Genomic DNA, 57671 nt, shown 5'->3' with positions numbered 1-57671 from the left:
GGCGGTTGTAGACCTTGGTGAGCAGGTGGTTCTTGAGGTCGAGGGAGCCCTCGACCTTCTGCCGCAGGATCGACGGGTCGAAGAGGTCCTGCACGCGCACGCCGACGCGGTTGATCTTGTCGGCGTAGGCGGGGCCGATCCCGCGTCCGGTCGTGCCGATCGAGCGCTTGCCGAGGAAGCGCTCCGAGACCTTGTCGAGCGTGCGGTGATAGTCGGCGATGATGTGCGCGTTGGCCGAGATGCGCAGCTTCGAGACGTCGACGCCGCGTGCGGAGAGCGCCTCGAGCTCGTCGAACAGCACCTCGAGGTCGATGACGACGCCGTTGCCGATCACCGGGACCACGCCGGGCGTGAGGATGCCCGACGGGAGGAGGTGGAGCGCGTACTTCTCGTCGCCCACGACGACGGTGTGGCCCGCGTTGTTGCCGCCGTTGAACTTCACGACGTAGTCGGTGCGGCTCGCGAGGAGGTCGGTGGCCTTGCCCTTGCCCTCGTCGCCCCACTGCGCGCCGAGGATCACGATGCCTGGCATGGGGTCCCCTTCTGCTCGGTCGGCAAGCGGGAGCCCGCTTGCACTCCACCCTATCGCGGGGCCCTGCGCCGACCCTGGAGCCGACGGCGCCGCCGGATCCGCGCGTCGGCGACCCGCGGAGGCGTGTGCCGACCGGAGGGTCGTGGACGAGCGGTCGCGACGGCGGCGACGCGGTCGGAGGCTCCCGCTAGCGTGGCCGCATGGACGTGACGCTGCGGCCGCTGCACGACGGGGACGCCGAGGTGCTGTTCGCGTGGGAGCGCGACCCGGTCGCCGTGCGCATGGCCGCCTTCACGCGCGCCGATCCCGACGATCGCGCAGCGTTCGACGCGCACCTCGCCCGCATCCGCGCGGATCCCGGCGTGCGGATGCGCATGGTGGAGGTCGACGCGGAGGCGGTCGGCACGGTGGCGGCGTTCGACGCCGACGGCGAGCGCGAGGTGACGTACTGGATCGCTCGCGCGCACTGGGGTCGCGGCATCGCGACGGCAGCCCTCACGGCGCTGCTCGCCGAGCAGCCCGTTCGGCCGCTCGCGGCGCGCGTCGCCGAGGCGAACGTCGCATCGCGGCGCGTGCTCGAGCGCGCGGGCTTCGTCGAGGTGGCGCGCGAGCGGGCCTTCGCGCCCGGCGTCGGGGCCGAGGTCGTCGAGCTGCTACTGCGCCTGGGATGACCCGCGCTCAGGCGCCGGCCAGCACGGCGTCGACCGCCTCGGCGATCGACGCATCCGGCTCGAAGACCGTGCGCTCGAAGGCGACCATGACCATGGCGCCGACGACGGCGGACGCGCGCAGCGTCGAGGGGCGCGCGGCGCCATCGGTCTCCACGGCGTCGGCGACGAGCGCGAAGAGCGCCGAGCGGTAGCCGGCGAGCGACTCCTGCCACGGGCGATCGGTGCGGAAGAGCTCGCCCGCGACCACCTTCGCCGCCGTCGGGCGCTCCTCGACGCCCTGCAGGAACGCCGTGACGACCGCGCGCAGCGCCCCGCCGCTCGGCGCATCCGCGAGCGCGTGCCCGAGCCTCGTCCCCGTGCGCTCGACGGCATCGGCGAGCACCGCCTCGAACACGGCGTCCTTCGACGGGAAGGAGTAGTAGACGCTGCCCTTCGCGACGCCGGCCCGCTCGGCGATGTCGTCGACGGTCGTCGCGGTCACGCCGCGCTCGGCGGCGAGCGCCGCTGCGGCATCCAGCACCTTCTCGCGGCTGCGGTTCGGCCGTGCCATCGGGACTCCCGTCGGAATACTTGTACTGACTGGTCAGTTTAGTATACCGTCGTCCGGTCGGAGGAGGATGCGATGCAGGTGCGGATCGAGCAGGTCGCGATGGGAGCGGCGCTGCCGCCGACGGACGCCGCGTTCGCGTCGGGCGAGGCGTCGCTCGTCGTCGTGGAGACCGAGCAGCGGCCGACGGTGCTCGGTCTCGTCGCGGCGGGGCGCATGGTGCCCGCCGCCGGGCGCGTGCTGCTCGACGGCGAGGAGGATCGTCGCGAGCTGCGCAGGCGCGTGGCCCTCGTCGACGCGCCGCGAGCCTCCGATCCCGACCCGGCGGCTCGCGTGCGGGGCGTCATCGCCGAGGAGCTGCTGTTCGCGGGGCTCCCCGGCCATCCGCGCGGCGTCCGCGGCTGGGCGACGCAGCTCGGCGTCGCCGACGCGATCGACGCGACGGTCGCCGACCTCGCCCCCGCGCGGCGCACGCGCCTGCTCGCCGAGCTCGCGATCCTGCGCGACGGCGTCGAGGCCGTGGTGCTCGCGTGCCCCGACCGCCATGGCGGCGACCCCCGCGACTGGTGGTCGCTCGCGGGCTCGCTCGCCGATCGTGGGTTCGCGGTGCTCGCGATCGCGAGCCCCGCATCCGAGCGCGCGCTGCGCTCCGCCGGCGAGCTGGATCGAGTGGGCGCCGATGGTTCGCCGCACGGCGTGCCGCGAACCACTCCTGCCCACTCGCCTTCCACTCGTGACCGGTCGCCGGCATCCGCATCCCAGGAGGTGGCGGCATGACCGTGCCCCAGATCGTGCTCGCCGAGCTGCGCCGCCTCGTGGCCACGCCGATGGCGCGCCTCGCCCTGCTCGCCCTGTGCACCGTGCCGCTGCTCTACGGCGGCCTGTACCTGTGGGCGAACCAGGATCCGCAGGGCAACCTCGGCGACGTGCCCGTCGCACTCGTCGTCGCCGACGCGGGTGCGGTCGACGACGACGGCGCCACGCGCGTCGTCGGCGACGAGGTCGCCGAGCGGCTCGTCGACGCAGGCGACTTCGACTGGCATCGGGTCACGGCCGCGTCGGCCGCCGCCGGCGTCGAGGATGGCACGTACGACTTCTCGGTGACGCTCCCCGCCTCCTTCTCCGCCGACCTGCTGAGCGCCGCGGGCGACGACCCTCGCCAGGCGCGCGTCGTGCTCGAGACGAACGACGCGAACGGCTATCTCGCGGGCACCATCGGCGAGCGGGCGACCGATGCGATCCTCGCCTCCGTGCGCGAGTCGGTCGGCGAGGAGGCCGCCGGCCGGCTGCTGCTCGCGCTCAGCGACATCCGCGACGGGCTCGTGGACGCGGCGAGCGGCGCCGACGACCTCGCCGCGGGCGCCGCGCAGGCGCACGACGGTGCGGGCGCGCTCGCCGCCGGCACCACCGAGCTCGCCTCGGGCGCGGATGCGCTCGCCGACGGCACGGCGCAGGTCGCATCGGGCGCGCACGCGCTCGCCGACGGCGCCGCACCCCTCGCGGCCGGGCTCTCGACGCTGCAGTCGTCGACGGCGACGTTGCCGGCCGACGCCGCCGCGCTCGCGAGCGGCGCGCAGCAGGTCGCGGACGGCAACGCGCAGGTCGCGTCGGTCGGCGCGCAGGTCGCCGGCGTCACGAGCGCCCTCGCCGCCGACGTGCCGCAGACGCGCGCCGACGTCGTCGCCTTGCTGCAGGCCGCAGGGCTCACGGATGCGCAGATCGCGGATGCGCTCGTGCCGCTCGACGCGCTCGGCGCGGCGGTCGTCGACGGCGACGCGCAGGTGCAGTCCGCGTCCGGGCAGCTGCAGACGCTCGCGAGCGGCGCGCAGCAGGTCGCCGACGGTGCTGCACGCCTCTCGGCGGCCGCACCGCAGCTCGCGGGCGGCATCGGGCAGGCGGCGGACGGCGCGACGCGGCTCTCGGGCGGCGCGGGCGAGCTGGCGGACGGCGCCGACGCCGCCGCCACGGGCGCGTCGACGCTCGCCTCGGGCGCCCACGACGCCGCCGACGGCGCCGCGGCGCTCGACGACGGGCTCGCGCAGCTCGACGACGGCGCGACGCGGCTCGGCACCGGACTGGACGACGCCGTGGCGCAGATCCCCGCGTCCAGCCCGTCGCTCCGCGCCGAGCAGGCGCAGACGATCGCCGACCCGGCGGCGCTCGACGCCGACGCGCTCACCTCTGCGGGCTCGTACGGCGAGGGGCTCGCTCCCTTCTTCCTGTCGCTCGCGGCGTGGATCGGCATCTACGCGTTGCTGCTCATCGTGCATCCCGTCTCGCGTCGCGCCGTCACGGCGCTGCGCTCGCCCGTGCAGGTCGGCCTCGCCTCGTGGCTCGCGCCCGCCGCGCTCGGCGCGCTGCAGATGGTCGCGCTCTTCGGCATCGTGACGCTCGCGCTCGGCTTCACGCTCGCGGTGCCGCTCGGCGTGCTCGGCGTCATGCTGCTCGCCTCCGCCGTGTTCGCGGCGATCGTCGTCGCGCTCAACGTGTGGCTCGGATCCGTCGGGCAGTTCCTCGGCCTCGTGCTCATGGTCGTGCAGCTCGTGACGGCGGGCGGCACCTTCCCGTGGCAGACGCTGCCCGGTCCGCTCGCGGCGCTGCACCATGCGATGCCCATGACGTACGCCGTCGAGGCGCTGCGGCAGGTCATGTACGGCGGCTCGCCCGCGATCGCGTGGCACGACGCGCTCGTGCTGGCGCTGTTCGGCGCGGGCGCCCTCGTGCTCGTGATCCTCGGCGTCGCGCGCATGATGGATCACCGCACGCTGCGCGACCTGCAGCCGAGCCTCATCGGGTAGCGCGCTGGAGCAGCAGGGGCTCCCCCGCCGGCTCTGCACGGGCTCCCTTCGAGGCTCGCTTCGCTCGCACCTCAAGGAGCGGTCATGGTGCGTCTGCGGGCTTCCTTCGAGGCTCGCTTCGCTCGCACCTCGAGGAGCGGTCATGGCGCGTCTGCGGGCTCCCTTCGAGTCTCGCTTCGCTCGCACCTCAAGGAGCGGTCACGGCGCGTCCGCGGGCTCCCTTCGAGTCTCGCTTCGCTCGCACCTCGAGGAGCGGTCACGGCGCGTCCGCGTGCTCGCTTCGAGGCTCGCTTCGCTCGCACCTCGAGGAGCGGTCATGGCGCGTCTGCGGGCTCCTCTGGAGGCTCGCTTCGCTCGCACCTCGAGGAGCGGTCACGGTGCGTACTCGGGCTCCTCTGGAGGCTCGCTTCGCTCGCACCTCGAGGAGCGGTCACGGTGCGTGCTCGGGCTGCTGCCTCCAACCCGGCACGACCTCCCCCACCGGCCCTTGAGGTGCGAGCGCAGCGAGCCTCGAAAGGGTCCCGCCGATGCGTCGCACGAACGGGCATCGCGACGCGACGCGGACGGGCCTCGCTGCGGCGTTGCGCTTTCGCTGACCCCGGCCCTACGATTTCGGCATGCCGAAACTCGACGAGCGCCGCACCTCCCCGCTCGCGCGTGCGCGGCCGATCTGGCTGCTGGGCCCCGCGCTCGTCGCCGGCGTCGCCTACCTCGATCCCGGCAACGTCGCTGCGAACATGACCGCGGGCGCCCGCTTCGGCTACCTGCTGCTCTGGGTCGTCGTCGTGGGCAACCTCATGGCCTGGCTCATCCAGTACCTCTCGGCGAAGCTCGGCATCGTCACCGGCAAGAGCTTGCCCGAGGTGCTGGGCGAGCGCTTCGGCTCGCGCGTCGGCCGCATCGCCTACTGGCTGCAGGCGGAGGCCGTGGCGATGGCGACCGACGTCGCAGAGGTGATCGGTGGCGCCGTCGCGCTCTGGCTGCTGTTCGAGATCCCGCTCGTCGCCGGCGGCGCGATCACCGGAGCGATCTCGATGGCGCTGCTGTGGCTGCAGTCCCGACGCGGACCCAAGGTCTTCGAGATCGTCATCGCCAGCATGCTCGTCGTCATCGCCGTCGGCTTCACGGCGGGCCTCGTCGCCGGCCCGCCGGGCCCCGAGGCGCTCGGCGGCCTCGTGCCGCGCTTCGAGGGGCCGGACACCGTGCTGCTCGCGGCATCCATCCTCGGCGCGACCGTCATGCCGCACGCGATCTACGCGCATTCGAGCCTCACGCGCGACCGATTCCGCTCGAGCGACGGCGAGCGGATGCCCGTGCCGCGCCTGCTGCGCGCGACGCGCTGGGACGTGACGATCGCGCTCGCGATCGCCGGCACGGTGAACGTCGCGATCATCGTGCTCGCCGCCGCGAACCTCGCGGGCGTCGAGGGCACCGACTCGCTCGAGGGCGCGCACGCCGCGATCGCCGCCGCGCTCGGCGCGGGCGTCGCGACGCTCTTCGCCATCGGCCTGCTCGCCTCGGGGCTCGCCTCGACCGCGGTCGGCGCGTACGCCGGGTCGGAGATCATGCAGGGGCTCGTCCGCGTGCGCATCTCCGTGACCACGCGCCGGCTCGTCACGCTCGTGCCGGCGCTCGCGATCCTCGCGCTCGGCGTCGACCCGACGCTCGCGCTCGTGCTGAGCCAAGTCGTGCTCTCGTTCGGCATCCCCTTCGCGCTCGTGCCGCTCGTGTGGCTCACGGCGCGGCGCTCGGTCATGGGCGAGCATGCGAACCGCTGGTGGACGACGGCGCTCGGCGCCCTCTTCGCCACCGCGCTCGTCACGCTCAACGTGCTGCTGCTCTGGCTCACCTTCACGGGCGCCTGACCCCGAACCTCAGCCGCTCGGGGCGTGCACCCGCAGCCACTCGTGCATGACGATCGCGGCCGCCGCGGCGGCGTTGAGGGAGCGGGTCGAGCCGAGCTGCCGCACGTGCACGTGCTCCGACGCCGCCGCGATCGCCGCGTCGGTGAGCCCCGGCCCCTCCTGCCCCAGCAGCAGGACGCACGCGCGCGGCAGGGGTGCTGCATCCACGGGGCGGGATGCGGGATGCGTGTCTACCGCCACGATCGGCAGCCCCGCCTCCTCGGCCCACGCGGCGAGCGCCTCCACCGACTCGTGGTGACGGATGTGCTGGTAGCGGTCGGTCACCATGGCCCCACGGCGGTTCCAGCGACGCCGACCGACGATGTGCACCTCGGCGGCGAGGAACGCGTTCGCGGTGCGCACGATCGAGCCGATGTTGAGGTCGTGCTGCCAGTTCTCGATCGCGACGTGGACGGGGTTCCTGCGTGCGTCGAGGTCGGCGACGATCGCCTCGAGCGACCAGTACCGGTAGCCGTCGACGACGTTCCGCCGGTCACCGTGCTCGAGCAGCTCGGGGTCGTAGCGCGCATCGGTCGGCCACGGCCCGACCCAGGGGCCGACGCCGTGCTGCGGGTCCTCGTCGCTCACGACACGAGCCTGGCATGCGGCTCGGGCGCCCCCTGGCGGATGCGGTCGCCCCGGCCGGCACGGTGCCGACCGAGGCGACCGGGCATCAGGCGCGCCGAGCGCGACGACGCAGCACGAGCGCGGCACCGAGCAGCAGCAGCACGAGTGCGGCGAGCGCGAGCCCGGCGCCGTGCTCGAAGCCCGTCGGCGGCAGCGCCTGGCCCGGGGGCAGCACCTCCACCTCGACCTCGTCCGTCGCCTCGACCGGCGTCGACGAGCCGGGTGCCGTGCCCGTCGCGACGGCCACGTTCGTGACGCCGCCCGCGATCGCATCGGCGCGCGTGACCTCGTAGGTCGCCGTCGCGGTGACGCGCTCGCCCGGCGCGAGCACGCCCGGCTCGCCCGGCCATGCGTAGTCGATCGCCGAGAGGCCCTCGAGCCGGTCATCGATCGTCACGTCGGTGAGCGTGACGGTGCCGACGTTCTCGACCGTGAAGGCGTACGTGACGACGTCGCCCATCACGGCACGCTCGCGATCGGCGCCCTTCACGATCTCGAGCGCCGCCACGGGAGCGAGGGGCGTCGTCACGGCGTCGTCGTCGTCGACGGTCGCGCACGCCGCGTCGTCGCAGCCGACGACCGTGCCGCTGACCTCGGCCGCGTTCACGACGCCGCCGGCGTCGACGTCGGCCTGCGTGAGCACGTAGGTCGCCGTCGCCGTGACCGTCTCGCCGGGCGAGAGCACGCCCTCGCCGGTGGCGGGATCGGTCGAGCCGTCCCAGTCGTAGGCGATCTCGGAGAGACCGGGCAGCGCGTCGGCGATCGTGACGCCGTCGAGCGTCACGGTGCCGTCGTTGACGACGGTGAAGTCGTACGTCACGGTCGCACCCGCCGCGGCGCCGTCCGCCGACGCCTCCTTCACGAGCGAGAGGCTCGGCGACTGCGGCAGCGCGTAGGCGTCGGCGTCCGACGGCGACGCGACGTCGCCGCCGTCGGCGGCGACTCCCGTCGCGATCGCCGTGTTCGTCACGCTGCCCCGATCCACGTCCGCCTGCACGATCGTGTAGCTCGCGGTCGCGAGCACGGTCTCGCCGGGCGCGAGGATGCCCTCGCCCGTCGCGGGATCGCTCGACGTCGCCCAGTCGACGACGGGCGTCGAGAGCCCGTCGAGCTCGTCGACGACCGCGACGTCCGCGATCGTCACCGTGCCGGCGTTGGTCACGAGGAACCGGTACTCGACGACGTCGCCGACCGCGGTCGGCTCGCCGACGTGCGACTTGTCGATCGCGAGCGCCGGCGTGCCGCCGAGCGGCACCTCCGCCGTGTCCTCCTGCTCGACCGTGCGGGTGCCGTCGAGCGTCGTGCCGGATGCCGTCGCCGTGTTCTCGACGACGCCGGCGTCGACGTCCGCCTGCGTGAGCACGTAGGCGGCCGTCGCCCGGACCGACTCGCCCGGCGCCAGCACGCCCTCGGGCGTCGCGGGGTCGCTCGACGTCGACCAGTCGACGACGACGTCGCTCAGGCCCTCCATGGGGTCGTCGATCGCGACGTCCTCGAGCGTCGTCGTGCCGACGTTCGTCACGAGGAAGTCGTACGCGATGGCGTCGCCCGCGACGCTCTCGGCGCCGGCCTCCGCCGTGCCCGTCTTGTCGAGCGCGATGAGCGCCGTGCCGGACGAGACGACGACGTCGGATGCCGTGGCGTCGACGCTGCCGGTCGGCCCCGTCGCGGTCACGGTCGCCTCGTTCGCCACCGACCCCGCATCGACGTCGGCCTGCGTCAGCGCGTAGGTCGCGGTCGCCGTCACCGTCTCGCCCGCCGAGAGCACGCCCTCGCCGGTCGCGGGATCGCTCGAGTCACCCCACGCGATGGCGAGCGCCTCGAGTCCTGGCAGCGGATCGGCGAGCACGACGTCCGTGAGGGTCACGTCGCCGGTGTTCTCGATCGCGAAGACGTACGAGACCGTGTCGCCGACCGCGCCCGGCCCGACGAGCGAGCCGTCCTTGGTCAGCGCGATCGACGGCGAGGGTACGAGCTCCAGCTCGTGCTCGTCGGAGCCGGTCGCCTGTCCGCCGCGCCCCGTGCCCGTCGCGGTGGCGACGTTCATGATCGAGCCCGCGTCGGCGTCCGCCGGCGTGACGACGTACGAGCCCGTCGCCGTCGCCGACTCGCCCACCTCGAGCACGCCGGGCGCGTCCGGGTCGGGCCAGACGACCTCGAGGTCCGGGATCAGCGGGTCGACGATCTCGACGCCCGTGAGCCGCACGGTGCCGCTGTTCGTGGCGACGATCGTGTACGGCACGGCGTCGCCGACCGACGGATCCTCCACCTCGGTCGACTTCTCGATCGTCAGCACCGGCGTGCCCGCGATGGGCACGACGACCGATGCATCGTCGTCGACGAGGATCGGGTCGCCGTCGCCGTCCGTCGCCGGCGTCGTGGCGACGACCGTCGCGTCGTTGGCGATCGATCCGACCTCGAGGTCGGCTTGCGTGAGCGCGTAGACCGCGGTCGCGCGCATCTGCTCGCCGGGCGACAGGACGCCCTCGTCCGTGGCGGGGTCGGTCGATGCCGCCCAGTCGACGATGATCGGGCCGAGTCGGTCGAGCTCGTCGCGCAGCGCGACGTCCGTGAGCGTGACGTTGCCGGTGTTCGTGACGGTGAGGTCGAAGCGCACGTCGCCGCCGGCGACCGCCTCGAGCACCGTGCCGGTCTTCTCGAGTGCGATGCCCGGTCGGAAGGGCAGCTCGACGCGCGCGTCCGCGATCGCGGGCTCGACGGGGGCGACGCCCTCCGGCACCTGCGCGGAGACGGTCGCGACGTTGTCGACGCCGAGCGCGTCGAGGTCGGCCTGCGTGACGGCGACGCTCGCCGTCGCGACGACGTCCTGCCCGGGCAGGAGCCTGCCGGGGAACGCGGGGTCGGGCCACGCGTACTCGAGTGCCGAGAGACCCGGCAGCGGGTCGTCGATGACGACGTCGGTGAGCGTCACGGCGCCGACGTTGCTGGCGACGAGCTCGTAGACGATCGGGTCGCCGACGACCTGCGGCTGCGTGAGCGGCGTCTTCGTGAGCGTGAGCGCTCCCGTGCCCTCGAGCGCGATCGGGTAGACGTCCTCGTCGGTGACGGGCTGGGCGTCGGGATCCGTCGCCGTGACGAGCACCTCGTTCACGACGCCGCCGGCATCCACGTCGGCCTGCGTCAGCGCGTACGTCGCGCTGGCCTCGACCGCCTCGCCGGGCGAGAGCACGCCGTCGGGCGTCGACGGATCCGTCGAGCCGGCCCAGTCGAGGACGGGCACGCTCACGCCGGGGAGGACGTCGGTGATCGCGACGTTCGCGAGGGTCGTGGCGCCCGTGTTCTCGACGCGGAACGTGTAGAGCACCTCGTCGCCCGCGACGCTCGCGGCGCCGTTCTCGGCCGTGCCGCCCTTGACGATCTCGATCGAGGTCGGCGCGACGATGTCGACGCGCTCGGTCGCATCCGTCGTCAGCGGCTGGCCGGTCGGCGGCTGCGCCGTCGCCTCGGCGAGGTTGTCGATGCCGCCGGCGTCGATCTCCGCCTGCGTCACGACGTGCTCGGCGCTCGCACGCACCGACTCGCCGGGTGCGAGCACGCCGGCGGGCGTCGAGGGGTCGGTCGACGACGCCCAGTCGATGCTCAGGGGCTCGTCGCTCAGCATGCGGTCGAACAGCTGCACGATCGAGAGCGTGACGTCGCCGTCGTTCTCGAGCAGGAAGTCGTAGACGATCGTCTCGTCGACGACCGGGTTGACGCTCGTCGTGGACTTCGTCAGCTCGAGCGACGCCGTGGTGTCGAAGGTCACGGAGGCGTCGTCGTCGAACGTCACGGTGGTGCCGTTCGGCGCCGTGCCGACGATGGTCGCCTCGTTCACGAGCGACCCGCGATCCACGTCGCCCTGCGTGACGACGTACGTCGCGGTGCCCGTCAGCACGTCGCCGGGCGAGAGCGTGCCCGCCTCCCCGGGCCAGTCGTAGACGACCGCGGAGATGCCCTCGAGCGCGTCGGCGATCGACACGTCCGTCAGCGTGACGTTGCCTGGGTTCTCGGCGCGGAAGTCGTAGGTGATCGTCTCGCCGACCGCGGGGTCGACGGCGGTCGTCGACTTCTCGAGCCTGATGCCGGCGACCTGCGGGATCACCGTGATCGCCGAGGCCGGCTCGGTGACGGGGATGCCGCCTGCCGCGATCGCGTCGGCGCGTGCGGCGTTGCGCACCTGTCCGGCGTCGACGTCGGCCTGCGACAGCGGGTACGACGCCGAACCCGTCACGGTCTCGCCGGGCGAGAGCACGCCCTCGTCCGTGTCGGGGTCGGTGGAGGTCGACCAGTCGATGGCGAGGCCCTGGAGGCCGGGCAGGTCGTCGACGAGCTCGACGGCGCTCAGCGTCGTGGTGCCGTCGTTCTCGATGACGAAGCCGTAGTCGATGCGGCCGTCCGTCGCGTCCGATCCGACGAGCGTCTGCGTCTTCACGAGCGCGATGCTCGGCCGCTGCGGCAGCAGCACGGTGTCGTCGTCCGTCGCGGTGACGATGGCGCCCGCGGGGTCCGCGCCGGTGACGACCGCGACGTTGTCGACGCGGCCGGCGTCGATGAGCGCCTGCGTCACCTCGAGCAGGGCGGTCGCCTGCACCGTCTCGCCCGGGGCGAGCGTGCCGTCGGGCGTGCCGTCGTCGGTCGAGGTGGACCAGAGGATCTCGAGGTCGCGCAGCCCCTCGAGCGGGTCGTCGAGCGCGATCTCGTCGATCGTCTCGGTGCCGGCGTTCGCGATCTCGAAGCGGTACACGACGTCGTCGCCGACGACGTACGCCGTCTGCGGCACGTCATGCGTCTTCGCCAGCGTCAGCAGCGGCGTGCCCTCGAACGGCACCTGCGCCGAGGCCTCGTCGGCGATGCGCTCGGGCTGGCCGCCCACGGCGCCCGGGGCGGGCAGCGCCGTCACGGTCGCCTGGTTCTCGGCGAGGCCTGCATCGACCTGCGCCTGCGTGATCGTCGACGTCGCCGTCGCCTGCACGCTCTCGCCCGGCGCGAGCACGTCGTCGCCGGTCGTGGCGTCCGTCGAGGTCGACCAGTCGATGACGGGGGTCGTGACGCCGTCGACGGCGTCGACGAGCTCGAACGCCGACAGGGTGAGGCTGCCCGCGTTGCGGATCGTGAACGACCACGCGATGGCGTCGCCCGCGACGCTCGCAGGGCCGTCGGCCGCGATGCCCGACTTCGTCAGCTCCACGAGCGCGACGCCGGCGAGCGGCAGATCCGCCGTCGAGGTCTGCTCGGGCAGCGGTCCGCCGGGCGCCGTGGCCGTGGCCGTCGCGGCGTTGGCCACGATCCCGGCGTCGACGTCCGCCTGCGTGATGACGTAGGAGGCGGTGCCGACGATGGGACCGGAGCCCGGCGGCAGCACGCCGGGCGCGCCCGGCCACGGGATGGTGATCGCCGTGAGCCCGGGCAGCGGATCGGTCACGACGACGTCCGTGAGCGTCGTCGTGCCGGTGTTCTCGAGCGTGAACGCGTACGTCACGACGTCGCCGGCGAGGCCCGCGCCTCCGACGTTCGTGATCGACTTGGCGAACGTGAAGCCGCTCGTCGTCGTGATGTCGACGCGCTCGGAGGCGGTCGCGGTCGCGACGCCGCCGAGCGGTGCCACGCCGCGCACGGACGCCGTGTTGTCGATGCCGCCGGCGTCGACGTCGGCCTGGGTGACGGTGTACGTCGCGGTCGCCTGCACCGTCTCGCCCGGCGCGAGCACGCCCTCACCGGTGCTCGTGTCGCTCGAGCCGGCCCAGTCGACGTCGAGCGCCGAGAGACCGGGCAGCGGGTCGACGATCGTGACGTCGGAGAGCGTCGCGTTGCCGGCGTTCTGCGCCGTGAACGTGTAGGTGATCGTCTCGCCCGCGGCAGGCTCGACGGCATCCGTCGACTTGTCGAGCGTGATCGCCGGGCTCTGGGCGAGCGTCGTCGTGACGCTCGCCTCCGCCGACACCGCCTGGCCGGCGGGCGGCTGCGCCGTCACGACGGCGTCGTTCGTCAGCGTGCCGGCGTCGAGGTCGGCGACGGTGAGCACGTAGTCGGCCGTGCCCACGACGGACTCGCCCGGGGCGAGCACGCCGACGCCGGTGGTCGGGTCGACGGCCGTCTCCCAGTCGAACGTCACGACGACGTCGTCGCCGAGCAGCGGGTCGGAGATGGTCGGGTTCGTCAGGGTCGCGTTGCCGGTGTTCGTCACCGTGAAGCGGTACGAGACCGGCTGGCCGGGTGCGGCGCCCGCCGCGACGACCTCCTTCACGAGCTCGACCTGCGCGGCCTGCACGAAGGTCGCGACGTTCGAGTCGGCGTCGACGGTCTCGTCGCCCGGCCCCGTGCCGAAGGCGGTCGCCGTGTTCGAGATGATGCCCGCGTCGAGGTTCGACTGCTGGATGACGAGCTCGGCCGTCGCGCGCGCGGTCTCCCCCGGCTGCAGCGTGCCGGGGACGGCGACGGTGCTCCAGTCGAACACGATCGGACCGAGGTTCGGCAGCGGGTCCTCGACGCGCACGTCGGTGAGCGTGACCGCGCCGTTGTTCGTCACGTCGAACGTGTAGGTGAGCACGTCGCCGACGGCGGTCGGGGTGCCGATGGCGCCCTTGAGGATCTCGATGTTCGGGGTGTCGGCGAGCGGGTTCGTGTAGTCGGTGGCGAAGGAGGCCGGCTGGCCGTTCGCGCCCGTCGCCGTCACGGTCGCGTCGTTGCGCACGAGGCCCGCGTTGACGTCGTCCTGCGTCAGCACGTACGACGCGGTCGCCGTGACGCTCTCGCCGGGCGCCAGCGCGTCCTCGCCCGTCGCAGCGTTCGTCGACGTGGACCAGTCGATGACGACCGCGTCGTCGACGAGCGGGTCGCTCACCGCGAAGCCGGTCAGCGTGACGGTTCCCGTGTTGAGGATCGTGAACGTGTAGTCGATCGTGTCGCCGGCGACGCTGTCGACGCCGTCCTCGGCCACGCCGACCTTGATCATGCGCACGAGCGCCGTGCCCGGCACGGTCACCGAGCGCGACGCCGTCGCCTCCACGTCGGCGCCCGCGGGGTCCAGTCCCGTCACGACGGCGGTGTTCGGCACGGAGCCGGCGTCGGCATCCGCCTGCGTCAGCACGTACGTCGCCGTCGCGGTGACGCCCTGCCCGGGCGCCAGGACGCCCGGCGCCTGCGCGCCCGACCAGTCGTAGTCGAGCGCGGAGAGCCCCGGCAGGGGGTCGGCGACCGTGACGTCGGTGAGCGTGACGTTGCCGGTGTTCACCGCGGCGAACGTGTACGTGAAGGTCGAGCCGACCGTGCGCGCGGGGGCGGAGACGGACTTCAGGAGCGTCATCGACGCGGTCTGCGCGAGAGGCACGGACGCGCTGGCCTCGTCGCTCGCGACGGGGCCGGCGGGACCGGTCGCCGTCGCGGTGGCGGCGTTCGTGACGACGCCCGCGTCCACGTCGGCCTGCTGCAGGACGTACTCGGCGGTCGCGCGCGCGATCGCGCCGGGTGCCAGCACGCCGGGAGCGGCAGGGTCCGGCCATGCGATCGTGACGTCGCCGAGGCCCTCGAGCTCGTCGACGAGCGTGACGTCCGTGAGCGTGGTGGCGCCGTCGTTCTCGATGGCGATCGTGAAGTCGATGACGCTGCCGACCGCGACGGGACCGCGCAGCGCGCCGATCTTCGTCACGACGAGCGCCTGGGGCTGCGCGATCGTGGCGACGGCGTCGTCGCTGTCCGTGACCTCGACGCCCTGCGTGGAGGTGCCGATCGCCGTCGCCTCGTTCACGACGCGTCCGGCGTCGACGTCGGCCTGCGTGAGCACGTAGGACGCGGTCGCCTCGACCGTCTGGCCCGGTGCCAGCACGCCTGCGCGCAGCGGGTCCGGCCACGCGCCGAAGACCACGGCGGACTGTCCGAGCAGCGGGTCGTCGATGCGCACGCCCGAGAGCGTCGCGGTGCCGACGTTCTCGACGAGGAAGTCGTAGGCGAGCACGTCCCCGGCGCGTGCGCCCTCCGGCACCGTCACGTCCTTCGTGAGCGCGATGGCCGGCTCGGGCACGAGCGGCGTGGCGATGGCGGCGACGTCGGTCGCCGTCGCGTCACCGGGACCGGAGCCGGTCGCCGTCGCCGTGTTCAGCACGCCCTGCGCGTCGAGGTCGTCCTGGGTGATGACGTAGCTCGCGGTGAAGTCGACGGACTCGCCGGGCAGCAGCACGCCCTCCTCGCCCGGCCATGCGACGAGCGTGGGTCCGTCGAGGCCGTCGAGCGCGTCGTCGAGCGAGACGTCCGTGAGGGTGGTCGTGCCGTCGTTCGTGATGCGGAGGTCGTACTCGATCGTGTCGCCGACGAGGCCGAGGTCGCCGTCTGCGAGCGTCGCCGTCTTCACGAGGTCGAGCGACGTCGTGCGCGGCAGCGCGACGGTCACGGTCGCCGACTGCGACGCCGACTGGCCACCGGGCGCCAGCCCGGTCGCGGTCGCCGTGTTCGCGACGGCGCCCGCGTCGATCTCCGCCTGCGTCAGCGGATGCGTCGCGGCGACGTCGACGGCCTGACCGGGAGCGAGCACGCCGGCGGCGCCGGGCCAAGCGTACGCGAGGTCGCCGGCCTCGAACATCGCGTCCTCGATCGCGACGCCCGAGAGCGTGACGTTGCCCGTGTTCACGATGCGGAACGCGTAGGGCAGGCCGGTGCCCGCGAGCGGGCTCTCGCCGGGCACGGTCGCCGTCTTCGTGAGCGTGAGGGACGGGATGGCGGGGATCGTCACGACCGACGAGCCCGGGTCGCTCACCTGCACGCCGCCGGGGCCGGTCGCGGTCGCCGTCGCCACGTTGTCCACGCGCCCGGCGTCGATCATCGCCTGGGTCACCGGCATGGTCGCCGTGACGCGGGCGACCTGCCCTGGCGCGAGCGTGCCTGCGGCACCGGGCCACTGGTAGCTCAGCGGGATGCCGGCGAGCGCGGGGTCGCTGAGCGCGACGTTCGTGAGCGTCGCGCGGCCCGAGTTCGTGAGGGTGAACGTGTAGAGGATCGTGTCGTCGGCGTTGCCCGGACCGCCCGGCTGGTACGTGCCGAGCTTGTCGAGGTCGATGCCGGGCGCGTTCGCGAGCGGTGCGACGGCGCTGCCGCTCGCCGTCACCGCGCTGCCCGTCGGCGGCGTGCCGGATGCCGTGGCCGTGTTCGCGTAGGAGCCCGCATCCACCTGCGGCTGCGTGATGACGTGCGAGCCCGTCCACCGCACGGTCTGCCCGGGCTGGAGGGTGCCGGAGAAGCCCGCGGGCGGGGTGAGCGTCTCGACGCCGGGGTCGGAGACCGTGACGCCCGTGAGCGTCACGTTGCCGGAGTTCGTGACGTCGATGGCGTAGGTGATCTGGTCGCCGGCGGCGCCCGATCCCGTCACGGTGCCGACCTTGCGGACGGTGAGCGACGGGGCTGCGGTGACCGTGAGGGTGGCATCGGCGGTGCGCGTCACCGCGGGTCCGCTGGGCGGCGTGCCCGTGATCGTGGCCGTGTTGGACACCGAGCCGGCGTTCACCTGCGCCTGCGTGAGCTGCATCGTGGCCGTGGCCGTGACCGTCTGCCCCGGCTGCAGCACGTTCGGCGTCCCCGTCGGCCAGCGGTACGTCAGGGCGCCGAGGCCCGGCATGGGGTCGCTGATCGCGACGTTCGTCAGGGTCACGTTGCCCTGGTTCGTCGCCTGGAACGTGTACGTCACGGTGTCGCCGGCGCGACCGGTGGCGCCGGCGGCGAGCGCGGCCGTCTTCGACAGCGTGATGACGGGGTTCGCAGGCACGGTGTACGTCGCCTGCGAGGTCGCGGCGACCTGGGCGCCGTTCGGGTTGCTGCCCGTGACGCGCGCATTCGGGTTCGTCACGCTGCCGGCGTTCACGTTGGCTTGCGTGAGCGTGTAGGAGGCACGACCGATGACCGTCTCGCCTGGCGACAGGGTGCCGGCGGGCGTCGCGGGGTCGCTCGACGTCGTCCAGTCGATCGCGAGGCCCTGGAGGCCCGGCATCGGATCGGTGAGCGCGACGCTCGTCAGCGGGCTCGTGCCGGTGTTCTGGATCGCGAACGTATACGAGAGCACGTCGCCGGCGCGACCGGTCGAGCCGGGCGAGGTCACCGACTTCAACAGCGACAGCGTCGCGACGTTCACGCGGGTCGAGTCGCTGCTCGTGAGCGTCGTCGTGCCGCTCTGCCCGGTGACGGTCGCCGTCGTCGTGAAGCCCGTCTGCCCGACGGGCGGGCCGGTGCACGTGAACTGCGTGCTCGCGCCGGGTGCGAGGGAGCCGAGCGTGCGGACGCAGCTCGCGGAGAGCTGGTCGCTCACCTGCAGGTTGGTCACGGTCGTCGAGCCGGTGTTCGTGACCGTGATCGTGTACGAGGGCACGTCGCCCGGCAGCAGATGCTGCACGTCGACGGCGGAGGATGCGGCGCCGGTGAAGCTCTTCTCGATGCGGACGGACGCGACGGGCACGGCGAGCGCCGTCGCCTGCAGCATGTACGTGTCCTGCTGCGTGCCGAGCTCGAGCTGCACCTGCGTCGTGCCCGCGGCGATCCCCTGCAGCGGCGCGGTGCGCACGTCGACGCTGCCGTTGTAGAAGGTGCCGGTGCTCGTGCCCTGGAAGCGCACGCTGCCCGCCGCCTGGCTCGTGCCGATGTTCGCCGCCTCGCCCGTGACGCCCTGCAGCGTCGTGAACGCGCCGCTCGTGCCGCCGCGGTAGCGGGCGTAGTCGCCCGTGATGTTGCGGTCGCCCTCGCCGAGGAAGAACGACGCCTGGATGTCCCCGGACTGGCTCGTGAAGCCCGAGAACGTCGACGTGACGGACTCGTTCTGCTGCACGCGCACGTGGCCGCTCGAGATGATGACCTGCCGCGACTGCGTCAGGGGGTTCGCGGCGTTGTAGCCGCCGAAGTCGTAGACGACGGCGAGCGACCAGCCTGCGTAGCAGTTGCGGCCCTCCGGTGCCCAGATGTTGCCGACGTTGATCGTCTGGGTCGAGCCCGTGGGGATGCTCGCGAGCTGCGCGGTGACGTCGGCCTGCGCCGAGTAGTACTGCGGCGACGCGATGGTCGGCGTCGGCTCGACGACGTAGGAGCCGGCGACGTTCGCGATGGCGCCGGAGCCGACCTGCAGCATCACCTGGCGCGACGTGAGCTGGCCTGCCGGCAGGGTCGCGGCCGCGACGTTGCTGGGCGTGCATCGCTGCGCGGTGCCGCCGCCTGCGACGCCCGTGGTGCCCGTCGAGCCCTGCCAGAACAGGAACGCTCGGCTGATGCTCGCGCCGAGCGGCACCTGCAGCGTCGCGCTCGTCGAGTTGTCTGCGCCCGCCGCGACGAGGGATGCGACGGCGTTGCGCCGCTGCATCGTGAAGTTGTCGTTGACCTGACCCGCGACCTCGGTGCCGTTGTGGAAGTCGGTGGCCGAGATGCCGGTGGTGGCGGCGGCCCCCGCCTGCATGACGCCGTTGCCCACCATGAGGTAGTTGCCGTTGACCGTCGCGTCGAAGATGTTCGTCATCGGCGTGACGACGGCGGCCTCCGCCTCCGGCGCAGGCGCGGCGAGCGTGCCGGCGCCGAATGCGACGGCGAGCGCGAGCGATCCCGCGATCGCTCGCCTGCGCGAGCGGCGGCGGCGCTCTCGGGCGGGAAGAGGAGCAACGGCGGCGTCGGTCATCGGAGCCTCGGGTGGTGCAGGGGCAGGGACGATCGGCGCAGCGGGTGGAGCTCGAGTCGACACGCGTCTCGCCTCGAACGCTACCGGATCGGAATTCTGCGCGATAGGCAGAGACATCGATTCGGCATCGCTGCGCGAACGTCCGCCGCGCCAGCGCTGGGCAGGACGGTGCGCCGCCTCCACGCGACACGCCCAGGCACGCACGCCGCGCGGTACCGTCGACGCATGCGCGATCGCAGCGACATCGAGTGCTGGCTGACGGACATGGACGGCGTGCTCGTCCACGAGAACCACGCGCTGCCGGGCGCCCAGGCGCTCATCGAGCAGTGGACCGACGCGGGCACCGAGTTCCTCGTGCTCACGAACAACTCGATGTTCACGCCGCGCGACCTCGCCGCCCGGCTGCGCGCATCCGGGCTCGACGTGCCCGAGGAGCGCATCTGGACGTCGGCGCTCGCGACGGCCGAGTTCCTGAAGCAGCAGATGCCCGGCGGATCGGCCTACGTGCTCGGACAGGCGGGCATCATCACGGCGCTCCACGACGCGGGCTTCACGATGACGGAGACGGATCCCGACTTCGTCGTGCTCGGCGAGGTGCGCGACTACTCGTTCGAGGCCATCACGAAGGCCATCCGCCTCATCGACGGCGGTGCCCGATTCATCACGACGAATCCCGACGCCACAGGTCCGAGCCCCGAGGGTCCGCTGCCCGCGACCGGCTCGGTCGCCGCGCTCATCACCTCCGCGACGGGCAAGCAGCCGTACGTCGTCGGCAAGCCGAACCCCATGATGTTCCGCTCGGCGCTCAACAAGATCGGCGCCCACTCCGAGAACACGGGCATGATCGGCGACCGCATGGACACGGACATCATCGCCGGCATGGAGGCGGGCCTGCACACGGTGCTCGTGCTCACGGGCATCACGACGCAGGCGTCGATCGACCAGTTCCCCTTCCGCCCCGACGAGATCGTCTCGGGCGTGCACGAGCTCGTCGTCGCGGAGCCGCGCGAGTCGGACGTCGACGCGGAGCCGCCGCACGCCGACGTGTGACGCGCGCCGGCGCGTCTCGGCGACTGCGCTGCCGCATCCTGGCGGTCTGGTCGCAGCTGCACTCGACTGATCGCACCCTCGGTGCACCTGCGACCAGTCACCCTGGGACTGCGACCGGGGCGGTGCACCTGGGACCAGTCCCCGGGACGGGTCCGGGTCAGCCGGACGCGAGCAGGCGCGCCGTGTGCACGGCGAACGCCGCGGCAGCCGCGAAGGATGCGACGGCTGCCGCAGGCAGCAGCACCTCGGCGCCGCGCAGGGGCACCTCGCGCGCCGAGAGCCCATCGAGCCGCACCCATCCGTAGACCGCCGCCTTGCCGCGTCTGAGGCAGAGCGCGGCGAGCACGATCGCGAGCGCGAGCACCGCCGCGCCGGCCGCGAGCAGCGGCACGGGCACGGCGCCTCGACCGAGCAGCGCGCCGAGCGCGAGCCCTGCGCCGAGCGCGCCGACGGCGGCCGGCACGATCCACCATCGCACCGGCGGTCCGAAGCCGCGTGCGATGACGATCGAGAAGAGCACCGAGACCGCCATGGTGACGACGCCCGCGATCAGCCCTCCCCAGGCGGCTGCACCGCACACGCGTTCGGATGCGGCGCACGCGAGGGAGAGGTCCGCGAGCCCCGAGCCAGACAGCGCCGCGAGCACCGACCCGTAGCCGAGGAGCACCCACGACGAGACGAGGCCGAGCCATCCCGTGCCCGTCTGCCCCAGCACGACGCCGCGCGGCGTCGGGTACAGGCGCTCGCGCAGCATCCCTCCACGCTAGCCCCGGCGTCAGCGTCCCGTGCCGCGCCGACGATCCATCGATCGGCCCCGAACGGTCGATGACTGGCCACGAAGGGCAGCCCTTCTTGGCCGATGGTCGCCGTTCGTGGCCACCGTCGCACCACTCGTGGCCACTCCCAGCCGTTCGTGGCCAGTCGTCGCTCGTTCGGACCGCGTCGAGCCAGGCGCTACGAGCCGCGCTTGCGCACCTCGAGCTCCTCGGGCATGTCCTCGAGCTCCACGCCCTTCGTCTCGGGCACGCGCCACAGCACGAAGACGAACGACAGCACGGCGAACGCGGCGTAGAAGCCGTACGCGAACGTGAGGCCGATCTCCGCGAAGATCGGGAACGTCGTCGAGATGACGAAGTTCGCGAGCCACTGCGCCGCGGCGGCGACGGCCAGCGCGCCGGCGCGGATGCGGTTCGGGAACATCTCGCCGAGCAGCACCCACACCACGGGGCCCCACGTCGCGCCGAAGCCGACGACGAAGAGGTTCGCCGCGACGAGCGCGATCGTCGACCACGGCGCGTCGAGCACCGCCTCGCCGTCGCCGTTCAGCGTCGCGAACGAGAACGCGAGCGCCATCGTGCCGAGCGACACCGCCATGACGGCGGAGCCGACGAGCAGCATGAGGCGCCGGCCCACCTTGTCGATGATGAGGATCGCGACGATCGTCACCAGGATGTTCGTCACCGACGTGATGACGCTCGTGAGCAGCGCATCCGACTCGTCGAAGCCGACCGACCGCCACAGCGTCGTCGAGTAGTAGAAGATCACGTTGATGCCCACGAACTGCTGGAACACCGACAGCAGGATGCCCACCCACACGATGGGCTTCAGCCCGAGCCGCGACCCGAGCAGGTCGCGCAGCGACTCCCGGTCCTCGCGCTCGAGGGACGTGCGGATCTGCTGGATGCGCAGGTTGACGTCGGGCTCGCCGGTGAAGTCGAGCAGCACCTGGGACGCCTTGTCGACGTCGCCGCGTGCGACGAGGAAGCGAGGCGACTCGGGCAGCCGGATGGCCATGATCCCGTAGATCACCGCCGGGATCGCCTCAGCCATGAACATCCATCGCCAGGCGGGCAGCCCGAACCAGAGCTGGCCGGCTGCCCCGCTGGCGCCCGCGGCGAGCGCGGCGTTCGACAGCAGCGCGGCGAAGATGCCGAGCACGATCGCGAGCTGCTGCAGCGAGCCGAGCCGACCGCGCACGTGGGCGGGCGACACCTCGGCGATGTAGGCGGGTGCGATGACGGAGGCCGCGCCGACGCCGAGGCCGCCGATGACGCGCCACACGATGAGGTCGACGACCCCGAACGCGAGGCCCGAGCCGATCGACGAGGCGAGGAAGAGCACGGCGGCGACGAGCATCACGGGGATGCGGCCGAACCGGTTGGCGATCTGGCCGGCGAACCAGGCGCCGGCGACGCAGCCGAGCAGCGCCGACGAGACGGCGAAGCCCTTGATGGCGGCGTCGAGCGCGAACTCGCCGGCGAGCGCGTCCACGGCGCCGTTGATGACGGCGGTGTCAAAGCCGAAGAGGAAGCCGCCGAGCGCGGCGGCGATCGCGATGCCGACGACTCGGGCGTTGATCCTGCTGTGTCCGTCGCTCGCCATGGTCGCCGCTCCCTCGAGGTCTCGTGCCCTGGCACGCTACGCCTCTCGCGGCGCTCGTGCGCGGGCTGCTCGCCCGCGCGCGCGAGGGGGTAGGGTTCCGCGGGTGATCCCCGACGACTGGATGCCGCATCGCCGCGCCGACGGCGAGGTCGTGGGCTACGTGCGGCTCGCAGAGGGCGCGCTGTTCCAGGCGGTCGACCTGCTGGGGCGCCCCATGGGCGATCCGGCCGAGTGGCACGCCATCGAGGCGATGCTCGACGAGCACTCGATCGCGTGGCTCGACGGCACCTGGTCGTACGCGATCGAGGAGGGTCTCGCGGTGCGCGTACGCATCGCCGAGGTGTCGCCGGCGCGCGTCGCGCTCGTGGAGGATCGGCTCGGCTCGATCGACGGCGCGGCGCCGGTCCGCTACGAGCTCGACGTGCCGGTCGAGCCCGGCGTGCTCGAGCCGGCCGCGCCGCTCACGGAGTGGCCCCCGCCGGCCCCCTAGGGCAGCATCGACCCATGGATGCGTCGCCGCTGTCGAGCATGCTCGACGACGCCGTCGGCGGCGCCGTCGTCGACGACGACCGCATCCGGGCTGCGCTGCCGGACCCGGACGCGGCGGCCGCGATGCGGCGGCTGCTCGACGAGCGCGAGCGGCTCGTGCGTCGCGACGTGCAGCTCGGCGCCGTCATGGCGTCGACGCGCGACCTGCTCGACGTGCACGAGGTCGATGCGATGCTGCAGCGCATCGTCGATCGCGCGTTCGCCCTCATGGGCGTCGACGTCGCGTACCTCTCGACGTACGTCGAGCGCGAGGATCAGCTGTACGTGCGCGCGACGCGCGGCATCGCCTCCCCGCGGTTCCTCGGCATGGTCGTGCCGGCGGGCGTGGGCGTCGCGAGCCTCGCGGTGCGCACCCGCACGCCGCAGTGGGTCGAGGAGTACGCGCAGACGACGCTGCCGCACGACGCGACGATCGACGACGTGCTCGCCGAGGAGGGCCTGCGGTCGCTGCTGGGCGTGCCGCTCGTGGCGCGCGATCGGGTGCTCGGCGTGCTGTTCGCGGCGACCCGCGAACCGCATCGCTTCACGGCGGACGAGATCGCGCTGCTGGCGACCTTCGGCGGTCACGCGGCGATCGTGCTGCAGGTCGCGAGCCTCTTCGAGGAGGTCGCCGCGGCGTCGGCGCTCGCCGCCGAGCGGCAGCGACAGGCGGAGTGGGCGGCAGACCTGCACGCGGAGCTCGCGCGCGCAGCGGTCGACGGCGCGGAGCCCGCTGCCATCGTCGCCGCGCTCGCCGCCGCGCTCGACAGGCCGGTCGCACTGCTCGACGAGCAGCGTCGGCTCGTCGCGGGCGACGCGGCCCTCGTGGATGCGGTGCCCACGCTCGGGCGGGCGCTGGCAGCCGCATCGCGGGACGGCGTCGCGACGACGATGCGCGGTCCGGTCGAGCTCGTCGCGCCCGTGCTCGCCTCGCGCGAGCAGCCGGGCGCCCTGCTCGTCGGCGCATCCGACGCGCCCCTCGACGGCGTGCGCCGACGCACCGTGGAGCGCGCCGCGCTCGTGCTCGCCTTCCTCGCGGTGCAGCGTTCGGCGGTCGCGGATGCGGAGGATCGGGTGCGCGGCGAGCTCGCGCTCGACCTGCTCGACGGCGATCCCGAGGCCGCGCTGCGGCGCTCGGCGGCGCGAGGGCTCGCGCTCGACGCGCCCTGGGTCGCGGTCGCCGTGCCCGCAGCGGCGGAGGCTCGAGCCCGCGGGCTGGCGGTCGCCGGCCGCCGCGCCGCGTGGCTCGCGGCGCCGACGCCCGAGGGGCTCGTCGTGCTCGTGCAGGGCGACGACGCCGCGTCGGCCGCCGCCGAGGTGCTCGCGACGCTCGCCGGCGCGGCGGATGCCGTCTCCCCTGCCGCAGGCCCGGGAGCATCGGCGGCCCAGGAGCGCCCGCTCGCGGTGGGCGCCACGGCACCGTCGCTCTCGAGCGTGCGCCACGCGGCGGCTCGCGCGAGCGCGAGCGCCCGGCTCGCGCGCGGACTCGGCGTCGGCGCGGCGATCGATGCTGCGGCCCTCGCGCCGTACGCGGGCCTGTTCGGCGACGGCGCGGACGCCGCGGCGTCGATCGACGCCGTGCTCGCCCCCGTGCTCGCCTGGGACGCCGATCGCGGCACGGCGCTCGTCGAGACGATGCGCGCGCTGCTCGACGCGCGCGGATCGGTGCAGGGCGCCGCCGCCGCGCTGCGGGTGCATCCGAGCACGGTGAAGCAGCGAGCGGCGCGCATCGGCACGCTGCTCGGGCCGGCGTGGACGGATCCGGAGGCCCGCTTCCGCGTCGAGGTCGCGGTGCGGCTCGAGCTCGCCCGCCGCGCGCTCGACGGCTGAGCCGCCACCTCCGACGTCCCATCGAGGACACACGCGGACGCATCGATGTGTCCGACCAGGACACATCCTTCCGCGACCGCCGCCGCTTGACTGGCGCAGGCGCCGCGACGACGCGCGCCAGGAAGGCATGCACCGTGGCACGCACCTCCCGCCTCAGCGGGCTCCGCTCGCTCGCACCGCACGAGCGTCGAGCCCGCGTCGCCGACGAGACCGGCGCCGACCTGGGCGCCTTCGAGCACGGCGGCATCGCCCTCGACCAGGCCGACCGCATGGTCGAGCACGCGATCGGCACGATCGGCATCCCCGTCGGCGTCGCGACGAACCTCATCGTCGACGGCCGCGAGGTGCTCGTGCCGATGGCCACCGAGGAGCCCTCCGTCATCGCGGCGGCGAGCAACGTCGCCCGCATGGCGCGGCCGCTCGGCGGCTTCACGACCACGACGACCGGCCCGATCATGCAGGCGCAGGTGCAGCTGCTCGACGTCGCCGACGTCCACGCCGCCCGCGCCCGCATCCTCGAGCGCGAGGCGGAGGTGCTCGATCTCGCGAACGCGCAGGACCCGCGGCTCGTCGAGCACGGCGGCGGCGCCCGCCGGCTCGACGCGCGCATCATCCACGGCTCGGGACGCACGCACCTCGTCGTGCACCTCGTCGTCGACGTGCGCGACGCCATGGGCGCGAACGCCGTGAACACGATGGCCGAGGCGACCGCGCCGCTGCTCGCGAGCATCGCCGAAGGACGGCATCTGCTGCGCATCCTCACGAACAAGGCCGACCTTCGCCTCGCCCGCGCACGCGTGCGCATCCGCCCGGAGGACGTCGGCGGTGCGCAGGTCGTCGCCGACATGCTCGAGGCCGGCGCGCTCGCGCACGACGACCCGTACCGGGCGGCGACGCACAACAAGGGCATCATGAACGGCGTCACGGCCGTCGTGCTCGCCACGGGCAACGACACCCGAGCCGTCGAGGCCGGGGCCCACGCGCACGCGGCCCGCGACGGGCAGTACCGCTCGCTGTCGACGTGGGAGCGGGATGCCGACGGCAACCTCGCCGCGACGCTCGAGCTGCCGATGCCCGTCGGCCTCGTCGGCGGGGCGACCCGCAGCCATCCCGCCGCGCAGGCCGCGGTGCGCATGCTCGGCGTCGAGACCGCCGACGAGCTCGCGCGCATCGTCGTGGCCGTGGGCCTCGCGCAGAACATCGGTGCCGTTCGCGCGCTGTCGGCCGAGGGCATCCAGCGCGGTCACATGGGCCTGCACGCCCGCAACGTCGCCGTGTCGGCCGGCGCGGCCGGCGACGAGGTCGATGCGCTCGCCGCCCGGCTCGTCGCGACCGGCGCCGTGCGCGTCGACGCCGCCGAGCGCGAGCTCGCCGAGCTGCGAGCCGGCCGATGAGCGTCCGCGACGTCGGGCTGCCCGAGCGCGCTCCGATGCCCGGCGCCCCCGACACCGTCACGATCTGGGAGGTCGCGCCGCGCGACGGCCTGCAGGCGGAGGCCGTCGCGCTCGACGTCGACGATCGCATCCGCGCCGTGCGCATGCTCGCCGCCGCGGGCCTGCCCGTCGTCGAGGTCGGCTCGTTCGTGCGCGCCGATCGCGTGCCGCAGATGGCGCACTCGGATGCCGTGCTCGCGGGCGTCGCGGACCTCGGCATCCGCACGCCCGTGCTCACGCCCAACCTGCACGGCTACCACGCGGCGCGGGCCGCGGGAGCGCGGGACGTCGCCGTCTTCCTCAGCGTGACCGAGACCTTCAGCCGCGAGAACCTCGGCGCCGGTCGCGCCCAGATGGAGGCCGCGGCCCGCGAGGTCGTCGCGCATGCCCGGGCCGACGGCGTGCGCGTGCGAGGGTATCTGTCGATGGTCTTCGGCGACCCGTGGGAGGGACACGTGCCGGTCTCGGACGTGACCCGGGTCGCGACGCTGCTGCACGAGTGGGGCGTCGACGAGGTGTCGCTCGGCGACACGATCGGCGTCGCGACGCCCGGCCAGGTCCGCGGCGTCGTCGACGCCGTGGTCGCGGGCGGCGTGCCGCTGGCATCCATCGCCCTCCACATGCACGACACGTACGGCACGGCGCTCGCCAACGTGCTCGCCGGCCTCGAGGCCGGCGTGCGCACGTTCGACGCGTCCGCCGCCGGCGTGGGCGGCTGCCCCTTCGCGCGCAGCGCCACGGGAAACCTCGCCACCGACGACCTCGTGTGGATGCTGGACGGGATGGGGGTCCACACGGGCGTGGACCTCGACGCCCTCACCGATGCGAGCGCGTGGCTGTCCACGGCGCTCGCCCGACCCACGCCGTCGCGCGTCGCCCGCGCGCTGTCGGCGAAGGAGCACGCATGACGCAACAGTCCCCCGCCCCCTCGAGGCTGTTGGAGGTGTGGGGCGACACCGTCGACCAGCGCCACCTCGTCCTCTCCATCGTCCTGGGCGTCGGCCTCGGCGCCCCCGCCTACCTCGGCACGACATGGCTGCTCGCCATGACCGACGTGCCCGAGGGCCTGCAGCGCTCGTATGCGCTGCTCGCCGGCATCGCCGCGTGCCTCGTCGCCGCCGTGATCGCGGCGCGCCTGTTCGGCCCGAAGCGCACCGTCGAGATCGGTGCCGACACCTCCGGCTCGCGCCAGGAGGCGATGGATGCGATCGAGGCCGAGGTCGGCCCGCTCGGTGACCCCGACGAGCTGCCGCGGCGCCTGCGCGACGAGGTCGTCGCGCTCGGCCTCTACGACGACCTCAAGGCGCAGCACGAGCGCCGCGTCGCGAGCGAGGAGCGCGCCTGATGGACCTGTTCGAGCTCGTCCTCTGGGCCCTCGGCATGGCGGTGCTCGGCGCCGTCGTCTTCGGCCTCCTCGGCCTCGTCTCCGGCACCGACGAGACGGCGACGATCGCACCGATCACGCTGCTCGTCATCCTGCTCGGCGTCCCACCCGTCGGCGTCTTCGCCTTCTTCATGGCGGCGATCTCGGCGAAGCACATCACGCACGCGATCCCCACGACCCTGCTCGGCATCCCCGGCGACACCCTCGCCGCGCCGCTGCTGCGGGATGCGCAGCTGCTGCGGGAGCTGGGCGTGCCGCACATCGCGCTGCGCAAGGCGATCTCGGGCGGCGTGCTCGCGGCGATCATCGCCGTGCCGGTCGCGGTGCTGTTCGCGTGGATCCTCACGCCGTTCTCCACGGCGATCGGCGCCGTCGCGCCGTGGCTGTTCCTCGCCGCCGCCGCGCTCATCGCGCTCGTGTCGAAGGGCCGCTGGCGCGCGCTCGTCGCCCTCGTGCCGTTCGTGGCGCTCGTGGTGCTGCTGCGCGACGGCTCGACCGCGATCCTCGGCACGCCGCTGTCGATCTCGTTCTTCCTCGGCATCGCGACGGGTCCGCTCATCCTCGACCTGTTCCTCGCCGCGACGCCCGGCGGTCGGGCACGGATGCGGCGCGAGGCGCCGCGCGTGTTCGAGCTCGCCGCCGACTCGCGCACCTGGTCGGGTCGCATGCCGAACCCGCTCGCCGTGCTCGACGCCCGCCAGGCGGCGTCGACGGCGGGTGCCGCGGTCGTCTCGAGCGCGACGTTCGTGTTCTCACCGGTGGCGATGACGGTGCTCATGGGCGAGACGTTCGCCGGCCGCATCAAGAACGGCTATCGGCGCCTGACGTCGATGATGGCCATCAAGAACGGCACCACGGAGTCGACGTACATCGCCGAGACGCTCATCCCGCTCATCGCGATCGGCCTGCCGCTGTCGCCGATGGCGGCGGGACCCGCGAACCCGCTGTTCAACGCGCCGCCCGTGTACACGATCGACGCCGAGGCGGGCACGACGAGCAACCTGCACGACCTCCTCGAGCCGTGGCAGTTCCTCGTCTTCGGCCTCGTCGCGGTGCTCGTCGCCGTGGTGCTGACGTACCCGTTCGCGATGACGCAGGCGCACCGTGCGGCGTCGTGGATCATGCGGAAGGTGAGCCACGAGGCCGTCATCGGTGCCTTCGCGGGCCTCATCGCCGTGATCTGCCTCTACGAGGGCGGCCTCGTCGCGCTCGGCGTCGCGATCGTCGTCGGCCTCGCCGGAGGCGCCCTGAACCGCCTCGTGCAGATGCACACCGGAGTGCAGTTCATGGGGTTCTACGTCGCGATCCTCACGGTGCCCGCGGTCATGGCGCTGCTCGCCTGACCCGACCGCCCGCCCGATTGGTCACCACTGCATCTCGATTGGGCAGCAGTGGTTCGCGACACGCCGTCGACGGAGCCACTGCTGCCCAATCGGCGAGCAGGTCGGGCTACGGGTGCAGCAGCCACGCCACCAGCAGCATGACCGGCAACGAGAGGATCGTCGTGAGCAGGATGACGTCGCGCGCGACGACCTGGCCCGTCTGGTAGCGCAGCGCGTACTGGTACATGTTCTGCGCCGTCGGCAGCGCGCCCATGACCGTGCATGCGTAGACGAGCTGGTCGGAGAGGCCGAAGACGAACCGCGCGAGCACGAAGGCGAGCGCCGGCGCGACGAACGACTTCAGCACCGTCGCCGTCAGCACCTCCTTGCGCCCCGATCCGGGCACGAGCGGCTTGTCGCCGCCGAGCGAGATGCCGAACGCGAGCAGCATGAGCGGCACGGCCGCGCCGCCGAGGATCTCGAGCGGCGCGAGCACCGGATCCGGGATCTCGAGCCCCGTCGCCGACACGACGGCGCCGAGCACCGAGGCGATGAGGATGGGGTTCCGCAGCGGCTGCGAGACGATGCCCCAGAACGACGCCTTGCCGGCGCGCACGACGTCGAGGATGCCGAGCAGCACCGGCGCGAGCACGAGCAGCTGCAGCATGAGCATGGGGCCGACGAACTGCGCGTCGCCGATGACGTAGACCGCGACCGGCAGGCCGATGTTGTTGACGTTCGAGTAGCCCGCGGTGGAGGCGCCGATCGCGATGCGGCCGACGTCCTTCGTGAACAGCAGTCGCGCGACGATCGAGTACACGAGCGCGACGCCGACGAACGACAGCAGCGCGACGAGCAGCACGCCCGAGAACAGCACGCGCAGGTCGGATGCGGCGAGCACCGTGAAGAGCAGCGCGGGGCTCGCGCCGAAGAACGCGACCTTGTTGAGCACGAGCCGGTCGTCCTGCGACACGATCTTCGTGCGGGCGAGCAGCCAGCCGACGAGGATGACGAACGCGATGATCGCGAACCCGATGAGCACGCCGCCCATCCGTCTCCTCTCGTCTGCTGCTCGTCAAGGATCTGAGGTTCTCGGCCCTTTCTCATGTCAGAAGGGGCCGAGAACCTCAGATCTGCGGGGTCACTGGGGGTCGAGGCCCAGGTCGGCGAGGTGGATCGCGGCGCGGTACTCGACGCCGGTCGCCTCGATCGCGGCCTGCGCGCCGGTCGCGCGGTCGACGACGACGGCGACGGCGACGACCTCGGCGCCGACCTTCCGCAGCGCCTCGATGGCGGCGATGGGGCTGCCGCCCGTCGTGGAGGTGTCCTCGAGCACGACGACGCGCTTGCCCGCGAGGTCCGGGCCTTCGACCTGGCGGCCGCGGCCGTGGTCCTTCGGCTGCTTCCGCACGACGAACGCGTCGATCGCGAGCCCCCGAGCGAGTCCGCGGTGCAGCACGGCGTTCGCGAGCGGGTCGGCGCCCATCGTGAGGCCGCCGACCGCGGCGACGTCCGGGATGTCGGCGATGAGGTCGAGCAGCACGTCGCCGATGAGCGGGGCGCCGCGGTGGTCGAGCGAGAGCTTGCGCATGTCGACGTAGTACGTCGCGCGCTTGCCGCTCGTGAGCACGAAGTCGCCGTGGAAGACGGCCTCGTCGCGGATGAGCTGGATGAGGTCGTCGCGCGCGGTCACGGCTCCAGGCTACCCAGGCGCTCGGGCGCCGATCGCACTCGCGGCGGTCGAGGGGTCAGACCCGTCGGCCCGCCCACGCCATGATCGCCGCCGTGCGCGAGGCACCGGGAGGCACGGGATGCGCGGGAGCGAAGATGCTCGGCGTGCGCACCGCGGCGCCGTCGATGCGCGACGGCAGCCCTTCGGCGAACGCGAGCAGCGGCTCGGGCAGCTCGAGCCGGTCGGCGAGGCCGATGCGGGCGATGCCCCAGCGGATGTCCCACGCGTGCATCGTGAGATCCATCGTCGGGAAGTACAGCAGCGGCAGCTGCTCGTCGTCGCATGCGTCGACGACGGCCATGGCCTCGCGCGCCGTGCGCTCCCAGGCGCCGATCGCGCGGACGGCGGGCAGGTCGGCGCGGTCGGAGCTCGGCCCGACGGGGGCGGCGCCCTCGGCGATGGGCGCGATGACGTTGCCGCGCTGCGTCGCCACGAGGTGCAGCACGACGTCGGCGATCGTCCAGCCCTCGCATGCCGAGGGAAGGCCGAGCGAGTCCGAGGCGGCGAGCGCCTCGGCCGTGCAGAGCTCGAGCGCGTCGAGGTAGAGCTCGCGGAGCGGCAGCGCCATGCGCTCATCCTGCCGGATGCGGGATGCCGCGGTCGCCCGCCGGGGCACGCGGGCCGTCGATCCCGCACGGCGCGCTCGTGCGCACGACCGCATCCGCGACGTGCGGACGTGCGGCGGGGCCGGTCAGCCGAGCGCGAGGGCCGCAGCGGCGCGACGGAGCTGCGCCGCGGCGACGTCGACCGGGGATCCCTCGGCGACGACGCGGCCGCGCTCGAGCAGGACGGCGTGGTCGGCGCGGCCGAGCGTCGCCCGATCGTGGGTCGCGACGACGACGGTCGCACCGCCGTCGGCGAGGGTGCGCATGGCGGCGTCGATCCGATCGCGCGACGCGGCATCCGCCGACGCCGTGGGCTCGTCGAGCAGGGTGAGCGGCGCGCGCTGCACGAGGCCCTGCGCGACGAGCACCCGCTGTCGCTGTCCACCGGAGAGGGCCGCGAGCGGACGATGGGCGAACGCCCGCATGCCCACGATCGCGAGCGCCTCGTCCACCCTCGCCCGGTCGGCCGCGCGCATGCGGCCGACCAGACCGCGCTCGCGCCAGAGCCCCATGGCGACGGTCGCGCGCACGGTGAGCGGGAGCCGGTCGCCGAGGTCGGTGCGCTGGACGACGAGCGCTCGCCGCTCGGGCAGCCCGGCGATCGTGCCGTCGTGCGGCAGCACGCCGGCGAGCACCTCGAGGAGCGTCGACTTGCCCGAGCCGTTGTCGCCCACGATCGCGGTCACCGCTCCAGAAGGCAGCGCGCAGCGGACGTCGTCGAGCACCGGGACGCCGTCGCGACGAGCGCCGACCTGAGCGAGGGCGAGGATGGGCATGCGTCGATTGTACTTTGATAATCGTTCTCATATACGGTCGTCGCATGCCCTGGATCCTCGAGCCGTTCGCGACTGCGTTCTTCGGCCGCGCACTGCTCGGCGGCGTCCTCGCGGCGACGATCTGCGCGATCGCCGGCGCCTGGGTCGTCAGCCGCGGCATGGCCTTCCTCGGCGAGGCGCTCGGCCACGGGATGCTGCCCGGCGTCGCCATCGCGACGCTGCTGGGCGCCTCCCCCATCGCCGGCGCCGCGGCGAGCGCCGCCGTCATGGGCCTCGGCATCGGCTGGCTCACGCGCCGCTCCCGCATGCAGCACGACACCGCCATCGGCATCGCGTTCGTGGCGATGCTCGCCACCGGCGTCATCGTCGTGAGCCGGTCCGGATCCTTCGCGACCGACGTCACGGCGATGCTCTTCGGCGACGTCCTCGCCATCCGCGCGAGCGAGCTCGCCGCGCTCGCCGTCGGGCTGGGCGCGACGATCCTCGTCGCCGCGCTCCTGCACCGGCCGCTCACGGCGCTCGCCTTCGACGAGCGCGTCGCGACGACGCTCGGGATGCGCCCGCGGCTCGCCCGCCTCGGTCTCGCGGCGCTCGTCATCGTCGCGGTGGTCGCCTCGTACCAGGCCGTCGGCACCCTGCTCGTCGTCGCCCTGCTCGTCGCGCCACCGGCCGCCGCGGCGCTGTGGGCGCGCAGCGTCGCGGCGACGATGGCGGGCGGCGCGGCCATCGGCGCGGCCGCGGTCGTCGTCGGGCTGCTCGCGTCGTGGCACCTCGCGACCGCCGCCGGCGCATCCATCGCGGTCGCCGCGGTCGCCCTGTTCGCCGGCTCGGCCATCGCGCACGGCCTCGTCGCCACCCGCGCAGCGCGCCGACTCGCTTCGCCCTCCGCCGCCGGAGCTCCGCTCCGCGAGCCCATCCCCACCGACGAGGCGACCGTCGTACTCGGCGGCCGATCGAGGACGTCGGGCATCCACCCGTGACCGCACCCCACGTTCGAGAGGACCGCATGCCACCGCGCCACCGCGCTTCCCGCACCGCACTCCCCCTGGCAGCAGCATCCGCGCTGCTCGCCCTCGTCGCCTGCTCGACCGGGTCCGGCGACGAGCCGGACGCCGAGCCGACGCCGCACGGCTACGTCGAGGGCGCGAGCGAGGTCGAGGAGCCGCAGCTCGGCCTGCTCGGCATCACCGACGCGGGCGTCGTGACGCTCCTCGACCTGCTGAGCGAGGAGTCGACCCACGTCGGCGAGATCGGGCCCGTCGAGCAGACCGCCGACGACGGCCGCTTCGTCGCGGCGAGCACCGACGGCGGCGTCGCCATCGTCGACTCCGGCGTGTGGACCGTCGAGCATGGCGACCACGACCACTACTACCGCGCCCAGCCCCAGGTCGCGGCGACCATCGACGGCGAGGGCCCCGTGCGCATCGCCTCGACCGAGCTCGTGACGGTCGTGCTCGCACAGGGCTCCGGCGAGGTCGTGGTGCTCGATCGCGCGGCGCTCGGCCAGGGCGAGGCGACCGAGATCGCGCGGTTCGACGCGGATGCCGTCGCGGCGATCCCGCTCGGCGACGGCATCGTGCTGGCCGACGACGCCAGCGTGCGCATCGTCGACCAGCAGGGCGAGGACCTGGGGCCGGACGCCGCGTGCACGAACCCGGCGGACGCCCTGACGACCCGCGTCGGCGTCGCCGTCGCCTGCGACGAGGGTGCCGTCCTCGCGACAGCCGCCGAGGCGCCGATCGAGGCCATCCCCTACCCCGCGGGCACCGACCCCTCGACGATCGCGACGACCCTCGACGGCCGCCCGGGCCGCCCGTCCGTCGCCGCCGTCGCGGGCACCACCGGCTTCTGGCTGCTCGACACCCGCGAGCGGAGCTGGACGCTCGTGCCGACCTCGACGCCGCTCGCGCACGTCGCCGCCGTCGACGACGCCGACGAGCACGTCGTCGCCGTGGCGATCGACGGCCGCATCCTCGCGCTCGACGCGACCGGTGCCGAGCTCGGTGCCACGGATGCCGTGCTCGCCGACGCGATCGGCGGGGGCGGGACGCCCGTGATCGACCTCGACGCGTCGCGCGCCTACGTGCCCAGCGCCGACGGCACCGTGCTCGAGATCGACTACGCGGACGGCGCCCGCGTGGCCCGCACCCTCGTGCTCGACGCCGCCTTCGTCGCGGAGGTCGGCCGATGAGGCGCCTCGCCGCCGTCGCGGCGGCCGCGACCGTCGCCGCGGGCACCCTCACGGCATGCAGCACCGCATCCGAGGGTCCGCGCATCGTCGTGACGACGAACATCCTCGGCGACGTCGTCGAGACGCTCGTCGGCGACCAGGTCGAGGTCGCGACGCTCATGCAGCCGAACGCCGACCCGCACTCCTTCGAGATCTCGGCGCAGCAGGCCGCGTCGATGGAGCGCGCCGACCTCGTGGTCGCCAACGGCCTGGGGCTCGAGGAGGGCCTCGTGCAGCACGTCGAGGCCGCGGCGGATGCGGGGGTCGCGATCGCCGAGGCCGGGGACGCGGTCGAGGTGCTCGAGTACGCGACGGAGGACGCCTCGGGTCCCGATCCGCACTGGTGGACGGATCCGACGCAGACGATCGCGGTCGTCGACGCCCTCGAGCAGGCGATCGCCGCCAACGTCGACGGCATCGAGGCAGACGCCCTCGCGGCTGCAGCCGACGAGTACCGCGACGAGCTGGAGGCGCTCGACGCCGATCTCGCCGCCCGATTCGACGCCCTCGGCGCCGACCGACGCGTGCTCGTGACGAACCACCACGTGTTCGGCTACCTCGCCGAGCGCTACGACTTCCGGATCGTCGGCGCCGTCATCCCCGGCGGCTCGACGCTCGCCGCGCCGAGCGCGAGCGACCTCGACGACCTCGCGACGGCGATCGAGGAGACGGGCGTGCCCGTGCTCTTCGCCGAGTCGTCGCAGCCGGACCGGCTCATCCAGGTGCTCGCCGAGGAGGCCGGCGTCGACGTGCGCGTCGAGTCGCTCTTCACCGAGTCGCTCACCGAGCCGGGCGGTGGCGCCGCGACCTACGTCGAGCTCATGCGCACGAACGCCGACCGCATCGAGGCGGCGCTCGCCGCTTGAGCCGACATCACCCATCCCCGCGGCACCGCCGCACCCCCCACCCATGGAAGGAATCCCATGACCATCCCCCAGCACCGCCTGCGACGACGCGCGACGAGCGCGATCGCCGTCGGAGCCGCGGCAGCCGTCGCGCTCGCCGCATGCTCGAGCCCTGCGGAGCCCGCCGCCGCGCCATCTGCCGAGGAGGAGCACGCGCACGGCGGCGGCCGCCTCGCGCTCACGACGGACGCGGGCGTCGTCGTGCTCGACGCCGAGACGCTCGAGCAGGTCAGCGCGACCGTCGCCCTCGACGACGACTTCCTGCGCATCAACCCCGCAGGCGATGGCGAGCACGTCTTCGTCACCTCGTCGAACGGCTTCGAGGTGCTCGCCACGGGTGCGTCGACCGACGCGGAGCCGTCGCTGACGGGTGCCGTGTTCGAGGGCGCCGCGGCCGGCCACGTCGTGCTGCACGCGGGACGCACGGTGCTCTTCGACGACGCCACCGGCGACTTCTGGGCCTTCGACACGGGCACGCTCACCGACTCCGCCGAGCTGCCCGCCGACGTCGCCGCCTACGAGTCGGAGGCAGCGCACCACGGCGTCGCCGTCGAGCTCGCCGACGGCACCATCGTCTCGACCCTCGGCACGGAGGAGGCGCGCACGGGCGTGCGCATCCTCGACGCCGACGGCACCGAGATCGCGCGCGACGAGTCATGCCCCTCGGTGCACGGCGAGGGCGTCGCGGCCGACGAGCACGTGCTCATCGGCTGCCAGGACGGCGTGCTGCTGTACGGCGACGGCGAGTTCCAGAAGCTCGACAGCCCCGACGACTTCGGCCGCGTCGGCAACCTCTACACGACCGACGAGTCGCCCATCGCGTTCACCGACTACCGCGACGACCCCGACGCCGAGGGCGTGCTGCTGCACCGCATCGGCATGGTCGACACGGCCGCGGGCACGTGGGAGATCCTCGACCTGCCCGAGGGCGTCGAGTACACGTGGCAGGGCGTCGAGCGCGACGAGCACGGCGACCTGTGGATCGTCGGCACCGACGGCGCGCTGCACAAGGTCGACGGCGAGACGGGCGAGCTCGTGGGCTCCTACCCCGTGATCGACGCGTGGGAGGGCCCCGCCGAGTGGCAGCAGCCGCATCCCTTCCTCGTCGTCGCCGGCCACACGGCCTACGTGACCGACCCCGCGTCGCTCGAGATCCACGCGGTCGACATCGACTCGGGCGAGGTGCTCGCCACCGGCTCGCTCGAGTCGGCGCCGAACGAGGCGGCGTACGCGGGCTGATCCAGGAGCCGTCGCGCGAGGCCCGCATCCCCGACCCGGGGATGCGGGCCTCGCGTCGTCGCGCGCGAGCGCCTCGAGTGCGGTGGGAAGACGAACCCGCCGTGCGGGCCGCACCGCCACCACAGCCGGCCGAGGAGCGCGCGAGCCGCCAGGCGAGCACGCGTCACGAGACCACGCGACCGCGGCTCCTGCGCCTCCATGCGCGGGGTCGCGTCGAGCGCGCACGTCGCGTGGTCTCGTGACGGCTGCAGCCTGCGGCTGCGGCCTCCTCGACCAGCTGGTGGGAAGACGAACCCGCCGTGCGGGCCGCACCGCCACCACAGCCGGCCGAGGAGCGCGCGAGCCGCCAGGCGAGCACGCGTCACGAGACCACGCGACCCGCGGCTCCTGCGCCGCCATCCGCGGGGTCGCGTCGAGCGCGCACGTCGCGAGGCCTCGCGACGGCTGCAGCCTGCGGCTGCGGCCTCCTCGACCAGCTGGTGGAGAGGCAGCGTCAGATCGGACCCGGACTCCCCAACCAGCCGGTCGAGGAGCGCGCGAGCCGCCAGGCGAGCTCGCGTCACGAGACCACGCGACCGCCCCTTCCCGGCCGGCCACGCGCACGGCCGCGTCGAGCGCGCACGTCGCGAGGCCTCGCGACGGCTGCAGCCTGCGGCCGCGGCCTCCTCGACCAGCTGGTGGGAAGACGAACCCGCCGTGCGGGCCGCACCGCCACCACAGCCGGTCGAGGAGCGCGCGAGCCGCCAGGCGAGCACGCGTCACGAGACCACGCGACCGCCCCGCCCGGCCGGCCACGCGCTCCGGTGCGCAGAGCGCGCACGCCGCGCATCCCACGTCCGACCCACGAAATAGGCTGACCCCATGCGCGTCGCGACCTGGAACGTGAACTCCGTCCGCACCCGAGTCGGGCGCATCGTGGACTGGCTGGAGCGCTCCGACGTCGACGTGCTGGCGATGCAGGAGATCAAGTGCCGCGTCGACCAGTTTCCCTACGAGCAGTTCGAGGCCGCCGGCTACCACGTCGAGGCGCACGGCACGAACCAGTGGAACGGCGTCGCGATCGCCTCCCGCCTGCCGATGGTCGACGTCGTGCGGCAGTTCGACGACCAGCCCGGCTACGCGAACACGGGCGAGCCGGTCGTCGAGGCGCGCGCCATGGCGGCGACCGTCGAGGGCGTGCGGCTTTGGAGCCTGTACGTGCCGAACGGCCGCGAGCTCGGGCACCCGCATCTGGCGTACAAGCTCGAGTGGCTGCGCATCCTCGCCGAGCACGCGAGCGGCTGGCAGCAGCAGCCGCTCGCGCTCATGGGCGACTTCAACATCGCCCCCTTCGACCACGACGTCTGGGACATCGCGGCCTTCGAGGGCGCGACGCACGTGTCCGAGCCCGAGCGCGAGGCCTTCCGCGCCTTCGAGCGCATCGGCATGGTCGACGTCGTCCGCGACCGCGCGCAGGGCTACACGTACTGGGACTACAAGGCGGGCCGCTGGCAGAAGGGCGAGGGCATGCGCATCGACTTCGTGCTCGGCACGCAGCCTTTCGCCGACCTCGTCACGGCGGCGCGCATCGACGCCGGGGAGCGCGCGGGCGATGCGCCGAGCGACCACGTGCCGGTCGTCGTCGACATCGACATCGAGACCGAGCTCGACGACGATCGCCCGATGATCTTCTGACCCGCTACCGCCGCGGCCGCTCGCCTCAGACGCTCGGCGATGCGAAGCCGGCGAGGTACGCGCGCTGGAAGGCGTCGTGCTGCTCGCCGCGCAGCTCGACGATGGGCGACGCGTCGCGCTCGGCACCCGAGCGCACGACGACCGCGTACGTCACGTCCTCGCCCTCGGGCACGTAGCCGCGCAGCTGCACCCTCGCTCCCTTGAGCGGCACGGTGTCGAGCTCGGCGAACGCCGCGGGGTCTCCGGAGGCGAGGCGCGCGTAGGCCTCCTCGGCGAAGGATGCGGGCAGCCCCACGGCGCGGATGGCGAGGCGACGACCGTCGCGCATGCGCAACGTCGACTGGCGGGCCGCGAGCCACAGCAGCGTGCCGGCCGCGACCGGCCCGAGCACGATCACGATGACGCCGAGCATCGGATCGGTGCCGGACGCGAGGAGGAAGGCGCCGACGCCCACGAAGAGCACGAGGTCGACGAGCGCCATGAGGCGGAAGATGCGAGCGGCGGGGCCGCCGCGCACGAGCTCGAAGGTCTCGGGACGCGAGGCGAGGGCGGGATCGGTCTGCACGGTGCTCCGGTGGGTCGACGGGTCGGCTCTCCCGCGACGCTAGCGGCGCGTCCTGGACCGATCCCGAACGCGCGCCTTCCTCGTGGCGTCGAGCGCGTGCGACGCTGTGGACGGGAGGGACGCATGGATGCCGACGACGCCGTGCGCGCGCAGCGCGCCGAGAGCCCGCTGCGCGTCGTCGCGCTCATGGTGCTGTCGCTCGCGCTCGTCGTCGCGCTCGCGACGCTCGGGCTGCTGCCGCTCTTCGTCGTCTCGCAGCCGTGCCCCGTCGACCTGCAGCCGTGCGAGACCATCGCCGCTCCGATCGCGTTCGTGCTGCTGCTGATCGCGCCCGCGGCGGCGGTCGTCGTCGGCATCGTGGGCGGCGCCATCCAGCTCGCCAGGCGCCGACGCGCGATCCGATGGCCGGCGATCGCCTGCGCTGTCGCGGTCGCCCTCTGGCTCGCGGGGCTCGTCACCGCGCTCGTCGCAGCATCCTGACCCGGCGCCCACGACGCAACCGAGCGCGCGCGCAACGAACGTGCGCCGCGCGCTGCGCATCGCCGCGACGCACGGAACGCGCAGGAAAGCCGCCCGCGTGCACAATCCTTGTGCGAGCGACCCTTCCTACGCTGTATGCATCCCCCGATCGACCGCCAGGAAGGCCACCGTGACCATCGCCGCGCCCCTCTCGACCGCCGAGCTCGCCCAGCACCCCGCATGGCTGCGCCTCAAGGCCGCCGCCACCGCGCTGCAGCCCATGCAGGCGAAGTCGGGTGCGATCGAGGATGCGTCGCAGCACGACGCCGCTCGGGGCCACGTCGCCGATCTCGTCGCCGGCATCCGCGAGCTCGCACCGCTCTTCCCGCACGACGCCGACTACCTCGCGCAGGCGGCTGTCGACTTCGAGCGCTGGGCCGAGCGCGGGTTCGACGTGCCCGACCACTTCGACTCGCTCATCCTCTTCCAGCCGCAGCAGCACCGCGTCGACGGCCTGCAGCACCTCGTCGTCTTCCCGATGTACACGCAGAACGGCTCGCCGAACCGCCTGGTCGAGGCGCTGCTCGTCGAGGTCATCTGGCCCGAGTTCATCGCCGAGCTCGAGGCGGGCGACTACTCGAACGCGCTGTTCGTGCCGCTGCGCTTCATCGACTTCACGGCGGGCTACGACACGAACTCCGCCGTGCTCTTCCCCGAGACCGTCGCGATGCGCGAGATCCCGACGTTCACGTGGGGCGCGATCTTCCAGGACCGCGAGGCCGCCCGCTTCCGCCGCGTCGTGCGCGCCGCAGTGGACGTCACGAGGCTCGACCTGCCCGAGGACGTCGCGGCGATGCTCGACGACCAGCGGCTCACCGAGGAGGTCTTCGTCATGTGGGACCTCATCCACGACCGCACGCACATGCGCGGCGACCTGCCGTTCGACCCGTTCATGATCAAGCAGCGGATGCCGTTCTTCCTCTACTCGCTCGAGGAGCTGCGCTGCGACCTCACCGCGTTCCGGGAGTCGGTCGCCATCGAGCGTCGCCTGCGCGCGCAGGAGGTGCGCAGCGAGGCCGACGAGCTGCTCATGCAGCGCGCACGCCTCGTGCAGTTCGCCGTCATCTTCGACCGCATCTTCCGCTTCTCCATCACGGGCTCGCGCGTGCGCAACTACGACGGCCTCGGCGGCCAGCTGCTGTTCGCGTGGCTGCACCAGCGCCGCGTGCTGCACTGGACCGACACGCAGCTCGCGTTCGACTGGGATGCGGTGCCCGACATGGTGAACGAGCTCGGCGCCGCGATCGAGCACCTGTACTGGCGCTCGATCGACCGCCCCAAGGTCGCGCACTGGCTCGCCGCGTACGAGCTCGTGTCGGCCACGGTCGAGCCGCACCCCGCATCCGCGTGGAAGGCCGGCGAGCTGCCGCTCACGGGCACCCCGCGCGAGCTCACCGACCTCGTGATGGACGACGAGTTCCCGCTGTCGATGTTCTTCGAGGCGTTCGAGCGCAAGATGCGCGACGTCATCGCCTCCACGTCGGGCATCACGGCCGCCACCGCCTAGCCCTCCCGACGCGTACCCCGAGACGCCCCGGACCAGCACGGTCCGGGGCGTCTCCGCGCGCACACGGGGGTCGCGTCGCGACGCTCGCGCGTGTCGCACGAGCCGCCGTCGAGCACGACCGCCCGGGCGAAGGCCGGAACGACGCGGATCCTCGCCGCCTCGTCGCTGACGCTTCGGACGGATGAAGCGTCGGATCGTACACCCGCGCGCTGAGGAAAGCGGGTCTTCCTCGCGAGGGATCTTCGGGGTACGGTCCGGGTGAGGACACCTCATTCGTCAGCCACAGGGGGCACCTATGCGTCGAACAGCAGCGTGGAAGCCGATCGCGGGAGTCGCTGCGGCGACGATCGCGATCGCCGGATTCGGGGTCGCTCCGGCGACAGCCGCGCCAGATGACCCAGAGCAGGCGCAAGCACGCGTGCTCGGCTCGAGCCTCCTCGCCGAGGGTCTGCTCGACGCCGCCACCGCCTACACCGGCACCAGCGAGGCGGTGAACCCGGTCGCGAACGACCTCACCCTCGACAGCGATCTGCTGGGCGCCTCCATCGGCGTCACCTCGGGCCTTCAGCTGCCGCTCATCGACAACGGGACGAACAGCGGTCTGCTCGCGCTCGGCGAGGCCGGCGCGCTCTCGAGCTACGCCGCCACGACGTCCGCGACGTCGGTCGCCGCGAGCGGCGTGCTCGGGGCCGACGGGGCCATCGCCGTCGACGAGGACCAGGCCCCCGGCACTCCTCCGGCAGCCATCGTCGACCTCACGCAGGTGCTCGACCAGCTCGGCGTCGCCGGTTTGACCGACCAGATCGTCGAGGAGCTGCAGCTCGAGGTCGGCGCGTTCGCCGCTCGTGCGGAGACCGATGGCACCACCGTCGCCGACGACTACGCGATCGCCGACCTCCGGCTCGAGATCGACAGCCCGACGGTCGCGGCGCTCTCCACGTCGCTGACGACGGCCGTGGGCACCACGACGAGCACCCTCGACACTGCGCTCGCCGGACTCGGTGGTCCCGGTGGGACGCTGCAGCAGACCTTCGACGCGCTCGCGCTCTCGGTCGACGTCTCCATCGTCCCGGGCGTGCCGAGCATCCTCGACGTCAGGGCGAACGGCGGCACGGTCGCGGTGACGCTGCCGAGCGCGCAGACCCTCGTGCGCAACGCGCTCGACGACGACCTGTCGACGCCCGACATCGAGCTCATCGGTCAGAACGGTCTCGTGATCAACCTGACGCAGGGCACGATCTCGGTCGACCTCGGCGCACTCCTCGACGGAGACCTCAACGACCAGGGGCCGAACACCCCGGTCCTCGACGCCGACACGATCGCGGGTCTGACGACGGACGTCACGGCTCTGCTCGGCGGCATCACGGGGGGTCTCACCACGGCGATCCAGACCGCGCTCGGTCAGGCTGCCGTGACCGTCACCATCCCGATCTACGTCGGTGCGCTCGGTGCGCCGGTCGTCACGGCGACCCTCACGACCACCACGACGCTGGCCGCGCTCGCCGCGGGTAGCGGTCTGCCGACCCTCTCGAACGTCGCCGTCGCCGGACTCCCGATCGGCGTGGGGCTCATCACCGACCGCCTGACCGCCACGCTCGGCACGCTCGTCGGTCCCGCGATCGGCGGCCTCGTGCAGCCGCTCGTGTCGACCTCCTCGACGGGCATCTCCAACGCCGTCACCGCGCTCGGTACCGCCGCCAGCGGTGCGGTGACGGCGCTGACGCCGCTGTTCGACGCGCTCGACGACGTCGCGACGATCACGATCAACGCGCAGCCGACCGAACTGCCCACGCCGCAGGCGAGCGAGCTGGGCGAGGACGGCTTCACCGTCCACGCGCTCCAGGTCGTGCTGCTGCCGACGCTCGCAGGCTCGCCGCTCGCGAACGTGACGCTCGGCTCCGCCTCGGTGCTGAACGTCGAGGTCGCCGAGGCCGGCACGCTCGTGGTCGACCCCGACCGCGCGCACCCGGGCGACACGGTGGACCTCACCGGTGACGGTTGGGACCCCGAGGGTGGCGACGTCGTCGTGACCTTCCGCGACGCGAACGGCGCGCAGGTGGGCTCGCCCGTGACGCTGCCTGTGGCCGACGGCTCGATCAGCGGCACGTTCACGGTGCCCGCGGGCACCGCGGCCGGCGACCTCGTCGCCACGGCCGTGCAGGGCGACGCGTCGACCACCGACGGCCTGGAGGTCGTGGCGGCTCCGGTCATCATCGTCGACCCCGACCCGGTCGACCCGGGCGAGACGCTCACCATCACGGGCTCCGGCTTCCTCTGCGGCCCCGTGACGGTGACGATCCTCGACGGCGACACCGCGATCGCCACGATCCCCGACGTCGCCGTGGCGGCGGACGGCTCGTGGTCGACGACGTACGTGGTCCCCGAGGACATCGACGTCGCGACGCTCACGATCCGCGCCGAGGGCCAGGGCACGTGCGACGAGGAGGGCGAGACGCCCGTCGACGTCGACCTGCCCGAGTCGCTCGAGCTGACGCCCGCCGAGGTGCGCGTCGGCGACGACGTCGCCATCGCAGGGGACGGCTGGGACGCCGGCACCGTGACGGTCACGTTCACGAACGCCGCCGGCCAGGTCGGCTCGCCCGTCGCCGTGACGGTCGGCGCCGACGGCGTGCTCGACGGTACCTTCGAGGTGCCCGCCGGCACGGCCCCGGGTGCCCTCACCGGCACCGCCGTGCAGGGCGACGACACCGAGCAGGACGCGGTGACGGTGTTCGGCGACGCGACCGTCGCCGTCGACCCGACGAGCATCCGTGCAGGCGGCACCGTCGACGTCACCGGCACGGGCTGGCTGCCGAGCGGCGGTGACGTCGTCGTGACGTTCACGGACGCCGACGACGCGGTCGTCGGCACGGTCACCGTCGACCAGGAGGACATCGAGGCCGACGGCACCATCGCCGCCGAGTTCACGGTCCCTGCAGGCACCGATCCCGGCGCGCTCACGGTCACGGCCGTGCAGGGCGACACGGAGGCCGGCGCCTCGCTGACCGTCCTGCCCGAGCCCTCGGTCACGGTCTCGCCCTCCACGGTGCGACCGCTCGACGAGGTCACGGTCGGCGGCTCCGGCTGGGGCCCCGGCACGGTGACGGTGGTGTTCACGGACGAGGACGACCAGCCGGTCGGCGCCCCGCTCGAGCTCACCCCTACGGACGGCGTCATCTCGGGCACCTTCACGGTCCCCGAGGGCACCGAGCCCGGCACGCTCACCGCGACGGCCACGCAGGGCACGGACACCGACACCGCCGAGCTCGAGGTCACGCTCGCGCCGACGGTGACGGCGACGCCCCCGCGCGTGCACGGCGGCGACTCGGTCGCCATCGGCGGCTCCGGCTGGGGCACCGCGCCCGTGACGGTGACGATCACCGACGGCGAGACCGTGATCGGCACGCCGATCGTCCTCACGCCCGTCGACGGCGTCATCACGGGCACCTACCCGATCCCCGATGGCACCGACCCGGCGCTCCTCGACGTGACGGCCACCGACGGCACCGACACCGCGATCACCGCGGTCGAGGTCGTGGCGGACGCGGTCGTGGACGCCGAGCCCGACCCCGCGGACCCGGGTGACGTCGTCACCATCACGGGGACCGGATTCCTCTGCGGCCCCGTCGACGTGGTCATCACGTCCGGCGCGACGACGCTCGCGACCTTCACGAACGTGGCGGTCGTGGACGACGAGTGGACGCAGGTGTGGACCGTGCCGGCCGGCATCGCCGTCGACTCGGTGACGATCACGGCCTCCACGGCCGCGACGGCTCCGTGCGACGACGACGGCGAGACCGAGCTGGAGATCGACCTGCCCGAGACGCTCGCCGCGACCCCGGCGACCGTCCAGCGCGGTGACGTCGTCACCGTGACGGGCACGGGTTGGAGCGACGGGCTGGTGAGCATCATCGCCCGTTCCGCCAACAACGCGATCATCGGCTCGTTCACGGCGACCTCGGCGGATGCGAGCTTCTCGCAGCCGTTCACGGTGCCGGCCGGCACCCCTCTCGGGGAGCTGACCTTCACGGCGGTCCAGGGCGACGCATCCGAGACCGCATCGGTCACGGTCGTGCAGCTGCCGACGGGCCCGGCGACGCTCATCGCATCGCCGAGCATCGTGGAGCCGGGCGACGACGTCGCGATCGACGGCCTGCAGTGGGACCCGACGGGTCCTGACGTGTCGGTGACGATCGTCGACGAGGATGGCGCCGTCGTCGGCTCCCTCCTGGCCGAGGTGCTTCCCGACGGTCGTCTCGCCACCGGCACGTACACGGTGCCGGCGACCATCGACGCACCGCAGACGCTCGTCGCCACGGGCGTCCAGGGCAGCCGCAGCGCATCCGACACGATCGGCGTGCGCGAGGCGAACCTGCCGGTCATCCGCCTCTGGGGTCCGCAGCGCTGGGAGACCAGCGTCGAGATCTCTCGCGACGCCTACCCGTTCGGAGCATCGGTGGTGTACCTCGCCAGTGGCGAGAACTTCCCCGACGCCCTGTCGGCGGCGCCGGCCGCAGCCCAGGAGGACGCGCCGCTGCTGCTGACGCAGCGCGACGCGCTCCCCGCGGCCGTGGCGACCGAGCTCGACCGTCTCGACCCCGACGTCCTCGTGGTCGTCGGCGGCACGGCAGCCATCTCGGCGAACGTCGCGAGCGCAGCCGGGCAGTACGCCGGCGAGGTCGTGCGGGCGGCGGGTGCGAACCGGTTCGAGACGTCGGTGGCGGTCACCGACCGGGCCTTCGACTCGGCGACCGAGGCGTTCATCGCGAGCGGGGCGAACTTCCCCGACGCGCTGACGGCCGGTGCCGCGTCGGGCTCCGCCGGAGCGCCGCTGCTGCTGACGTACGGCGCGGCTCCGAGCGCGCAGCTGCTCGCGCAGCTCGACGAGCTCGGCGTCGAGGGCATCCGCATCGCGGGTGGCTCGGCGGCGGTGGCGACCTCGCAGGAGGCCGGCTTCGAGGCTGCCGGGTTCGACGTCATCGAGCGCTACGCGGGCGCCAACCGCTACGAGACCGGCGTGCTCATCGCGCAGGACTCGTTCGCGGGCCCGTCCGACCGCATCTACGTCGCCACCGGCGAGCGCTTCCCCGACGCGCTCGCAGGCTCCGCGGCCGCCGCGGCGCAGGGCGTGCCGGTCTACGTCTCGCCGACCGCCTGCCTCTGGGGCACCATCCCCAGCGAGGTGGACCGGCTCGACGACCCGCAGATCGTGCTGCTGGGTGGCACGGTGGCGCTGAGCGACAACGTGTTCAACCTGCAGACCTGCTGATCGGAGGGGCATGACGGAGGGGGTGCGGGCTTCGGCCCGCACCCCCTCCGTCATGCTTCGGCAGGTGTGCGATCCCGAGCGGGTGCGGTCGCCGTCGAGCGCGAGTCATCAGATCCGCGCCCCGAGGCGCGCGAGCAGCGAGCCCGCCGCTCGCTCACAGAGGTGCGAGCGCAGCGAGCCACCCGCCCGGCTCCCCGAGGTGCGAGCGCAGCGAGCCGCCCACCCGCTCCCTGTGGCGCGAGCGCAGCGAGCCACCCAACCGCCCCCTGAGGTGCAAGCGCAGCGAAGCACCCGCCCGGCTCCCCGAGGTGCGAGCGCAGCGAGCCACCCAACCGCTCCCTGAGGTGCAAGCGCAGCGAACCACCCACCCGCTCCCTGAGGTGCACGCGCAGCGAACCACCCACCCGCCCCCTGAGGTGCAAGCGCAGCGAACCACCCACCCGCCCCCTGAGGTGCAAGCGCAGCGAACCACCCACCCGGCTCCCTGAGGTGCGAGCGCAGCGATCCCACCCGCTCACTCAGTTGCGAGCGCCGCGAGCCGCCCACCCGCTCCCTGAGGTGCAAGCGCAGCGAACCACCCAACCGGCTCCCCGAGGTGCAAGCGCAGCGAACCACCCACCCGCTCCCTGAGGTGCGAGCGCAGCGAGCCACCCACCCGCTCCCTGAGGTGCGAGCGCAGCGAGCCTCGAAGGGTGCCGACGCCGAAGGCGCCCGCTACCAGCCCATCGTGCCGGGGCCGCCCTTGAACGGTCCGACCACGTTCGACGTGATCCAGCCGCCGTAGAAGCCGCCCTCCTGCGGTACGACCTCCTCGCCGTCGACGGTGCAGTGCAGCGGGGCGCCGGGCATGACCGCCCAGTGCCGCACGAGTCGCTCGAAGCCGGGGTTCGGCGTCGGGTACGTCCACGCGGCGCGCGGCACGGTGTGCCCGAGCGCGCGGACGTCGGCGTACGCGGCGCGGCCCTTCCACTCGCACATGCTCGCGCCGTCCGCGGGCACGAGCGCGTTCGGCGCGAACGCGTCCTCGGGGAGGTAGTAGGTCGGCGGATGGCTCGTCTCGAGCACGCGCAGCGCGTCGTCGGTCTCGGCGACGACGGTGCCCGCGAGGCGGATGACGATGTGCACGCCCGCGTCCTCGAGACGGGGCGGGCGCGGGTAGTCCCAGACGGACTCCTGGCCGGGCTTCGGAGTGATCGGCTGCGGTCGCATGCCCCTACCTTGCCGCGCCGGACTCTGCGCGGCCAGTGGCTCGCGCATGCGGGCGCTCGGCGCTCGTGGGGACGCTCCGTCGCCGCATCGTCGCGCGGCGCTGGTGCCGCGGCGCGCGCTGCGGTCTCCGACGGCCCCGGATGCGCGCTGCAGTCGGGTGCGCCCGCTGCGGGAAGGTGCGCCTGCCGAGAGCAGGCGCGTCTGCTGCAGAGAGGTGCGTCTGCTGCAGGGAGGTGCGCCTGCTGCAGCACGCGCGACCGCGAGGTGCGGATGCTGCACTCAGGTGTCGTTGCAACAGCACCCGAGTGCAGCATCCGCACCTCACGTGGCTGGGTGACGGATCCTGGGGCCGGATGGCCCGGTCGGCGGGACGCCCCGGTCGACCACCCGACGCTCGCATCCGAGCGAGCGTGCCAGGCTGGACGGGTGACCGCATCCGCCCCCGACCTCACCGATCGCCGCGTCGCGCGCGGCGGCATCGCCCTCGTCGCGACGACGCAGTACCTCGTCGCCGAGCAGGTCGTCGCGGCAGCGTGGGCGCCGGCGCCGTACTCCTTCGGCGACAACTACATCTCGGACCTGGGCGTGCCGGAGTGCCTCGTGCTCGCCGATCGCGTCGTGTGCTCGCCGCAGTGGCTGCTCATGGATGCGGCGTTCGTGCTGCAGGGGCTGCTCGTGGTGGTCGCGACGTGGCAGCTCGCGTGGCTGCTGCCACGCGTGTGGCGCTGGATCGCGACGGCGCTCGGCGTCGTGCACGGCGTCGGCATGCTGCTCGTCGGACTCTTCCCTGGATCGATCGCCGAGGATCTCGGCGGCGACGCGACCCGAGCAGCGCTGCACGGCATCGGGGCGACGCTCGCGATCGCGGGCGGCATCGTGTGGATGCTCGTCGCCGGCATCGGCCTGCTCGTGCGGCGCTGGCGCGGCGTGGGCGTCCTCTCGCTCGTCCTCGCGGGGGTGGGCGCCGTCGGTCTCGTCGGCCTCGCGCTGCTGCCGTCGACGCCCGGTGCGGACCTCGGGCTCGGGGTGGGCGGCATCGAGCGGCTCGCGGTCTACCCGATCATCGCCTGGCTCATCCTCATGGGGATCGCGGCCGTGCTCGTGCACCGCGGCGCGCTGCGGCAGGAGCAGTGGGAGCGGATGCGCGCGGAGGACGAGGCGGCAGCGCAGGCGGCTCTCGACCGTCAGGCCGACGCGAAGGACTGATCGCCGCTCGGCGACGTCGCGCGGCGATCGGCGACGTCCCGGGGTGAGTGGTCACGTCCGGCGGAGAGTGGTCGCGATCGAGCCGGACTGGTCGCAGACGCACGCATGACTGATCGCGATCGCACTGGAGCTGCGACCAGTCCGGTGCGACTGCGACCAGCCATCCCCAGCGACGTCATCCGTGGCACGGACTGGTGGCGACTCGCTCCCGACGGCGACCGTTCGCGACCGCCAGCGACCGTTCGACGGAGACGAGCGAGCGTTCCCGGCGCGAGGTCGCCGATCACCGCGACGAGCGACCGACCACTGTGCGCGCGGTGTCAGCGCGCTCGAGGCGCCGCGGTCCCCGCACCGGCCCCGGATCCCGCACCCCGGACGCCACGCGCATCCGCGGGCGGCGTCGGCGGCAGTCGCAGCTCGACGACCGTGCCCTCGCCCTCGCGGGAGCGCAGCGCGACGTCCCCGCCGTGGCGGCGGGCCACGGTACGCACGAGCGAGAGCCCGATGCCCGAGCCGGGCACGTCGCGAGCGTTGCGGGCGCGGGCGAGCTCGTCGAACACGAGCGCGGCCTCGTCGGCCGGCACGCCGCGGCCCGAGTCGGCGACCTCGACGACCGCCCATCCGTCCTGCTCGCGCAGTCGCACCTCCACCGGTCCGTCCGCGCCGAACTTGCGAGCGTTGGCGAGCACGTTGTCGATCGCGAGCCCGACGAGGTCGAGGTCGAGCTGCATCGTCGGCACCGGCCAGGGCACGCGCGTGACCTGCACGGACACGCGCGCGGCGGCATCCGGATGCTGCTGCGCGAGCGAGCCGACGCAGTCGTGGAGCAGCTGCTCGAGGTCGACGGGCTCGAGCTCGAGCGGGCGCGTCTCGAGGTCCGACAGCCCGCGCAGGTCGCCGACGAGGTTCGCGAGGCGTGCGGCCTGCGCATCGACGGTCGCGAGCCGCGGATCGGCCGCGGTCCCCGAGCCCGGCTCGACCGCCGCGATCGTCGCGCGGATGGCCTGCACCGGGTTCTTCAGCTCGTGGTCGAGGCGTGCGAGGAAGCGGCGATGCGCCTCGCGCTCGGCCGCGGCGCCCTCCGCGAGCCCGTGCTGCCGCGCCTCCTCGACGCGGAGCGCCTGCAGCGACCTCCGCCGAGCCGCCAGCACCACCAGCAGGATCGCCGCCGAGACGACGAGGCCGAGCACGACCGCGGCCGTCGTGAGCGGGATGGTGAGGATCGCCGCGGTGCGCACGCCGGCCGCCGCGAGCGCGACCGCGGCGACGACGCCCGCCGCGAGCGGCACCAGGGCGAGCAGGATGCGGCGGGTCACGCGACGCTCACCGGCCCGCGGAAGCGGTACCCCGTGCTCTGCACCGTCTCGACGAAGCGCGGATGCGTCGCGTCGTCGCCCAGCACGCGCCGCAGCTCGGCGACGCGATGGTCGACGGCGCGCGTCGTCGTGATCGACTCGAAGCCCCACAGGGTCGCGAGCAGCCGCTCGCGTGGATGCGCCTCGTCCGGATGCGTCATGAGGAAGTCGAGCAGCGTCATCGCCTTGGGCGTGAGCACGACCTCCGTGCCGTCGAGCCATGCGCGGCGAGCGGTGCGGTCGAGCTCGAGGCCGTCGGCGCGCAGGCGCACGGCTGCCGAGAGCGGCCGCTCGCCGCGCACGGTGCGGCGCAGCACGGCACGCACGCGCGAGAGCAGCTCCTGCGGGTCGAACGGCTTGCCGAGGTAGTCGTCGGCGCCCTCGTCGAGCGCCGCCGACCGCTCGTACGACTCGCCGACCTGGGTGAGCAGGATGATCGGCACCCAGTCGTCGGCCGCGCGGATGCGGCGCACCACTTCCCGCCCGTCGAGCCGCGGCATGACGATGTCGCACACGATGATGTCGGGGCGGCGCTCGGCGACCGCATCCAGGGCCGCCTGCCCGTCGGACGCGACCCGCACCTCGTAGCCGCTGCGACCGAGGAAGGCGCCGAGGCCGTCGGTGATGGCCTCGTCGTCGTCGACGAGCAGCAGGGAGGGGCGGGTCGCATCGGTCATGTCAGAGCCAGCCTGCCGTGCCGGCGAGGATGCCCACGCCGACGACCGCGGCGAGCGCGAGGTAGCCGGCGATCGCGAGGTAGCCGAGCACCGTGCCGACGATCGCGAGCGCCATGCCGCGCTGGCCGGAGCGGCGGATCATCGCGATCGCGATGTGCCCGAGGATCACGGGGAGGATGGCGAAGCCGCACAGGCCGAGGACGAACGTCGCGATCGCGAGGCCGCTCATCGGGCGCGTCGGGTGCGGCGGCGGGGCGGCCGCGGGGTGGGGCTGCTGCGGCCAGGCGTGCGGTGCCGGCGACTGGGGCGCCGCCTGCTGCCAGTCCTGCGGCGCGGTCGCGGCGTACGCATCCATCGTCGGCTGCGGCGTGGGGGCGACGGGAGCGGATCCCTGCACGGCGGTCGGCGCGGATGCGGGTGCCGCGGATCCGGCCTCGCTCGTCGTCGCCGGGCCAGCGGACGCGTCGGGCGACGACATCTGCTCGCCGACAGGTGCGGGCGCGGACGGCTGCACCGGCGCTGCGGCGCTCACTGCTGCTCCCCCATCGTGTTGGCCGTGCCGTCGTCGGTCACGGCGGGGGTCGCGCCCGTCCAGCGCACGTCGTTGACGTCGCCCGTGATGCGGAGCTCGCCGAGCGCGAGCGTCGAGACGACGGTGCCCGAGCCGGTGATGGTGAGGACCGCGACGTCGTCGGCGATGACGATGGCGGCGTCGGCGCTGACGGTGAGGTCGTCGCACGTGCCCTCGACGCGCACGATGCCGCCGTCGGTGGTGACGTCGAGGCCGGGCGAGCACGGGATGGTCTGCGACGCGCGAGCGATGAGCGCGTCGCGGTCGGGGCTCGAGGCGCCCGGGGCGCCGGTCTCGGTCTCGGCGGGGTCGGATGCGGCGGGCTCGCCGTCGGCCGGGTCGGACTCCGCGGCGTCGGCCTCCGGCGAGCTGCCGGTGCCGTCCTGCGAGCTGGGTGCCGGATCCGTCGCGTCCGGGTCGGAGAAGGCGAGGCCGCAGCCCGAGAGGCTGCCGACCGCGACGATGGTCAGCGCGACGAGCGCGAACCAGCGGGGCTGGGCGATGGGGTCGTGGGTGGTCATGGCTCCAACGCTAGGAATCCCATGTCGCGCACGGGTGGCAGGGATGTCGCAACCCTGCGACACGTTCGTCGTGTCGAGATTCGCCGCCGGACGCCTCGATTGTCAAGCGTCCTCGAGCGGTGCGGTGCTCGCGTAGGCCCGTGCCGCGGCCGGTCGGGATTCGGCAGACTGAGGCCATGCGCATCCTCATCGCCGGAGCCTCCAGCGCCCTCGGGCGCGCCACCGCTCGCGCGGCCCGGGCGGCCGGCCACCATGTCGTCGCGGTCGGCTCGTCGGCCGAGCGCCTCGAGCCCGTCGACGCCGACGAGCGGCGCGTCTGCGACCTCACCTCCTTCTCCGAGGTGGATGCGCTGGCCGCGTCGGTCGGCGAGGTGGATGCGCTCGTGCATCTCGTGGGCGGCTGGCGCGGCGGCGGCGGGCTCGCCGGCCAGACGGACGACGACTGGGCGTGGCTCGAGCAGCGCATCGTCGGCACGCTGCGCAACACGACGCGCGCGTTCGAGTCGGCGCTCGCGGCGTCTTCTGGTGGCCGCGTGATGATCATCTCGACGACGGGACTCGACCGGCCGACGGCGGGCAACGCGAACTACGTCGCCCTGAAGGCGGCGGCCGAGACGTGGCTCGCCGCGGTCGGCCACGCGCTGCGGGCGACCCCGGCGACGACGCACGCGATCCGCGTGAAGGCGCTCGTCTCCGCTGCGGACCGCGAGGCCGAGCCCGACCGCTCGTTCGACGGCTACTCGGACGTGGACGACGTGGCTGCGGAGATCGTGGGGTTGCTGGGGTGAGGGACTCGGTAGCACACCCCGCACCGTCGCGCAGCTGACTCCTGCTTCAGCTGGAACGCCTGCAAGCTGTCTGCCGCAACAGCTCCCCTGCTGTCGTCCACAGCCGAGACTCGCAGCATGAGCCGAGCTTCCAGCACCGTGATCGCCGCCTACGCGGATCCGGAGAGGGCGCCTCTGCACGCCGTTTCACTGAGCCGACGCGACTTCGATCGGCTCGTGGAAGCCGCGGGCGTGCTCGTCGGGCGCGACCAGAGTGCCTCCGATGCACAGCCGGACGTCGAATACTTCCAGCAACGCCTGGAGTCGTCGCGATCCCTGCTCGCCGCGCTGCACAAGCACCAGTGGGGAGTCCGCGCGCGCGAGTCGGGTTGATCGTTCGGCTGCGGACCGCGAGTCACGCGTGCACGGCGGAGAAGGCTGCGAATCGCTCGGCGAGATGATCCGCGTTCGGCCGATCTGCGGCACGTGAGGGCAGCGTCAGCGCAGCACCGTGCATCTCCTGCAATCCGTGCCGGAGCATGGGTCCATCGCGCTCGGCGAGGACGCGGGCCGGGATCACCACGCGAAGATCCGGCGAGATACCGAGCATGTCGCTGTCGTACGCCCCGTGATGGATCTTGCACAACGCGAGGCCGTTCGATGTGACCGGGAGGCCGAGCTCGTGCTTGTCACCGAGGATGTGTGCAGCATCGAGCAGCCGCGGATGCGCGAGCCTGCAGATCGCACAGCGCTCTTCGTACGCGCGCATGACCATGCCGCGGAAGGCCGGCTGATGCACGCGCTGCCACATCGAGCGCTCGATGTAACTGCGCTCCGGTGCGGGGAGTCCGGGGGCACCGTCGTCTGGCACCTGCACACGGTCGACGTGGAGCCTGACGTGACGCTCGGCGGGAACGTCTTCGACGTACACGGGGTAGGAAGCCGCCAGAAGTCCGGGTTCCACGACGACGAAGTACACGATCGGGAGGCCGAGTCTCGCCGCGGACTGCAACTTCACGTTGCTGCTGCCGTCACCGCGCTGATAGTCGTAGCGGATGGTGCCGGAGATGAGGTCGATGGCGTCCGTGTAGCGCTCGACGCTGCCGCCGCCGATGCCGCTCGTCACGGAGAGGGTTCCCAGCAGCTCCTTCGGATTCCGGATCCCTCGCGTGACATCGATGAGTCGGAGTCGTTCGCCGTGGAAGGCGAAGTCCTCGAGAAGTTCGCGCCGGGTGAAGAGAGATCGACCCGACACGGCTCGCTTGGACAACCAATCGAAGACGGCCGAACGGATCGCGGCATCCTGCTGTTCCGTCACCATAGTCACGCTCCTCGAGTTCCAGTGTCGCAATGACCGCCTGATCCTGTCATCCGCTCCCCCTACTCTCACCCCATGACCACCCTCATCCCGAGCACCATCGCCGACGACGCACCGCCGGGCGAGCGGTCGCTGTTCGATCGACTGCAGACCGCGCCCGGCACCGAAGGATGGGTGGCGTTCCACGGGCTGCCGATCGTGCACCACGCACGGCAGATCGAGGGCGAGGCGGACTTCGTCGTCCTCGTGCCGGGCGAGGGCGTGCTCGTGATCGAGGTCAAGTCGCACCAGAGCGTCGAGGTCGACGAGCGGCGCGAGTGGATCCTCGGAGGCAAGCGGCAGCAGAGCTCGCCGATCCGGCAGGCGCACGACAACATGCGCAGCATCGAGTCGTGGCTGCGGCGGAAGGGTGACGGCGTCGCGTTCCCGCTCGCTTCGGTCGTGTGGTTCACGCACGTCGGCGGCGAGCAGGTGGGGCGCATCCCGTCGCGGCTCGACCTCGACCCCACCGAGCTGCTGAGCCGGGCCGACCTGCAGCCGCAGCGCATCGCCGCGAGCATCGTCGCCGCGCTGCGCCGACAGAGGATGATGCTCGAGCACCGCGGTGTGCGCATCTTCGCGGACGCCCCGAACGCGGACGAGCTGGACGACATCCGCGCGCTGCTCATGCCCACGTTCCGCATCGCAGCCGGCCCTGCGGACCGGCGCGACGCGCGACTCGAGAGCATCCGGCTGGCGACGGAGCGGCAGGAGCACATCCTCGAGATCGTCGAGGACAACGACCGCATCCTCGTCCTCGGCCCGGCCGGGACGGGCAAGACCAACCTCGCGATCCGCGCAGCGCGACGCCTGGCGAACCGGGACGAGCGGGTGCTCGTCACCTGCTTCAACGAGCGGCTGGAGCGCCTGCTCGGCAGCACCCTGGATCGCCACGACGGCGTCACCGTCGCGCGAGCGCACAGGGTCATGCTCGAGCTCGCCGGCATCGATGCGCCGGAGCACGCGAGCGACGAGTGGTGGAACGAGGTGCTGCCGCGCGAGACGCTCGCCATCACGCGCGCCGCCGACTTCGCGCCACCGTACACGGCGCTCGTCGTCGACGAGGCGCAGGATCTCTCCCGACCGCTCGTGCTCGACGTGCTCGACTCGATCGTCGAGGGAGGTCTCGCTTCGAGTCGCAGCCTCGTCGCCGGCGACTTCGAACGGCAGGACATCTTCCGCCGGTCCGACTCGACCGCGGACGGGCTCGCCCGGATGCGCGAGCGCATCCCTCACCTCACGATCACGCGACTCGTCGACAACGCACGGGCGGCACCGGCGCTCGCAGCGCTCGTCGAGGCGCTCACAGGCGACGAACTGTTCCGCGAGCGGCTGCGCTCGGACGTCGGCGTCGGCAAGGTCGTCGCCTACGCGGATGAGGCGGAGCAGCAGGAGCTCCTCGCCTTCGCGGTGCAGGCCCTCCTCGACGACGGCTACCGACTCGACGAGATCCTCGTGCTCGCGCCCAAGCGCGACTCGGCCGCCGCCCGCGCGACGGACCCTTGGCTGCGCGAGCGCCTCGCACCCGCCGGCGCGACGTCGATCGTGCCGAACCGCATCCGATGGGGCACCGTGCACGCGTACAAGGGCCTCGAGTCGCCCGCGGTGATCCTCACCGACGTCGACCCGTCGCGTCCGCGCGGCGAGGAGCTGCTGTACGTCGGCGCGACGCGCGCGACCGACCACCTCTTCGTCCTCACCGTCGACCCGGCGCTCGTGGAGCGTGTGGAGGCGGCGGGCGCGTAGGTGGGCTCCTTTCGAGGCTCGCTCCGCTCGCACCTCAAGGAGCGGTTGGGAAGGCCGCCCGAGTCCGAGACGAGAAGCTGTGGGCGTGGAGGTCGGCTCCCTTCGAGGCTCGCTCCGCTCGCACCTCACGGAGCGGTGCAGAGGGCCAAGTCGAGAGGGGGGTGGAGGGCGCGGAGGATCGGCTCCCTTCGAGACTCGCTCCCCTCGCACCTCACGGAGCGGCTGGGGAGGCTCCCAAGGCGTCGGGGAGGAGACCGTCGCCGGGTCGAGGACCCTCGATCGCACGACACCGGCTCCCCCGCCAGACGGATCCGCCTCCTACCGCGCGCGCCTACCCTGGAGCGCATGGCCGCCACGCGACGACGACCCACGAGGGCCGAGCTGCGCAACGACGTCATCCTCGCCGCCGTGCTCGGCCTCATCAGCGCCGTCATCGGCGTGCTGAGCTCGCTCGCGCAGTACATGGTCTTCCACGAGGACCTGCCCGCCTGGACCTTCGTCCTCACGTCGTTCGCGCTCGCCGCGCCGCTCGCCGTGCGCCGCGTCTGGCCCTGGGCGACCGCGATCGTCGCGCCCGCGCTCTACGTCGCCTTCGGGCAGCTCGGCATCCTCGAGCTCACCGTCACCCAGGTCATCCTCTTCCTCGCCTTCTACACGGTGGGCGCGTGGGATCCGAACCGCCGCCGCGCCCTCTGGGTGCGGCTGGTCGTCGTCGTCGGCATGGCCGGCTGGCTCGGCTGGGCGTTCGTCACGCTGCTCGCCGACGAGCCCGCCACCACGGCGATCCTCTCGACCATGGCCATCCAGGTCTTCATCAACGTCGCCTACTTCGGCGGCGCGTGGGTGTTCGGCGACCGCGCGTACACGCGCGCGCTCGAGCAGGAGGAGCTCGAGGATGCGCACGCCGAGATCGTCGCCCAGCGCGACCAGCTCGCCGAGCAGGCCGTGTCGCTCGAGCGCGTGCGCATCGCCCGCGAGCTGCACGACGTCGTCGCCCACCACGTCTCCGCGATGGGGGTGCAGGCCGGCGCCGCCCGCCGCACGCTGCGCTCCGACGCCGACCGCGCCGAGCGCGCGCTGCGCAGCGTCGAGCAGTCGGCGCGCGACGCGATCGCCGAGCTGCGCACCATGGTCGTCGCCCTGCGCAGCGACGGCGACGGCGACGGACCCATGCCGACCCTCGCCGACGTGGATGCACTGCTCGCGACCGCGCAGGACGCCGGCCAGATCGTCGACTACCAGGTCGTCGGCGAGCCCACCCCGATCTCTCCCATGTCCGAGCTGACGCTCGTGCGCGTGCTGCAGGAGTCGCTCACGAACGCGCGCAAGCACGCCGGGCCGACCGCGCACGTCGACGCGCGGCTGCGCTATCGCGGCGACGTCGTGGAGGTCGAGGTGAGCGACGACGGCCACGGCGCTCCGGCTCGCGCGCTCGGCACGGGGATGGGGCTGACCGGCATGCGCGAGCGCGTCGCCGCCGTGGGCGGCACCCTCGAGCTCGGCCCGCGGCCGACGGGTGGATGGCTCGTGCGGGCCACGCTGCCGACGCGCGTCGTCGGAGCGAGCGCGCCCGACGACGGCGCTGCCTCCGACGCGCCGGTCGTCGCGGGGAGCGACGCGGCAGCATCCAGCGCCGCGGCGATCGCCGCCGACCGCGCTCAGGAGCGAGACGCCCATCACCGCGAATCCGGCGACGCGACGGATCCCGCCGCAGCACCCGTGACCGATCCGGATGCTGGCGCGGTCGACGCGCAGGTGGTGCCGGCGCAGCACGCATCGCGGCCGGGAGCCGCCGCCTCGCACGACGCGCCCGACGGCCCCACCGACGCCACGCATCCCGCCACCGCACCCGCCACGAGGAGCCCCGAGTGACCCGCATCCTGCTCGTCGACGACCAGTCGCTCGTGCGCGTCGGATTCCGCACGATCCTCGAGACCGAGCCCGGCTTCGAGGTGGTCGGCGAGGCTGCCGACGGCCGCGAGGCCGTGCTGCGCGCGGCCGAGCTGCAGCCCGACGTCATCTGCATGGACGTGCAGATGCCCGTGCTCGACGGGCTCGCGGCGACGCGCGAGATCACGGCGGGCGACTCCGGCGCCTCCGTGCTCATGCTCACGACGTTCGACCGCGACGACTTCCTCTTCGAGGCGCTGCGCGCCGGCGCGTCCGGCTTTCTGCTGAAGACGGCCGAGCCCGAGCACCTCATCGACGCCATCCATGCCCTCGCCCGCGGTGACGCGCTGCTCGCACCCGCCGTGACTCGCCGCGTCATCGAGCGCTTCGCCGCGCCCGACGGCATGACCGCGGTGCCGGAGGCGCCCGAGCTCGACACCCTCACCGATCGCGAGCGCGAGACCCTCATGCTGCTCGCGCGCGGCCACTCCAACGGCGAGATCGCGCAGCGGCTCTACGTCGGCGAGGCCACCGTGAAGACGCACGTGTCGAACGTGCTCATGAAGCTCGGCATCCGCGACCGCATCCATGCGGTCATCTGGGCGTACGAGCACGGCGTCGTGCAGGCGGGCACGGGCTCGGTGCCGACGGCGGAGTGAGCGGGCGGAGCCGGCCGCGTGGCGTGTTCCACCCGCTCCCTGAGGTGCGAGC

42 protein-coding genes (1 of these 42 running past the window's edge) are annotated in these 57671 nt (G+C 73.3%); 25 read left to right on the top strand and 17 right to left on the bottom strand.

Annotated elements, in window-relative coordinates; translation table 11 throughout:
- On the bottom strand, window positions 1-532 hold the 5' portion of the coding sequence (locus tag C1N71_RS01735; RefSeq protein ID WP_137754836.1) for an adenylosuccinate synthase. Its footprint begins 758 nt before the window's first position; the window shows 532 of its 1290 coding nt (coding positions 1-532); it begins with the start codon at window positions 530-532; its stop codon lies beyond the left edge, outside the window.
- 200 nt (window positions 533-732) lie between these two features.
- On the opposite strand from C1N71_RS01735, the gene C1N71_RS01730 reads away from it, so the two are divergent.
- The gene (locus C1N71_RS01730) at window positions 733-1203 is read left to right on the top strand and encodes a GNAT family N-acetyltransferase (protein WP_137754835.1); all 471 of its coding nucleotides are present in this window, start codon (window positions 733-735) and stop codon (window positions 1201-1203) included.
- A 7-nt stretch (window positions 1204-1210) separates the two neighbouring features.
- Here C1N71_RS01730 and C1N71_RS01725 read toward each other — a convergent pair whose 3' ends face one another.
- Window positions 1211-1753, bottom strand: coding sequence for a TetR/AcrR family transcriptional regulator (locus C1N71_RS01725; RefSeq protein WP_137754834.1), 543 nt, complete (start codon window positions 1751-1753; stop codon window positions 1211-1213).
- Window positions 1754-1825: 72 nt separating this feature from the next.
- On the opposite strand from C1N71_RS01725, the gene C1N71_RS01720 reads away from it, so the two are divergent.
- The 3 genes from C1N71_RS01720 to C1N71_RS01710 all read left to right on the top strand — a co-directional run bounded on the left by C1N71_RS01720 (window position 1826) and on the right by C1N71_RS01710 (window position 6413).
- Complete coding sequence (locus tag C1N71_RS01720) at window positions 1826-2527, top strand: hypothetical protein (RefSeq protein WP_137754833.1); 702 nt, start codon at window positions 1826-1828, stop codon at window positions 2525-2527.
- A complete protein-coding gene (locus C1N71_RS01715) occupies window positions 2524-4548 on the top strand; it encodes a YhgE/Pip domain-containing protein (RefSeq protein ID WP_137754832.1) in 2025 nt (674 codons plus the stop codon). The genes C1N71_RS01720 and C1N71_RS01715 overlap by 4 nt, the downstream gene beginning before the upstream one ends.
- Before the next feature lie 617 nt (window positions 4549-5165).
- Window positions 5166-6413, top strand: a complete 1248-nt coding sequence (locus C1N71_RS01710) for an Nramp family divalent metal transporter (protein ID WP_137754831.1) — start codon at window positions 5166-5168, stop codon at window positions 6411-6413.
- A 9-nt stretch (window positions 6414-6422) separates the two neighbouring features.
- Here C1N71_RS01710 and C1N71_RS01705 read toward each other — a convergent pair whose 3' ends face one another.
- Together C1N71_RS01705 and C1N71_RS01700 are read right to left on the bottom strand one after the other, a co-directional pair.
- On the bottom strand, window positions 6423-7040 hold the full coding sequence (locus C1N71_RS01705; protein ID WP_137754830.1) for a TrmH family RNA methyltransferase: 618 nt from the start codon (window positions 7038-7040) through the stop codon (window positions 6423-6425).
- A gap of 85 nt (window positions 7041-7125) precedes the next feature.
- Window positions 7126-18711: a DUF7507 domain-containing protein gene (locus tag C1N71_RS01700; protein WP_137754829.1), complete on the bottom strand. Its 11586-nt coding sequence runs from the start codon at window positions 18709-18711 to the stop codon at window positions 7126-7128.
- A gap of 225 nt (window positions 18712-18936) precedes the next feature.
- On the opposite strand from C1N71_RS01700, the gene C1N71_RS01695 reads away from it, so the two are divergent.
- Window positions 18937-19761 carry an HAD-IIA family hydrolase gene (locus tag C1N71_RS01695; RefSeq protein WP_137754828.1) on the top strand — a complete coding sequence of 275 codons (825 nt, stop codon included), beginning with the start codon at window positions 18937-18939 and terminating at the stop codon, window positions 19759-19761.
- A gap of 157 nt (window positions 19762-19918) precedes the next feature.
- Here the strand turns inward: C1N71_RS01695 and C1N71_RS01690 are convergent, their stop codons facing one another.
- Window positions 19919-20515 carry a hypothetical protein gene (locus C1N71_RS01690; protein ID WP_137754827.1) on the bottom strand — a complete coding sequence of 199 codons (597 nt, stop codon included), beginning with the start codon at window positions 20513-20515 and terminating at the stop codon, window positions 19919-19921.
- A 200-nt stretch (window positions 20516-20715) separates the two neighbouring features.
- Window positions 20716-22143, bottom strand: coding sequence for a sugar porter family MFS transporter (locus C1N71_RS01685; RefSeq protein WP_137754826.1), 1428 nt, complete (start codon window positions 22141-22143; stop codon window positions 20716-20718).
- 103 nt (window positions 22144-22246) lie between these two features.
- On the opposite strand from C1N71_RS01685, the gene C1N71_RS01680 reads away from it, so the two are divergent.
- From C1N71_RS01680 to C1N71_RS01655, 6 genes are all read left to right on the top strand, one after another.
- Window positions 22247-22633 carry a hypothetical protein gene (locus tag C1N71_RS01680; RefSeq protein ID WP_137754825.1) on the top strand — a complete coding sequence of 129 codons (387 nt, stop codon included), beginning with the start codon at window positions 22247-22249 and terminating at the stop codon, window positions 22631-22633.
- 14 nt (window positions 22634-22647) lie between these two features.
- Window positions 22648-24501 carry a GAF domain-containing protein gene (locus tag C1N71_RS01675; RefSeq protein WP_137754824.1) on the top strand — a complete coding sequence of 618 codons (1854 nt, stop codon included), beginning with the start codon at window positions 22648-22650 and terminating at the stop codon, window positions 24499-24501.
- A 134-nt stretch (window positions 24502-24635) separates the two neighbouring features.
- Window positions 24636-25895, top strand: coding sequence for a hydroxymethylglutaryl-CoA reductase, degradative (locus C1N71_RS01670; protein ID WP_137754823.1), 1260 nt, complete (start codon window positions 24636-24638; stop codon window positions 25893-25895).
- On the top strand, window positions 25892-26842 hold the full coding sequence (locus C1N71_RS01665; RefSeq protein WP_137754822.1) for a hydroxymethylglutaryl-CoA lyase: 951 nt from the start codon (window positions 25892-25894) through the stop codon (window positions 26840-26842). Before C1N71_RS01670 ends, C1N71_RS01665 begins: the two co-directional genes overlap by 4 nt.
- On the top strand, window positions 26839-27279 hold the full coding sequence (locus tag C1N71_RS01660; protein ID WP_137754821.1) for an MHS family MFS transporter: 441 nt from the start codon (window positions 26839-26841) through the stop codon (window positions 27277-27279). The genes C1N71_RS01665 and C1N71_RS01660 overlap by 4 nt, the downstream gene beginning before the upstream one ends.
- Entirely contained in the window at window positions 27279-28661 is a 1383-nt protein-coding gene (locus C1N71_RS01655) for a tripartite tricarboxylate transporter permease (protein WP_137754820.1), read from the top strand. The genes C1N71_RS01660 and C1N71_RS01655 overlap by 1 nt, the downstream gene beginning before the upstream one ends.
- 106 nt (window positions 28662-28767) lie before the next feature.
- Here C1N71_RS01655 and C1N71_RS01650 read toward each other — a convergent pair whose 3' ends face one another.
- The 4 genes from C1N71_RS01650 to C1N71_RS01635 form a co-directional block, all read right to left on the bottom strand.
- The gene (locus C1N71_RS01650; protein ID WP_137754819.1) at window positions 28768-29691 is read right to left on the bottom strand and encodes an AEC family transporter; all 924 of its coding nucleotides are present in this window, start codon (window positions 29689-29691) and stop codon (window positions 28768-28770) included.
- Between the two features lie 90 nt (window positions 29692-29781).
- Window positions 29782-30333: an orotate phosphoribosyltransferase gene (gene pyrE / locus C1N71_RS01645; RefSeq protein ID WP_137754818.1), complete on the bottom strand. Its 552-nt coding sequence runs from the start codon at window positions 30331-30333 to the stop codon at window positions 29782-29784.
- A 55-nt stretch (window positions 30334-30388) separates the two neighbouring features.
- Complete coding sequence (locus C1N71_RS01640) at window positions 30389-30940, bottom strand: maleylpyruvate isomerase N-terminal domain-containing protein (protein WP_175414053.1); 552 nt, start codon at window positions 30938-30940, stop codon at window positions 30389-30391.
- A gap of 123 nt (window positions 30941-31063) precedes the next feature.
- Window positions 31064-31753, bottom strand: a complete 690-nt coding sequence (locus C1N71_RS01635; RefSeq protein ID WP_137754816.1) for a metal ABC transporter ATP-binding protein — start codon at window positions 31751-31753, stop codon at window positions 31064-31066.
- Between the two features lie 44 nt (window positions 31754-31797).
- Here C1N71_RS01635 and aztB point away from each other — a divergent pair, with 44 nt between their 5' ends.
- The 5 genes from aztB to C1N71_RS01610 all read left to right on the top strand — a co-directional run bounded on the left by aztB (window position 31798) and on the right by C1N71_RS01610 (window position 37801).
- Window positions 31798-32733 carry a zinc ABC transporter permease AztB gene (gene aztB / locus C1N71_RS01630; RefSeq protein ID WP_137754815.1) on the top strand — a complete coding sequence of 312 codons (936 nt, stop codon included), beginning with the start codon at window positions 31798-31800 and terminating at the stop codon, window positions 32731-32733.
- A gap of 26 nt (window positions 32734-32759) precedes the next feature.
- Window positions 32760-33944, top strand: coding sequence for an ABC transporter (locus tag C1N71_RS01625; RefSeq protein WP_137754814.1), 1185 nt, complete (start codon window positions 32760-32762; stop codon window positions 33942-33944).
- On the top strand, window positions 33941-34849 hold the full coding sequence (gene aztC, locus C1N71_RS01620) for a zinc ABC transporter substrate-binding protein AztC (protein WP_137754813.1): 909 nt from the start codon (window positions 33941-33943) through the stop codon (window positions 34847-34849). Before C1N71_RS01625 ends, aztC begins: the two co-directional genes overlap by 4 nt.
- A 57-nt stretch (window positions 34850-34906) precedes the next feature.
- The gene (locus C1N71_RS01615; RefSeq protein WP_137754812.1) at window positions 34907-36127 is read left to right on the top strand and encodes a hypothetical protein; all 1221 of its coding nucleotides are present in this window, start codon (window positions 34907-34909) and stop codon (window positions 36125-36127) included.
- Between the two features lie 861 nt (window positions 36128-36988).
- Complete coding sequence (locus C1N71_RS01610) at window positions 36989-37801, top strand: exodeoxyribonuclease III (RefSeq protein WP_137754811.1); 813 nt, start codon at window positions 36989-36991, stop codon at window positions 37799-37801.
- Between the two features lie 25 nt (window positions 37802-37826).
- On the opposite strand, the gene C1N71_RS01605 is transcribed toward C1N71_RS01610, so the two are convergent.
- Window positions 37827-38366, bottom strand: coding sequence for a hypothetical protein (locus tag C1N71_RS01605; RefSeq protein ID WP_137754810.1), 540 nt, complete (start codon window positions 38364-38366; stop codon window positions 37827-37829).
- 123 nt (window positions 38367-38489) lie between these two features.
- On the opposite strand from C1N71_RS01605, the gene C1N71_RS01600 reads away from it, so the two are divergent.
- From C1N71_RS01600 to C1N71_RS01590, 3 genes are all read left to right on the top strand, one after another.
- Window positions 38490-38846 carry a hypothetical protein gene (locus C1N71_RS01600; protein ID WP_137754809.1) on the top strand — a complete coding sequence of 119 codons (357 nt, stop codon included), beginning with the start codon at window positions 38490-38492 and terminating at the stop codon, window positions 38844-38846.
- 169 nt (window positions 38847-39015) lie between these two features.
- Window positions 39016-40392 (top strand): DUF6421 family protein, encoded by a 1377-nt coding sequence (locus C1N71_RS01595; RefSeq protein ID WP_137754808.1) that lies wholly within the window; start codon window positions 39016-39018, stop codon window positions 40390-40392.
- Window positions 40393-40810: 418 nt separating this feature from the next.
- A complete protein-coding gene (locus C1N71_RS01590) occupies window positions 40811-45661 on the top strand; it encodes a cell wall-binding repeat-containing protein (RefSeq protein WP_175414052.1) in 4851 nt (1616 codons plus the stop codon).
- A gap of 714 nt (window positions 45662-46375) precedes the next feature.
- Here C1N71_RS01590 and C1N71_RS01585 read toward each other — a convergent pair.
- Window positions 46376-46870, bottom strand: a complete 495-nt coding sequence (locus C1N71_RS01585; protein WP_137754806.1) for a DUF427 domain-containing protein — start codon at window positions 46868-46870, stop codon at window positions 46376-46378.
- Window positions 46871-47296: 426 nt separating this feature from the next.
- Here C1N71_RS01585 and C1N71_RS01580 point away from each other — a divergent pair, with 426 nt between their 5' ends.
- Window positions 47297-48076 (top strand): DUF998 domain-containing protein, encoded by a 780-nt coding sequence (locus tag C1N71_RS01580; protein WP_175414051.1) that lies wholly within the window; start codon window positions 47297-47299, stop codon window positions 48074-48076.
- A gap of 320 nt (window positions 48077-48396) precedes the next feature.
- Here C1N71_RS01580 and C1N71_RS01575 read toward each other — a convergent pair whose 3' ends face one another.
- From C1N71_RS01575 to C1N71_RS01560, 4 genes are read right to left on the bottom strand one after another with little or no spacing between them, the layout of a single operon-like run.
- The gene (locus C1N71_RS01575; protein ID WP_137754804.1) at window positions 48397-49392 is read right to left on the bottom strand and encodes a sensor histidine kinase; all 996 of its coding nucleotides are present in this window, start codon (window positions 49390-49392) and stop codon (window positions 48397-48399) included.
- Window positions 49389-50108, bottom strand: coding sequence for a response regulator transcription factor (locus C1N71_RS01570; protein WP_137754803.1), 720 nt, complete (start codon window positions 50106-50108; stop codon window positions 49389-49391). Before C1N71_RS01570 ends, C1N71_RS01575 begins: the two co-directional genes overlap by 4 nt.
- Before the next feature lies 1 nt (window position 50109).
- On the bottom strand, window positions 50110-50640 hold the full coding sequence (locus C1N71_RS01565) for a DUF4190 domain-containing protein (protein ID WP_137754802.1): 531 nt from the start codon (window positions 50638-50640) through the stop codon (window positions 50110-50112).
- Window positions 50637-51200 carry a DUF3060 domain-containing protein gene (locus C1N71_RS01560; RefSeq protein ID WP_137754801.1) on the bottom strand — a complete coding sequence of 188 codons (564 nt, stop codon included), beginning with the start codon at window positions 51198-51200 and terminating at the stop codon, window positions 50637-50639. Before C1N71_RS01560 ends, C1N71_RS01565 begins: the two co-directional genes overlap by 4 nt.
- Window positions 51201-51376: 176 nt before the next feature.
- On the opposite strand from C1N71_RS01560, the gene C1N71_RS01555 reads away from it, so the two are divergent.
- Together C1N71_RS01555 and C1N71_RS01550 are read left to right on the top strand one after the other, a co-directional pair.
- On the top strand, window positions 51377-51988 hold the full coding sequence (locus tag C1N71_RS01555; protein WP_137754800.1) for an SDR family NAD(P)-dependent oxidoreductase: 612 nt from the start codon (window positions 51377-51379) through the stop codon (window positions 51986-51988).
- 138 nt (window positions 51989-52126) lie between these two features.
- On the top strand, window positions 52127-52360 hold the full coding sequence (locus tag C1N71_RS01550; RefSeq protein ID WP_137754799.1) for a hypothetical protein: 234 nt from the start codon (window positions 52127-52129) through the stop codon (window positions 52358-52360).
- 22 nt (window positions 52361-52382) lie between these two features.
- Here the strand turns inward: C1N71_RS01550 and C1N71_RS01545 are convergent, their stop codons facing one another.
- A complete protein-coding gene (locus C1N71_RS01545; protein ID WP_137754798.1) occupies window positions 52383-53288 on the bottom strand; it encodes an HNH endonuclease in 906 nt (301 codons plus the stop codon).
- A 72-nt stretch (window positions 53289-53360) separates the two neighbouring features.
- Between C1N71_RS01545 and C1N71_RS01540 the strand changes: the two genes are divergently transcribed.
- From C1N71_RS01540 to C1N71_RS01530, 3 genes are all read left to right on the top strand, one after another.
- Window positions 53361-55070 carry a nuclease-related domain-containing DEAD/DEAH box helicase gene (locus C1N71_RS01540; RefSeq protein WP_137754797.1) on the top strand — a complete coding sequence of 570 codons (1710 nt, stop codon included), beginning with the start codon at window positions 53361-53363 and terminating at the stop codon, window positions 55068-55070.
- A 345-nt stretch (window positions 55071-55415) separates the two neighbouring features.
- Window positions 55416-56942 carry a sensor histidine kinase gene (locus C1N71_RS15205; protein ID WP_137754796.1) on the top strand — a complete coding sequence of 509 codons (1527 nt, stop codon included), beginning with the start codon at window positions 55416-55418 and terminating at the stop codon, window positions 56940-56942.
- Window positions 56939-57619: a response regulator gene (locus C1N71_RS01530; RefSeq protein WP_254678057.1), complete on the top strand. Its 681-nt coding sequence runs from the start codon at window positions 56939-56941 to the stop codon at window positions 57617-57619. The genes C1N71_RS15205 and C1N71_RS01530 overlap by 4 nt, the downstream gene beginning before the upstream one ends.
- The last annotated feature ends 52 nt before the right edge of the window (window positions 57620-57671 follow it).

This window comes from Agrococcus sp. SGAir0287, from assembly GCF_005484985.1.
Taxonomy (GTDB): Bacteria; Actinomycetota; Actinomycetes; order Actinomycetales; family Microbacteriaceae; genus Agrococcus.
Note: the sequence above shows the minus strand (reverse complement) of the source record. Positions and strands in the feature narration are given on the sequence as shown.

Bases quoted from the DNA above. Each gene is read 5' to 3' on its own strand.
- C1N71_RS01715 (WP_137754832.1), top strand. From the start codon at position 2,524: ATGACCGTGCCCCAGATCGTGCTCGCCGAGCTGCGCCGCCTCGTGGCC.
- C1N71_RS01585 (WP_137754806.1), bottom strand. From the start codon at position 46,870: ATGCGACCGCAGCCGATCACTCCGAAGCCCGGCCAGGAGTCCGTCTGG.
- C1N71_RS01540 (WP_137754797.1), top strand. From the start codon at position 53,361: ATGACCACCCTCATCCCGAGCACCATCGCCGACGACGCACCGCCGGGC.
- C1N71_RS01650 (WP_137754819.1), bottom strand. From the start codon at position 29,691: ATGGGCGGCGTGCTCATCGGGTTCGCGATCATCGCGTTCGTCATCCTC.
- C1N71_RS15205 (WP_137754796.1), top strand. From the start codon at position 55,416: ATGGCCGCCACGCGACGACGACCCACGAGGGCCGAGCTGCGCAACGAC.
- C1N71_RS01640 (WP_175414053.1), bottom strand. From the start codon at position 30,940: ATGGCGCTGCCGCTCCGCGAGCTCTACCTCGACGCGCTCGAGCTCTGC.
- C1N71_RS01725 (WP_137754834.1), bottom strand. From the start codon at position 1,753: ATGGCACGGCCGAACCGCAGCCGCGAGAAGGTGCTGGATGCCGCAGCG.
- C1N71_RS01560 (WP_137754801.1), bottom strand. From the start codon at position 51,200: ATGACCACCCACGACCCCATCGCCCAGCCCCGCTGGTTCGCGCTCGTC.
- C1N71_RS01635 (WP_137754816.1), bottom strand. From the start codon at position 31,753: ATGCCCATCCTCGCCCTCGCTCAGGTCGGCGCTCGTCGCGACGGCGTC.
- C1N71_RS01685 (WP_137754826.1), bottom strand. From the start codon at position 22,143: ATGGCGAGCGACGGACACAGCAGGATCAACGCCCGAGTCGTCGGCATC.
- C1N71_RS01655 (WP_137754820.1), top strand. From the start codon at position 27,279: ATGGACCTGTTCGAGCTCGTCCTCTGGGCCCTCGGCATGGCGGTGCTC.
- C1N71_RS01615 (WP_137754812.1), top strand. From the start codon at position 34,907: ATGACCATCCCCCAGCACCGCCTGCGACGACGCGCGACGAGCGCGATC.
- aztC (WP_137754813.1), top strand. From the start codon at position 33,941: ATGAGGCGCCTCGCCGCCGTCGCGGCGGCCGCGACCGTCGCCGCGGGC.
- C1N71_RS01545 (WP_137754798.1), bottom strand. From the start codon at position 53,288: ATGGTGACGGAACAGCAGGATGCCGCGATCCGTTCGGCCGTCTTCGAT.
- aztB (WP_137754815.1), top strand. From the start codon at position 31,798: ATGCCCTGGATCCTCGAGCCGTTCGCGACTGCGTTCTTCGGCCGCGCA.
- C1N71_RS01675 (WP_137754824.1), top strand. From the start codon at position 22,648: ATGGATGCGTCGCCGCTGTCGAGCATGCTCGACGACGCCGTCGGCGGC.
- C1N71_RS01700 (WP_137754829.1), bottom strand. From the start codon at position 18,711: ATGACCGACGCCGCCGTTGCTCCTCTTCCCGCCCGAGAGCGCCGCCGC.
- C1N71_RS01710 (WP_137754831.1), top strand. From the start codon at position 5,166: ATGCCGAAACTCGACGAGCGCCGCACCTCCCCGCTCGCGCGTGCGCGG.
- C1N71_RS01625 (WP_137754814.1), top strand. From the start codon at position 32,760: ATGCCACCGCGCCACCGCGCTTCCCGCACCGCACTCCCCCTGGCAGCA.
- C1N71_RS01720 (WP_137754833.1), top strand. From the start codon at position 1,826: ATGCAGGTGCGGATCGAGCAGGTCGCGATGGGAGCGGCGCTGCCGCCG.
- C1N71_RS01610 (WP_137754811.1), top strand. From the start codon at position 36,989: ATGCGCGTCGCGACCTGGAACGTGAACTCCGTCCGCACCCGAGTCGGG.
- C1N71_RS01555 (WP_137754800.1), top strand. From the start codon at position 51,377: ATGCGCATCCTCATCGCCGGAGCCTCCAGCGCCCTCGGGCGCGCCACC.
- C1N71_RS01690 (WP_137754827.1), bottom strand. From the start codon at position 20,515: ATGCTGCGCGAGCGCCTGTACCCGACGCCGCGCGGCGTCGTGCTGGGG.
- C1N71_RS01600 (WP_137754809.1), top strand. From the start codon at position 38,490: ATGGATGCCGACGACGCCGTGCGCGCGCAGCGCGCCGAGAGCCCGCTG.
- C1N71_RS01570 (WP_137754803.1), bottom strand. From the start codon at position 50,108: ATGACCGATGCGACCCGCCCCTCCCTGCTGCTCGTCGACGACGACGAG.
- C1N71_RS01695 (WP_137754828.1), top strand. From the start codon at position 18,937: ATGCGCGATCGCAGCGACATCGAGTGCTGGCTGACGGACATGGACGGC.
- C1N71_RS01730 (WP_137754835.1), top strand. From the start codon at position 733: ATGGACGTGACGCTGCGGCCGCTGCACGACGGGGACGCCGAGGTGCTG.
- C1N71_RS01660 (WP_137754821.1), top strand. From the start codon at position 26,839: ATGACGCAACAGTCCCCCGCCCCCTCGAGGCTGTTGGAGGTGTGGGGC.
- C1N71_RS01665 (WP_137754822.1), top strand. From the start codon at position 25,892: ATGAGCGTCCGCGACGTCGGGCTGCCCGAGCGCGCTCCGATGCCCGGC.